Genomic DNA, 57,031 nt, shown 5'->3' on the forward strand with positions numbered 1-57,031 from the left:
AGGGTGCTGCAGTCCAGGCGGCTGCCATCGGCGAGGATGAGTCCGGCCGGCAACGTGGCGGCCACGCGGGGTTCGGCGCGCACCTGACGCGTCTCGCTCGCCACGGCCACCGCGGCACTGGCGATCACCAGGTTGTAGAGGGTCCAGGCCAGGTTGATGGCAACGGTGGTCATTGCCTCGGGATCACCCAGGAACAGCCGGCCAATGCCCACCCCCAGGCCTAGCAGATTGAGCGCCAGCAGCGCGATGTAGGGGCGCGCCAGCTCCCAGTCGAAGTAATCACGGGCGATGATGCCGCCCTTGTCGGTCACGTTGAACTTGCCCAGCCGCGGGTTGATCAGCGCCAGCAGCGTGGGCCGCAGGATGTACCAGGCCAGCACCGTCTCGTAGACCTCGTTCCAGAAGGAATGGCGGAATTCGCCCTGGATCCGCGAGTTGGTCAGGTTCGAGTGCAGTACGTGGGGCAGCACGTAGCAGGTGATCAGCAACGCCGAGGCGTGGAAGATCTGCGCACTGAACAGCAGATAGGCCAGGGGCGCGGTGAGGAACACCAGGCGTGGCAGGCCGTAGAAGAAGTGCAGCATGGCGTTGAGGTAGCAGAGCCGCTGCCCGAGGGCGAGGCCCTTGCCGAGCAGCGGATTGTCCGTACGAAAGATCTGCGCCATGCCGCGGGCCCAGCGGATGCGCTGGGCGATGTGCCGCGACAGACTCTCGGTAGCGAGACCGGCGGCCTGGGGAATGCCCAGGTAGGCCGTGTTGTAGCCCAGGCGATTGAGTTTCAGCGCGGTGTGAGCGTCCTCGGTCACCGTCTCGGTGGCCACCCCGCCGACCTCCTCGAGCATCGAGCGGCGAATCACCGCGCAGGAGCCGCAGAAGAAGGTGGCGTTCCACAGGTCGTTGCCGTCCTGCACCAGGCCGTAGAACAGTTCGCCTTCGTTGGGCACGGTGCGAAAGGTCTTGAGGTTCTTCTCGAAGGGGTCGGGGGAAAAGAAGAAGTGCGGCGTCTGCAGCATGGCCAGCTTGGGGTCCCTGAGGAACCAGCCCAGGCAGACCTGCAGGAAGGAGCGCGTCGGTACGTGATCGGCATCGAAGATGGCGACGTACTCGCCATCGGTCACCTTGAGCGCTTCGTTGAGGTTGCCGGCCTTGGCGTGCTCGTTGTTTTCCCGCACCAGATAGGAGACTCCCGCCGTGGCGCAGAAGAGGCGAAAGTCCTCGCGCCGGCCGTCGTCGAGCACGTGGACCCTGAGCTTGTCGCGCGGCCAGTCGATGGCCTGGGCAGCCAGGATCGACAGCTTCACGATGCTCAGGGCTTCGTTGTAGGTGGGGATGAAGACGTCCACGGTTGGCCAGGTGAGCGGATCCTCCGGCAGCGGGACCGGCGTGCGGCGCAGCGGCCAGATGGTTTGCAGATAGCCGAACACCAGCACGGCCAGGGCATAGAGTTCGGCAGCCACCAGGCCATAGCCGAGCAGCATCTCCAGCGGCGTCTCGAAACCGAGGGTGCTGGTCAGGCGCCAGTAGAGGTAGCGCAATGAGGCCAGCAGCGACAGCGTGACCAGCATGATCACCGGCAATCGTCCGGGGAGGCGGCGCAGCAATAGCGCCGCGAGGAAGCAGCCGCCAGCGAACAGCGCCTGCTCTTCCAGGGCCAGGGGCACACTCACCAGCAGGGCGCCCAGCAGCGCCGCCGTGATCCAGGCGATCAGCTGCAGCCAGAGCGGCGCCGAGAACGTCGAGTGGGTTGCCGACGCGCGGCGCTGCCGTTGGCGCTGGCGAACCTGTTCCAGGTGGTCGAGAAAGCTCATGCCTAGGAACGCGCGTAGTGCTGGACGGCCAGGCGGATGTCGCCGAGCAGTTCGTGGCCCAGCCCAGCGAGACAGCTCGACCAGGCGTCCTTGACCGTTGCCAGGCCCTGACCCAGGGCCAGGGCCTGCTCCAGGTCAGGGCTCTCGGGCAGCACGCCCAGCAGCCGCTCACCCCAGGACTGGGCGACGATGGCGGCGATGTCCTGGCTCAACGGGCGCGCGGGATCGACCCGGTTGAGCAGGTGCAGCGGACTCGCCTGGCCAGCACCGTGCTGCCATTGCCGTTCGAGCCGGGGCAGGCTGGCATAGCCGGCGGCATCCGCAGTCGTCACCCCCAGTACCTGGGTAGCCAGGGCCAGCGCCTGACGACTCAGGGGGGTGGCGCCCGTGGGGCAGTCGAGGATCACCAGGGTATCGGCGGAGACGCTCAGCGCCTGCAGGCGCCGCGCCAGCCACAGGGGATCGCTCGCCAGGGTCCGTTCCAGCGCGCGCAGCTCGATGTCATCGGGGGCGCCGAAGGGGACCAGCCGCAGCCGTTCATCCACCGCCAGGCACAGCGACAGCGGCGCGCCGACCGAGCCCGTGGTGGAGGAGGCTTCCGGCAGCAGCAGCGACGACAGCACGTTCTGGGTGTCCAGCTCCACCAGCAGCACCTGCTGGCCGTCGCGACTCAGCGCCTGGGCCAGGCCTGCGGCGATGACCGTCTTGCCAGTTCCGCCCCGCGCCGACATCAGCGCCAGGACTGGACCGGCCAGCGGTGGCGGCGTCCGGCTCAGGGCCTGGTCCAGCGCAGCGACCGCCTGGCTGGCCTGGCGGCTGCTGTGCAGTTGCGCCAATTCCTGCGCCAGCGGAGGCAGCGTGCTGGGTTCGGCTTCTACCAGGGGCGCTGGAGCCGCAAGGGTCTCCTCGACCGGCGTACTTGGTTCCGGCTGTCGCGCTGGGGCTACCGGCGACGTCTCGGCGTGATGCTCGATGTCCGGCGCCTCGAATTCGTGGTAACGCTGCGGATCTCCACCGAAGGAGCGGAACAGATTGGCGACATCCAGAGAGCGGCCCATGGCGAATCCCGTTGGGTCGAAAGAAAGGTTTCAGGTTGTTGGCGTCAATTTAATGGCTAAAGGCCACTAGGCGACAAATTTTGTGAATACTGTCACGGGCACTCCGTGACGTACCAACAAAATTTTCTTGTTCGGATACTGCAACGGGACGACCGGATCAGCGACCGATGCGGTGGTCGTGTTGCGCTCATGTTTGGATGAGGCGCAGAGGTCGTCAACGGCAGGCGGCAAGGCATGCGGACGAAAGGTTGCCGCTGGGGACGGGGCGGTCGAAGTGGCGACGAGCGTGAGGATGAACGGTCGTTTGCAGAGGGTTCGATCAGCTAGAAAAAGGCCCGCATGCGCGGGCCTTTTTCCTCATTCCTCGTTACGTGACCGGTAGGGCTGCGGACGCGAGAGTTGCGGCCGGCCCTCCTGTTCCTCGAAGAAGTAGCGCAGATAGAGGTTGCCGTTGACGTCGCGCTCGTCCTGGGCGTTGTCCAGGCCCAGGCGACCGCCCAGAGCGAACTGCCCGCTAAGGCGGTATTCGCCATTGGCCGAAAGGCTGTAGGCCACGCCGGTCTTGCTCTTGCTGCCATACTGGCCTTCGCCAGCGGCTTCAGCGGCAGCCTGCAGGGCGGCGTCGTCGGGATAGCGATCCGCAGCGTCCTGGCGGATGGTCTGCACGCCCAGCATGCCCTGCACCTGGTAGGCCCAGAGGTCGCCGCGCTGCGCCCAGACCAGGGGCACGCCGATGGCGAAGTAGCGCTGCGGGCTGAAGTAGCCGCCATGGCCGTAGGTCAGGTGGTTCTGGTTGTTGTCGTAGCCGATCGCCGTGGCGGAGAGGCCGACGGTGAAGAGGCTGTCCGGTCCGTTGCGCAGGTAGTAGTAGACGCCCGTGCCGATCTCGAAGCGGTCGTTGTTCTTGACGTCATGGCCGGTCAGGCGATGGGCCGCGCCGTAGATGTAGGAACCGTAGCGCCCGTCATCGTAGCGCAGGCGGGCCAGGCCGCCATTGGCGGTGACGCCACCCCATTCCTGGCCGGTGCGCGGATCGCGGATGCCGCCGTAGGAGGCCAGGGAGTCGGTCACCGAGCGACGCGACACGCTCAGGGCATAGAGCAGGTTCTCGCTCAGGCTGCTCAGCGGCCGCTCCAGGGTCGCGCCACCCACGACGGTGCTGTATCTCAGACCCACCGGCGAGACGCCGATGTCGCCCTTGAGGCCGCGCCCGGCATCTTCCACGGCAATGGACGCCGCCACGCCGTTTTCCTTCTGGCTGCCGTCACTGCTGCTGTCGTTGATCCGCGTCGGGGTGACGCGTACCGCCATGCGCTGGTCGCCGGCTGGAAAAGAGATCTCCAGGGGGGCGCTGACGGTGGTCTGGCGCGAGCTGCCACTGGGGTCGTAGCTGCGCACGTTCAAGCCTTGGGTGATGCGGATACTGCGCTCACGCTGCAGCTGGCCAAGGATCTGCTCGGTGGCCAGGCTGCTCGACAGGCTGCTGGTGGGCACCACGGACAGGTCGTTGAAGGGGTTGTTGGCGGCCTTCTGCGCCTGTAGCGGATCGCTCCAGGCGTAGTCGGCACTGCCACCGCTGCCGCCCACGGCGGCAGGAACGGCCGCCAGGGCGTCATCGCTGCGACTCTGGCCGGGCAGGGTGGCGAAGGGGTTGTCGCTGGCACCGGCGGCGCGGGCGGCGGATTCGCGATCCTTGCGTTCCACCTGGACCACCTGTTCCAGCAGGCTGGTGGCGGTACCGGCCATGCCGATGTCGCGATAGAGCAGGGCTGCGCGGCGTAGCACCTGGGGATCGCTCTGGCCCAGCTTGACCGCCTGGTCCAGATATTGGCGCGCGGTGACGCTGTCCTGGGACTTGGCGGCAATCTCGGCCGCGCCCAGATAGAGTTCGGCGTCCTTGGGCTGGTCGCTGAGCACGTCGCGATAGAGCTGGCGGGCCTTCTGGGTGTCGCCACTGGCCAGGTACATGCGCGCCAGGGCAGCCTGGGCGGCCTTGTCGTCGGGACGGGCCTTGAGCGCCGGCGCCAGGGTGTCGTAGGCCGCGGCCAGCTTGCCCTGATCGGTGAGGCGGTCGGCCTGGCGAATGCGATAGCGCGCGAGGAGGTCGTCGTACTGCTGCTTCTCGCCGCTGTCGAGCACCACGCCTTGCAGGTCGCGCAGGACATTGCCCACGGTCTGGTCCTGATTCATCTGCAACTGGATGCTGGCGTAGTGCAGCTGCATGCCAGGCGCCGGCCGGGTATCGCCGGAGATCAGCGGCTTGAGCAATTCCAGGCCGTGCTCGGGATCGCCCGCGGTAGCAAAGGCCTCGGCCAGATCGCCGATCAGATCCGGGTTGCGCCCGGCGCGGGTCTCCAGGCGCTGCATCAGGCTGCGCGCTTCTTCGCGGCGTCCCTGCTTGGCGAGGGCCACGGTTTCGGCCAGTTGTTCGTTGAAGGTGATGCGCGCGGCCAGGGCGTTCATGTCCGGGGAACGCTGCGCCTGGGGGATGCGCATCAGGGTCTGCATGGCGCGCGGGTATTCGCCCAGTTCGTTGGACAGCAGGGCGCTGGCATAGAGCACCTCGGGACGCTGGGCGCCATCCTTGACCAGGCTGTCGACCAGGTCGCGGGCGGCGCGCGGCCGACCCTGGCGGACCTCCAGGCGGGCCTGGGCCAGGCGCAGCCAGGGATCCTCCGGAGCCTCCTTGCGGGCCTGTTCGAGCAGCCGCGAGGCGCCCTGCAGATCACCCCGCGCCTCGGCGGCTTCGGCTTCCTGCATGGCCTGGCCGGCGCGCAGGCGATCCAGGCCCTTGATCGGGCTCTTGGCGCTCGGCTGCAGACTCTTGGTCAGTTGCAGGGCTTCTTCGGTACGGCCCAGCTCGTTGAGTGCGGCGATGCGCCCGTAGTAGGCGTCGACGTTGGCCGGCTCACGCATCAGCACCTGGCGGTAGGTGGCCTCGGCCAGCTCCCATTGGCGCTTCTGGCTCTGGATGCCGGCCAGGAACAGTTGCGCCTCGACGGCTTCGGGGCGCAGGCGAATGGCTTCGACGCTGAGATCCCGTGCCTGATCCAGCTCGCGCTTGTTCTCGGCCGCGTGGGCACGTTCCAGCAGATGGTGATAGCGCGCCTCGTCCAGCGCCGGCTGCCAGGTCTTGCCGCCTTTCTGCACGGCCTGGGTCAGCAACTGCTCGGCATCGGTATAGCGCTGCTGCGCCAGACGGGCACTGCCCAGCTTACCGAGGGCATCCGGATCCTGAGGCGTCTTCTTGAGCTGGGCTTCCAGCGCCTGGACGACAGCCGCGGTCGGTGCGGCATCGGCAGTGGCGGCCCAGGTCGCATCGGCATGGATCAACAGGGCGAGCAGGCCGAGGGGCAAGGTAAGGTGCTTGGGCATGGTTCTTTCCGTGAAGGCTGGTAGGCATCGCTGCAGCACCCAGTCGCGGCTGGCGCAGAGCTGGAACGGATTCGGCTATCGGGTTCTGTACGAAAAGGGCTGCGCTCGGTGATGCTTGGTCGAAAAACGCCTCGGAATGCTCATTTACCACGCGTAAATTTCGCTTCCTCGGCGCTTTTCCCTTCGCCTGACCATCGCTCGACGACTTTTCGTCCAGAACCTAGGGAATAGCTGAACGCAAGCTGAACGGCAAATATAGCGGCGGATGATTCCCGACAGGCCGTGGCGAGTCAACCAAATCGAGCAACCGGATGCCATCGCCAGGCCCCTCGGCGCTGGCCGCGCCAGGCCTGGCGACGCTATACTCTGCGGCTTTCCTACCGTCTTTCGCAGGCCGCCGACCATGACCGAGTCCGTCTCCGCCTACATGACCCGTCTTGGCCAGGCTGCCCGTGCCGCGTCGCGGGTCGCCGCCCGGGCGAGCACCGCCCAGAAGAATCGCGCGCTGCTCGCTGCTGCTGCGGCCCTCGACGCTTGCCGCGCCGAGTTGACCGCTGCCAACGAGCAGGATCTGAGCGCGGCACGGGCCAACGGCCTGGAGCCGGCCATGCTGGATCGTCTGGCACTCACGCCCCAGCGCATCGACGACATGATCGAAGGCCTGCGTCAGGTCGCGACCCTGCCCGATCCCATTGGCGAAATCCGCGACATGAGATACGTGCCCTCGGGCATCCAGCTAGGCAAGATGCGCGTGCCGCTGGGTGTCATCGGCATCATCTACGAGTCGCGGCCCAACGTGACCATCGACGCGGCCAGCCTCTGCCTCAAGTCCGGCAACGCCACCATCCTGCGTGGTGGTTCCGAGGCCATTCATTCCAACCAGGCCATCGCTGCCTGCATCCAGGCCGGTCTGGCCGAGGCCGATCTCCCTGCGGAGCTGGTCCAAGTGGTGGAAACCACCGACCGCGCCGCCGTAGGCGCGCTGATCACCATGCCCGAGTATGTGGACGTCATCGTGCCGCGCGGTGGCAAAAGCCTGATCGAGCGGATCAGTCGCGATGCCCGGGTGCCAGTGATCAAGCATCTGGATGGCATCTGCCATGTCTACATCGATCGCGCCGCCGATCTGGACAAGGCCATCCGCATCGCCGACAACGCCAAGACCCAGCGCTATGCCCCCTGCAACACCATGGAGACGCTGCTGGTTCATGCCGCCATCGCCGAGCAGGTGCTGCCCCCCCTGGCCGCCATCTACCGCGACAAGCATGTGGAGCTGCGCGGTTGCGAGCGGACCCGCGCGCTGCTCGGCACCGAGGTGCTGGCCGCGAGCGAAGAAGACTGGCGTACCGAATACAACGCGCCGATTCTGTCCATCCGGGTGGTGGACGGCCTCGACGCGGCCATCGAGCACATCAATGCCTATGGCTCGCAGCACACCGATGCCATCGTGACCGAAAACTTCAGCGACGCGCGGCGTTTCCTTACCGAGGTCGATTCGGCGTCGGTGATGGTCAATGCGTCTACCCGCTTCGCCGACGGCTTCGAATACGGCCTGGGCGCCGAGATCGGCATCTCCACCGACAAGCTGCACGCCCGCGGGCCGGTGGGCCTGGAAGGGCTGACCAGCGAGAAGTACGTGGTCTTCGGCGATGGCCACGTCCGTAGCTGATGAGCAGTCTGCCCACACGCATCGGCCTGTTCGGCGGTACCTTCGACCCCGTGCACATCGGCCATCTGCGCGCTGCGCTGGAGGTGGCCGAGGCCCTGGCGCTGGACGAGCTGCGGGTGATTCCCAGCGCTCGGCCGCCCCATCGCGAGGCACCCAGCGTCTCCGCCGAGGATCGCCTGGCGATGGTGCGACTGGCGGTGGCCGACGTCGCGACCCTGGTGGTCGATGACCGGGAACTGCGCCGAACGCGCCACTCCTATACCATAGAGACCCTGGAAAGCCTGCGCGCCGAACTCGGCGATGAAGTGCAGCTGTTACTGATGCTGGGTTGGGACGCCTTTTGTGGCCTGCCAGGCTGGCATCGCTGGCGCGAGTTGCTGGAGCTGTGCCACATCCTGGTCCTGCAACGGCCCGACGCCGACAGCGAGCCCTGTCAGGAATTGCGCGATTTCCTGGCGGCGCGCAGTCAGCCCGATCCCCAGGCCCTGAAAGGGCCGGGCGGGCAGATCACCTTTATCTGGCAGAACCCGCTCGCGGTGTCCGCCACCCAGATTCGCGGCCTCTTGGCCACCGGGAAGTCGATCCGCTTCCTGGTGCCCGATGCCGTGCTTGACTACATCCGGACGCACGGTCTCTATCCGGCGTCCTCCGAACCGAGGTAAGAGCTACACCATGCAAAGCGAACAACTCGTCCAGGTGGCCATCGCCGCCCTGGAAGACATGAAGGCCCAGGACATCGTTTCCCTGGACGTGCGCGAAAAGACCAGCGTGACCGACATCATGGTCATCGCCAGCGGCACCTCCAGCCGCCACGTGAAGTCGCTGGCCGACAACGTGCTGGAAAAGGTCAAGCAGCAGGGCGTGCGCCCGCTGGGCAGCGAAGGCCTGGAAGGCGGCGAATGGGCGCTGCTGGACCTGGGTGACGTGGTCGTCCACGTGATGCTGCCGACCACCCGCGAGTTCTATGACCTCGAGCGCCTCTGGCGCGGGGCCGAGCAGAGCCGCGCCGCTCACGGCGAATAAGCCGGTGCGCCTGCGTCTCATCGCCGTCGGCTCGCGCATGCCGCGCTGGGTCGAGGAGGGCTGGCACGAGTACGTCAAGCGTCTGCCACCGGAACTGCCGCTGGAGCTCGTCGAGATCCCGCTGCAGACCCGTGGCAAGAACGCCGACGTCGCCCGGCTGATCCGCCAGGAGGGTGAGGCCATGCTGGCCAAGGTGCAGCCGGGCGAGCGCGTGGTGACCCTGGAGGTCACCGGCAAGCCCTGGAGCACCGAGCAACTGGCTGAAACACTCCAGCAGTGGCGCCTGGAAGCCCGCACCGTCAATCTCATGGTTGGCGGCCCCGAGGGCCTCGCCCCCGAGGTGCAGGCGCGCAGTGAGCAGCGCTGGTCGCTCTCGCCGCTGACCCTGCCGCATCCGCTGGTGCGCATCCTCGTCGGTGAACAGCTCTACCGTGCCTGGACCGTACTGGCCGGCCATCCGTATCACAAGTAGTCCGTACCTGCGATGTCGCAACCCATACGCCTCAAGGACCACGAGAAAGACGCCCAGCTCGTCCGCGCCCGCGTGATGGTCGGGGCGGCACTCTTTCTCGTGCTCGCCTGCGTACTGGTGGCGCGCATGTACTACCTGCAGGTCATCCAGTACCAGTACCACTCGACCCTCTCGGAAAACAACCGGGTCCACGTTCAGCCGATTCCGCCTACCCGCGGGCTGATCTACGACCGCAACGGCATCATCGTCGCCGACAACCGCCCCAGCTTCAGCCTGACCATCACCCGTGAGCGGGCTGACAACTGGCGGGAGACCCTCGATACCCTGGTTCAGGTCCTGGGCCTGACCGAGGAAGATCGCGAGCTGTTCGAGAAGCGCATGAAACAGGGCCGGCGGCCCTTCGAACCGGTGCCGGTGCTATTCGAGCTGACCGAGGAGCAGATCGCCAAGATCGCCGTCAACCAGTTCCGTCTACCCGGGGTCGAGGTGACGGCGCAGCTGGTGCGCCACTATCCCATGGGCGAGCACTTCGCTCATTCCGTGGGCTACGTCGGCCGGATCAACGAGCAGGAGCTCAAGCGCCTGGATCCGGTCAACTACAGCGGCACCCATCATATCGGCAAGACCGGCGTGGAGCGCTTCTACGAACCCGAGCTGCATGGCGAGGTGGGTTACGAGGAAGTGGAAACCAACGCCCGCGGCCGGGTGTTGCGGGTGCTCAATCGCACCGACCCCAAGCCGGGCAAGGACATCGTCCTGACCATCGATTCCCGCCTGCAGGCCGCCGCCGAAGCCGCCCTGGGCGGGCGCCGCGGTGCCATCGTCGCCATCCAGCCCAAGACCGGCGAGGTGCTGGCCATGGTCAGCCAGCCGAGCTACGACCCCAACCCCTTCGTTACCGGGATCAGCTTCAAGGAATATTCCGAGCTGCGCGATTCCATCGATCGCCCGCTCTACAACCGCGTGCTGCGCGGGCTCTACCCGCCGGGCTCGACCATCAAGCCGGCGGTGGCCATCGCCGGTCTCGACAGCGGCGCCACCACGCCCCAGGCGCGGATTTTCGATCCGGGCTACTACGAGCTGCCCAACTACGATCACAAGTACCGCAACTGGAACCACGGCGGCGAAGGCTACGTGGATCTGGACATGGCCCTGATGAGATCCAACGACACCTATTTCTACGATCTGGCCCACAAGATCGGCATCGACCGGCTCGCCGAGTACATGGGCAAGTTCGGGCTCGGGCAGAAGGTCGCCCTGGACATGTTCGAGGAGTCCCCGGGGCTGATGCCTTCGCGCCAGTGGAAGCGCGCTACCCGTCGGCAGGCCTGGTTCCCGGGTGAGACGCTGATCCTCGGTATCGGCCAGGGCTACATGCAGACCACGCCGCTGCAGCTGGCCCAGGTCACCACCCTGATCGCCAACCACGGCAAGTGGATCCGTCCGCACCTGGCCAGAACCCTGGACGGCCAGCCGCCGGTGGACACCAATCCCATGCCCGATATCCAGCTCAAGGACGATAGCTACTGGGATCGCGCAGTCCACGGCATGGAGATGGTGGTGCAGAATCCCCGCGGCACCGCGCACAAGATCAATGTCGGTGCCCAATACCGCATCGCCGGCAAGAGTGGTACCGCCCAGGTGGTCGCCATTCGCCAGAACGAGAGGTACAACTCGGCGGCGCTCAAGGAGCGGCACCGTGACCACGCCCTGTTCGTGGCCTTCGCCCCGGCGGACAATCCGCAGATCGCCGTGGCGGTGATGGTCGAGAACGGCGAGTCGGGCAGTGGCGTGGCCGCCCCGGTGGTGCGCCAGGTCCTCGACGCCTGGCTGCTCGATGACCAGGGCCATCTCAAGGCGGAATACGCCAAGCCCAGTACCGCTGCGGCCACTGCCGCCGCGACCAAGGTGCAGCCATGAGTCTTGCCCCCAACTTCGATCGCACCATCCCCGAAGGGGACGTGATGAAGCGGCGCGCCACCCTGCTGCAGCGCCTGCATATCGACGGTCCCCTGTTGATCCTGCTGCTGATGCTGGGCGCGACGGGCCTGTTCGTCCTCTACTCCGCGGGCGGTCGCAGCCTCGACCTGCTGTTCAAGCAGGCCAGCTCCTTTGGCCTCGGCCTGGTGGCCATGGCCATCGTCGCCCAGCTGGAGCCGCGCTTCATGGCGCGCTGGGTGCCGCTGGGCTACGTGATCGGCGTGGCCCTGCTGGTGGTGGTGGACGTCATGGGCCACAACGCCATGGGCGCCACTCGCTGGATCAACATTCCCGGGGTGATCCGCTTCCAGCCGTCGGAATTCATGAAGCTGCTGATGCCCATGATGATGGCCTGGTACCTTTCCAAGCGCAGCCTGCCACCGAACTTCAAGCACAGCCTGATCAGCCTGTCGCTGGTGGTGGTGCCCTTCGTGCTGATCCTCGACCAGCCCGACCTCGGCACTGCCATGCTGGTGCTGGCCTCGGGCGGCTTCGTGCTGTTCGTCGGCGGCCTGCAGTGGCGCTGGCTGATCGGCGCGGTGAGCGCCGCGGTGCCCATGGCCGTGGCCATGTGGTTCTTCGTCCTGCACGATTACCAGAAGCGCCGGATCCTGACCTTCCTCGATCCGGAAATGGATCCGCTGGGGGCCGGCTGGAACATCATCCAGTCCAAGGCCGCCATCGGCTCGGGTGGGGTGTTCGGCAAGGGCTGGCTGCTGGGTACCCAGTCTCATCTGGATTTTTTGCCGGAAAGTCACACGGACTTTATCATTGCCGTGCTCGGTGAAGAGTTCGGCATGGTGGGCGTCTGCCTGCTGCTGGTGCTCTATCTGCTGCTCATCGGTCGCGGGCTGACCATCACGGTGCAGGCCCAGACGTTGTTCGGCAAGTTGCTCGCCGGCGGCGTGACCATGACCTTTTTCGTCTATGTCTTCGTCAACATCGGCATGGTCAGCGGGCTCTTGCCCGTGGTGGGCGTACCGCTGCCTTTCATCAGTTATGGCGGCACCTCGGTGGTTACCTTGTTCACCGGGTTCGGAGTTTTGATGTCGATCCACACGCACCGCAAGTGGATCGCCCAGGTTTAACACGCAACACAGAGGGTTAGATGCCGACAATGGGATGGATGCATCGCTGCCTGCAGAGCCTGGGGCTCGCGGCGGCGATGGGCGTGACGACCGGTGTCGTCGCGGGTGACTACGACACGGCACCGCTGACGCGCGACTTCATCGCCGAGATGAGTCAGAGTTACGGCTTCGCCCCGGAACAGCTGCAGGCGCTGTTCGGCGAGGTCGAGCGCAAGCAGGCCATTCTCGACGCCATCTCGCGACCGGCCGAGCGGGTCAAGCCCTGGAGCGAATACCGGCCCATCTTCATCACCGACCGTCGCATCGCTCAGGGCGTCGAGTTCTGGAAGGCCCACGAAGAGGCGCTGGCCCGTGCCGAGCGCGAGTACGACGTACCGGCCCAGTTCATCGTCGCCATTATCGGCGTGGAAACCTTCTATGGGCGCAACACCGGTAACTACCGGGTGCTGGATGCGCTCTCGACGCTGGCCTTCGATTATCCGCCGCGTGCACCTTTCTTCCGCAGCCAGCTGCGGGAATTCCTGTTGCTCGCCCGCGAACAGCAGGTCGATCCCCTCAGTCTCACCGGCTCCTATGCCGGTGCCATGGGGCTGCCGCAATTCATGCCGGGCAGCTTCCGCGCCTATGCGGTGGATTTCGACGGCGACGGCCACATCAACATCTGGTCCGACCCCACCGATGCCATCGGCAGCGTGGCCAACTACTTCAAGCGCCACGGCTGGTCCGGCCGCGGGCCTACTGCCATCCGTGCCCAGGTCAGCGGTGACCGGGTGGAGGAGGGCGTGGTGGCCGGGATCGAGCCGGTCAAGAGCGTCGCCGAGTTGCGCGCCCTGGGCTGGAACGCCCAAGACCCTGCCCTGCGTGACGATTTGCGTGTAACCTCGTTCCGCCTCGACGGAGACAAGGGACCGGAGTACTGGATGGGCCTGCCCAATTTCTACGCCATTACCCGATACAACCGCAGCGTCATGTACGCCATGGCGGTGACCGATCTGGCGACCGCCATTGCCGAGCGCCATGCCGCGGAGGGTGCCAAGCCGTGATGCGTCTGACTGCCATGGCGCGCCTGGCCGGCTGCCTGGGCCTCGGCCTGCTGCTGGTGAGCTGCTCCAGCCAGGCGCCCAAGCCGACCAGCAAGGGCGTGGCCGGGCCGGGCGGCTACCTGCGTCCGCACCGTGACGGCGCACCCTGGTGGGACGTGGACGTCAGCCGCATTCCCGATGCCGTGCCCATGCCCTACAACGGGCCGCTGAAGAACAACCCCTACACCGTGTTGGGCAAGACCTACTTCCCGCTGACCGACTCGCGCAACTACCGCGCGACCGGTACGGCTTCCTGGTATGGCACCAAGTTCCACGGCCAGGCCACCGCCAACGGCGAGACCTACGACCTCTATGGCATGACCGCCGCGCACAAGACCCTGCCGCTGCCCAGCTATGTACGGGTCACCAACCTGGACAATGGCCGCAGCGTCATCCTGCGCGTCAACGACCGCGGTCCCTTCTACTCCGACCGGGTCATCGATCTGTCCTTCGCCGCTGCCAAGAAGCTCGGCTACGCCGAGATCGGTACCGCACGGGTCAGCGTCGAGGGTATCGATCCGCAGCAGTACTGGGCCCAGCGCGGTCAGGCGGTGCCCATGGTGCTGGCGCAGCCGCGCCAGGCGCCGGTGGCCCAGAAAACCACCGAGACGCAGACCTTCGGCGCCATCGAGACCTATACGCCACCAGTCAACCAGCACGCCGAGCCGGTGACCCCGGCCGTCGTCGACGCAAAAAAAAACGTTTCTGTCCCAGCCGCTGGGCTCTATCTGCAGGTGGCGGCCTTCGCCAATCCGGACGCTGCGGAACTGCTCAAGGACAAGCTCAGCGACCTGACCGGTGCCCCGGTGTTCATCAGTTCGACGGTGCGCAACCAGCAGACCTTGCATCGGGTCCGTCTCGGACCGGTCCAGCCGGCTGAGGTCGCCCAGCTCCAGAACAGCGTACGCGTGGCCCGGCTGGGTCAGGCGTCTCTCGTGCAACCGGATTGAAGCAAGGATGCTTCATGACGCCCAGTCGCCGCCCCCTGCCTTCGTGATCCGCCCCGTGCGGATCGAGGTGGGCCTGGTGTCCTGGGTCCGCTGCTCCTGCCACACCCCAACCTTTCAGAGATTCGGATGACAATCGCAAAAATCGCTCGACGCCTGCTCCTCCTGGTAACGATCGCCTGTGTCCCGGCCGTCTGGGCGGCCGAGACAATGGTCCCGGCAGCGCCCCAGCTGGCCGCCAAGGCCTGGATTCTCATGGATGCCAACAGCGGCGCCGTGCTCACCGAATCCAATTCCGACCAGCGCCTGCCGCCGGCCAGCCTGACCAAGCTGATGACCGCCTATATCGCCACCCTGGAAATCGACCGGGGGCGCATCAAGGAATCCGACATGGTCACCGTCAGCGAGCACGCCTGGCGTACCGGCGGTTCGCGGATGTTCATCAAGGTCGGTACCCAGGTGTCGGTCGGTGACCTGCTGCACGGCATCATTATCCAGTCCGGCAACGACGCCAGCGTCGCCCTGGCCGAGCACATCGCCGGCAGTGAAGACGCCTTCGCGGACATGATGAATACCACCGCGCAGAAGCTGGGCATGCAGAATACCCACTTCATGGACGCGACCGGTCTGCCGGACCCGAACCACTATTCCTCGGCCCATGACATGGCCATCCTGGCGCGCGCCATCATCAATGCCGATGCCCAGCACTACGCCATCTACTCCCAGAAGGAATTCTTCTGGAACAACATCAAGCAGCCCAACCGCAACCTGCTGCTGTGGCGCGACAAGACCGTCGACGGCCTGAAGACCGGCCACACCGACGAAGCCGGCTACTGCCTGGTGGCTTCGGCCGTACGCGACGGCATGCGCCTGGTCGCCGTGGTGTTCGGCACCAACAGCGAACAGGCCCGCGCCGCCGAGACCCAGAAGCTGCTGACCTACGGCTTCCGCTTCTTCGAGACCCAGTCCTTCTACAAGAAGGGCACCGAGCTGGCCAAGGCGCCGGTCTGGAAGGGCGACGCTCGTGAGGTCCAGGCCGGTCTGGCCAATGACCTGACCATGACCCTGCCGCGTGGCCAGGCCAAGAAGCTGCATGCCGAGATGGTGCTCAATCCGCAGCTGACCGCTCCCATCGCCCAGGGCCAGGTGATCGGCAAGGTCGAGGTGAAGCTGGATGACAAGGTGGTGCACACCGCCGACCTGGTCGCCTTGCAGCCGGTCGAGGAGGGTGGCCTCTTCCGTCGCCTGTGGGATAGCATTCGCCTGTTCTTCTACGGATTGTTCAACTGATCCGTTGTTCTGGAAAGGCCCGCGCTCGCGGGCCTTTCGCCCCCTGCCGACAGCGGTCGGCCTGGAAGTCCGCATGACCGAAGACGTACAACCCCCCAAGATCGAATTTCCCTGCCCGCGTTACCCCATCAAGGTGATCGGTGATGCCGCTGCCGATTTCGCCGAGCTGGTGCTCGATACCGTCCAGCGCCATGCGCCGGATCTCGACCGTGGCACCCTGGTGACCCGCGATAGCCGCAATGGTCGCTTCCTGTCGGTGCAGGTACTGATCACCGCTACCGGCGTGGATCAGCTGCAGGCCATTCATCAGGATCTGCGCGCCACCGGCCGCGTACACATGGTGATCTGATGACCATTCCCGCCCCGGCAAGCCTGGGCGTGCGCCGCTGGGGCCTGCGGCCCTACGAGGCGACCCTGGAGGCCATGCGCCGCTTCACCGATGAGCGCAGCGCCCAGACGGTCGATGAACTCTGGCTGCTCCAGCACCCCGCGGTCTTCACCCAGGGTCAGGCCGGCAAGCCCGAGCATCTGCTCGCCGTGGGCGACATTCCGGTGGTGCAGGTCGATCGTGGCGGCCAGGTCACGTACCATGGTCCCGGTCAGCTCATCGCCTATGTGCTGCTGGATGTTCGCCGCAAGGGCCTGGGCGTGAGAGAATTGGTCAGCGCCATGGAAGACAGCCTGATCGCGCTGCTCGCCGATTGGGGTGTGCAGGCCGAGGCCCGGGCCGATGCGCCGGGTGTCTATGTGGACGGCGCCAAGATCGCCTCGCTGGGGCTGCGCATCCGTAATGGGCGTTCCTTCCACGGACTGGCGCTCAACGTTGACATGGATCTGGCGCCCTTCCGCCGGATCAACCCCTGCGGTTATGCCGGCCTGGCCATGACCCAGCTCCGCGATCTGGTGACCGGGCCACTAGCTTTCGACGACGTCCGCGAGTCTCTGGTCCGTCACCTGAGTCTGCGCCTGGGCTACCCCGAACCGATCACCCTGGAATCGGATTGACATGACCAATACAGTACAAGACAGCGTCCAGACCCTTACCCCGCCCGCCCGCCCCAACAAGGTGGAAGCCGGCGTCAAGCTGCGCGGTGCCGAGAAGGTCGCGCGTATCCCGGTAAAGATCATTCCTACCGAGGAGCTGCCGCGTAAGCCGGACTGGATCCGCGTGCGCATCCCGGTTACCCCCGAGGTCGAGCGCATCAAGCAACTGCTGCGCAAGCACAAGTTGCACAGCGTCTGCGAAGAGGCCTCTTGCCCAAACCTGGGCGAGTGCTTCTCCGGCGGCACCGCCACCTTCATGATCATGGGTGACATCTGCACCCGTCGCTGCCCCTTCTGTGACGTCGGCCACGGCCGGCCGAAGCCGCTGGACGTGGACGAGCCGAAGAACCTGGCAGTGGCCATCGCCGATCTGGGCCTTAAGTACGTGGTGATCACCTCGGTGGACCGCGACGACCTGCGTGACGGCGGTGCCCAGCACTTCGTCGACTGCCTGCGCGAGATCCGCAAGCTCACGCCCGGCATCCAGCTGGAGACCCTGGTACCCGACTATCGCGGCCGCATGGACGTCGCCCTGGCGATCACCGAGCAGGAGCCGCCGGATGTCTTCAACCACAACCTGGAGACCGTCCCGCGCCTGTACAAGGCCGCGCGCCCCGGTTCGGACTTCGAGTGGTCGCTGGACCTGCTGCAGAACTTCAAGAAGCGCGTGCCCCACGTGCCGACCAAGTCCGGCCTGATGCTGGGCCTGGGCGAGACCGACGAGGAAGTCATCGAGGTCATGCAGCGCATGCGCGAGCACGAGATCGACATGCTGACCCTCGGCCAGTACCTGCAGCCCTCGCGCAACCATCTGCCGGTGCAGCGCTTCGTCCACCCGGATACCTTCGCCTGGTTTGCCGAGGAAGGCGCCAGGATGGGCTTCAAGAACGTCGCTTCCGGTCCGCTGGTGCGCTCGTCCTACCACGCCGACCAGCAGGCGCACGGCGCCAAGAAGATTAGCTGATCCTCGCGTCGTAATAGAAAAGGGCAGCCACTGGCTGCCCTTTTTCATGCTGGCTGCGCAGCCAATCCCTCACCGACCCGCTTTTAGCGTCCTCTCCCTGAGGGAGAGGGTTGGGGAGAGGGCGCGCGCCATCAGCCGCGCAGCACGCCGTCCACCAGCGCCTTGGCTTCTTCCTGGATGCGGCCCAGGTGGGCTTCGCCCTCGAAGCTCTCCGCGTAGATCTTGTAGACGTCCTCGGTACCCGAGGGGCGGGCGGCGAACCAGCCGTTCTCGGTGACCACCTTGAGGCCACCGATGGCGGCGCCGTTGCCGGGAGCCTCGGTGAGGATCGCGGTGATTGGCTGGCCGGCCAGCTCCTTGGCCGTCACCTGGGCGGCGGACAGCTTGCCAAGGCGAGCCTTCTGCTCGCGGTCGGCGGCGGCGTCGATGCGCTGGTAGACCGGCGCGCCGAAGCGCTCGGTCAGGGCCTGGTAGCGCTCGCCCGGGTCCTTGCCGGTCACGGCGGTGATTTCCGCCGCCAGCAGGCCGAGGATGAGGCCGTCCTTGTCGGTGGACCAGGCGCCGCCAGCCTTGCGCAGGAAGGACGCGCCGGCGGATTCCTCGCCACCGAAGCCCAGGCTGCCGTCCAGCAGGCCGTCGACGAACCACTTGAAGCCTACCGGCACTTCCACCACCTGGCGGCCGATGCCCTGGGCCACCCGGTCGATCATCGAGGAAGACACCAGGGTCTTGCCGATGCCGGCCTGCTGGCTCCACTGGGGTCTATGGGTGAACAGGTACTCGATGGCCACCGCCAGGTAATGGTTGGGGTTGAGCAGGCCCACCGAGCGGGCGACGATGCCGTGGCGGTCATGGTCGGTGTCGCAGGCGAAGGAGACGTCGAATCTGTCCTTGTTCTCGATCAGGCCGGCCATGGCGTGGGGCGAGCTGCAGTCCATGCGGATCTTGCCGTCCCAGTCCAGGCGCATGAAGCGGAAGGTCTGATCGACACGGGTCGACAGCACTTCCAGCGGCAGGCCATAGCGCTCGGCGATGCGCGGCCAGTAGTGCACCCCGGCGCCGCCGAGGGGGTCGACGCCAAAGGTCAGGCCGGAGCCGCGGATGGCGTCCAGGTCGATGACCTGGCCCAGCCCGCTGACATAGCTGTCGAGGAAATCGAATCTCTGGGTAGTGGCAGCCTTGAGCGCCTGGCGATAATCCATGCGCTGGACACCTTCCAGACCGTTCGCCAGCAGGGCATTGGCACGGTCCTGAATCCATTTGGTGACGTTGGTGTCGGCCGGACCGCCATTGGTGGGGTTGTACTTGAAGCCGCCATCGGCCGGCGGGTTGTGCGACGGGGTGATGACGATGCCGTCGGCCAGGCCCGAGGTGCGGCCGGCGTTGTATTCGAGGATGGCATTGGACAGCGCCGGGGTAGGCGTGTAACCCGGCTCACCATGGGTCTCGGCGCAGCCCGCGTCGATACGGACGTCCACGCCGTTGGCGGCCAGGACTTCCAGGGCGGAGATGAAGGCCGGCTCGGACAGCGCATGGGTGTCCATGCCCATGAACAGCGGACCGTCGACGCCCTGCGCCTTGCGGTACTCGCAGATGGCCTGGGTGATGGCGAGGATGTGCCACTCGTTGAAGCTGCCCTTGAGCGAGGAACCGCGGTGCCCGGAGGTGCCAAAGGCCACCTGCTGACCCGGATCGCTGGGCTCGGGGCGATCACTGTAATAGCGCGCCACCAGGCGCGGCAGATGGGTCAGGGTATTCTCGTCGGGGAGGCGTCCTGCGTTGGCGGCAATACTCATCTCGGGTTCCTTGGCTTGAATGGAGCCCGGGCGTTCGAGTACCCCGGGCGACGCGACTCGCGTTCGACCTTGGCGATCGCAGTTTGCTCATTGCGCCCGAGAGGCGATCCTCAGAATGCGGATTCGTGCACGCTGAGGCCGCCTGGCAGGGCAGGGTATCAACCGCGCAATTTTTCCAGCAGCTGATGATTGGGATAGCCGTCTGCGGGCCAGCCCTGGGACTGCTGATAGGCGCGGATGGCCTTGCGGGTGTTGGCGCCGATGATGCCGTCGGCGCTGCCCGGGTCCAGGCCGAGCGCGGCCAGGCGCTGCTGCAGTTCGACGCGTTCGCTGCGGCTCAGCGGCAGGTCGTCGGTGGGCCAACTGCCAGCGATCTGGCCGGCGTCGCGATAGCGCTCCGAGAGCAGTGCCACGCCCAGGGCGTAGGAGCTGGAGTTGTTGTACCTGAGGATGGTGCGGAAGTTGTTGAACACCAGGAAGGCCGGACCGCGATGACCGGCAGGCAGTAGCAGTGAGGCGCTGTCGCTCGGCAGGGCCGCCGGTTGCGGCAGGCCGAGGCCCTGGACGCCTAGGGCGTTCCACTCGGCCAGGGTCTTGCGCACGCCCATGTCGGCCAGGCTGTAGTCGAAGTTGGTGGGCACCCGCACCTCGTAGCCCCAGGGCTTGCCATCCTGCCAGCCGGAGGCCTTGAGGTAATTGGCGGTGGAGGCCAGGGCGTCGGCAGTGGAGCCCCAGATGTCGCGGCGACCGTCGCCGTCGAAGTCCACCGCGTACTGGTCGTAGGTGGTGGGAATGAACTGAGTCTGGCCCATAGCGCCGGCCCAGGAGCCGATCATGCGGTCGGCGGTGACGTCGCCGTGCTGCAGGATGCCGAGGGCGGCGATGAGCTGGTCCTGGGCGAAGTCCGGGCGGCGACCTTCGTAGGCGAGGGTCGCCAGGGAGCGGATGACGCCCTTGTTGCCCATGTTGTTGCCGTAGTTGCTCTCCATGCCCCAGAAGGCCACCAGACGCGCGGGCTCGATGCCGTAGCGGGCTTCCAGGGAGGCCAGCAACCCCGCTTGTTGAATGAGCAGGCTCTTGCCATTGCGCACGCGCAGCGGCGAGACGGCGGATTCCAGGTATTCCCAGACCGGCTTGGTGAATTCGGGCTGGCTGCGATCGGCGGCGATCACTGCCGGATCGGGCTCGACGCCGGCGAAGGCCTGGTCGAAGGTCGCTGCCGAGACGCCACGGCCCAGCGCCAGGGTACGGAAACGGCTACGCCACTGCTCGAAGCTCTCGTCCGGCTGGGGCATGGCCTCGGCCGCGTTGGCGGAGGCGTTCGCCACAGGGGCGGGACTGGGTGAGGTCGGAGAGGAGGACGCCGTGGTGGGCGCCGTCTGAGTCTGGGCGCAGGCGGCCAGGGCGGCGGTCAGCAGGGTGACCAGGGTTCCGGCGAGGAGGCCGCCGGTCTTGAATCCGCGGGTTTTCCCGAATTGCATCTGTCTCCACCGGACGTCTAGGCAGGAAGCCTCACCTTAGCACGGCCCGGGTCCTGGCGTCTGGGCCTAGCTTTCAGGCGGCCAGAAAGACCGAAGCCTTCTCGTCTTGCAACGAGAAGGCTTCGCGGCGGTAGCTGCCTTTGCCCTTGGCGGGTCGCTCCTGGCGTGAGCGAAAACAGGGATCGCTGACGAGGACCTTGGCCTTGTTGGGGCCGCGGCTGTATTTCTTGGCCATGCGTGCGTACTCCGAAGGAGGGATGTCACCCCTTGATGGGGGCATGCCAGTCTATTGCAAGGGCCGGGGATTACAAGGAGCGGCTATGGCGAGGGCTTGGTCAGCGTCAGCCGCTTGCCAGCAAGCATCAGGGCGAGGCTGGCGAGGGTCAGCCAGACATCGCCAGGTGCCTGTCCCTTGATCTGTTCGTCGGCGACCTGGGCGTCCCGCAGCAGGGCTTCCAGACGACGTGCGCCCTGGCGCTGCAGGGCCCGACTGACCAGGGGACGGCGCTTGTCCCACACCGGCGGCTTCACCTGGGTGAAGGCGCGCTCCAGGGGCGTGCCGCTTTCCTGCAGGTAGGCCAGGTTGGCCAGCAGGCGTAGTTCGCGGGCCAGGGCCCAGAGCACCACGGCCGCTTCCACGCCTTCACCGCGCAGGCCTTCGAGGATGCGCACTGCATGCTCGGCATCACCGGCCAGGGCAGCGTCGAGCAGGCCGAAGACGTCGTAGCGGGCGCTGTCGGCCACCGTGGCGCGTACCGTCTCGGCGTCCACCTGGGAGCCCTCGGTGAGCAGGCGGAGCTTTTCGATTTCCTGGGCAGCGGCCAATAGATTGCCTTCCACCCGCTCGGCGATCAGCTCGACGGCTTCAGGGGTAGCGGCCAGGCCCAGACGCGACAGACGCTGGTTGATCCACTGCGGCAACTGCGCCAGTTCCACCGGCCAGATCTGCACGAATTGCGCCTGCTCGTGCTCCAGCAGGGCCTTGGCCCACTTGGTCTTCTGGGCCGCGGCATCGAGCCGCGGCAGACTGATCAGCAGCAGGGTGTCTTCGGCGGGGCGGGCCAGGTAGTCGAGCAGGGCGGCGGAACCCTTGTCGCCGGGCTTGCCGGTGGGCAGGCGCAATTCGAGGATGCGTTTCTGGGCGAACAGCGAAAGGCTGGCGCCGGCCTCGTAGAGACGGCCCCAGTCGAACCCGGCATCGACGTCGAAGACCTCGCGTTCGTCGAAACCCTGGGCGCGGGCCGCGCCACGAATGGCGTCGCTGGCTTCCTGGCAGAGCAGGGGCTCATCGCCGCTGACGGCATAGACGGCGGCCAGCGAGCCCTGGAGCTGCTTGCCCAGCTGGTTGGCGTTGAGTTTCATGGTGAACCGGGATGGCAAACCGGAGCCTTGCGGCTCCGGGTGCGGCGCTTAGCGCGCAGGGGTGGGGATTTCGATGGGCGACTGCTGCGGCGGGGCGGACTCGCGGGCGCGGCGGTCGGCTTCGGCCTTGGCGGCGGCGCGGGCGTCGGCGTCGCGTTGCAGCTTGTCCAGACGCTCGGGCGTCAGGGCCTGCAGGCGAGCGGCCAGCTGCTGCACCAATTCGCGGCGCATCTCGCGGCGCAGCTGATCCTTCTGCTGTTCGGAACCGACGATGTTGTTCTGGTCGGTCACGTAATAGCGCTGGGTTTCCAGGTAGTCGCTGACCAGCACCGCCTGGTTCTTGCCGACGATGGTGTAGGGCTGACGGGTAGTCAGCTCCACTTCGGCACTGCGGGCGCCGCTGGTGTAGCTGGCCGTGCGCTCGCTCTGGGCTTCGCCACCCAGATCCAGGGTGTAGGGCGCACCCGAGGTGATCCGGACATGGGCGTCTTCGAGCATGTCGCGCACGTCCTTGACGGTCTGGCCGTAGGCGTCGCGCGCCGTCAGGTTCAGCTCGTTCACGGTCAGGCGCGTTTCACCGGTGCCGCGCAGCTGGAAGCCGCAGGCCGTCAGCAAGGTCGCCAGGCCGACTACCGCAAGGCCGGGGAGAATCCGTTTCTTCATCTGTTGTCTGCTCCGTTCGCGTGTCTTAGTTGGCGACGATGTTGACCAGTTTACCCGGGACCACGACGACCTTGCGGATGGTCAGACCCTCGGTGAAGCGTGCCACGTTCTCGTTGGCGCGGGCGGCGGCCTCGATGGCCTCGCGGCTGGCGTCGGCCGGTACTTCGATCTGGCCGCGCAGCTTGCCGTTCACCTGGATGACGATCTGCAGGCTGTCCTGCACCAGGGCGCTTTCGTCCACCTGCGGCCAGCGAGCATCGATGACCGCGTCGCTGTGGCCCAGCTGCTGCCAGAGGCCGTGGGCGATGTGCGGGGTGATGGGCGCCAGCAGCAGGGTGACGGCCTCCAGGCCTTCCTGCAGCAGACGGCGATCGGTATCGCTGTCCTGGGCGGCCTTTTCCAGCACGTTCATCAGGGTCATGACCGCGGCGATGGCGGTGTTGAACTTGTGATGCTGACCGATATCCTGGCTGGCCTGGCGGATGGCCAGGTGGATGGCACGGCGTACGTCCTTCTGGGCGGGCGACAGCTCGCCGAGGGCGCCGGCGCTCGGCAGGCCCTGGCCCACATGGGCCTGGGCCAGACGCCAGACACGACGCAGGAAGCGGCTGGCGCCTTCGACACCGGAGTCGGACCATTCCAGGCTCATGTCCGGCGGCGAGGCGAACATCATGAACAGGCGGCAGGTGTCGGCGCCGTACTGGTCGATCATCGCCTGGGGGTCGACGCCGTTGTTCTTCGACTTGGACATCTTCTCGACGCCGCCGATTTCCACCGGCTGGCCATCGCTCTTCAGGCGCGCGCCGATCACCTTGGCCTTGGCATCGCGCTCCACCTCGACATCGGCCGGGTTGAACCAGTCCTTGCTGCCGTTGGGATTGGTGCGGTAGTAGGTCTCGGCCACCACCATGCCCTGGGTCAGCAGGTTCTCGAAGGGCTCGTCGGAATCGATCAGGCCCTGGTCACGCATCAGCTTGTGGAAGAAGCGCGAGTAGAGCAGGTGCAGGATGGCGTGCTCGATGCCGCCGATGTACTGGTCGACGGGCAGCCAGTAGTTGGCTTCTTCCTTGTCCAGCATGCCGCCGGTGAAATTGGGCGAAGCATAGCGGGCGAAGTACCAGGAGCTTTCGACGAAGGTATCCATGGTGTCGGTTTCGCGGCGGGCCGGCTGGCCGTTGCGCGGATCGACGGTCTCGTAGAACTCGGGCATGCGCGCCAGGGGCGAGCCGGCGCCATCGGGTACCACGTCTTCGGGCAGCACCACCGGCAGCAGGTCGGCGGGCACCGGGATGTCGATGCCGTCGTCGCCGTGGATGATGGGGATCGGGCAACCCCAGTAGCGCTGGCGGCTGATGCCCCAGTCGCGCAGGCGGAACTGGGTGCGCGGCTGACCCAGGCCCTTGGCCTGCAGATCGGCGCCGATGGCGTCGAAGGCGGCGTCGTAGGCGAGGTTGTCGTAGGCGCCGGAATTGATCAGGAAGCCTTCCTTGCTGCCGTACCAGTCCTTCCACTGCACCGGGTCGAACTGGTAGCGCTCGTATTCCGCGGGGCTGTAGTCGTCCGGATTGGCCAGCACACGGGTGGCCTCTTCGGTATCCACCACCTGGACGATGGGCAGCTGGTACTTGTTGGCGAATTCGAAGTCACGTTCGTCGTGACCGGGAACGGCCATGACCGCACCGTCGCCGTAGTGCATCAGCACATAGTTGGCGACCCAGACCGGCAGGCGGGCATCGGTCAGCGGATGACGGACGAACAGGCCGGTATCCAGGCCCTTCTTCTCCTGAGTGGCGATGTCGGCCTCGGCGACACCGCCGCGCTTGCACTCGTCGATGAAGTCCTGCAGCTGGGCATTGCCCTGGGCGGCCTGGGTGGCCAGCGGGTGTTCGGCGGCCACGGCGACATAGGTGGCGCCGAGCAGGGTATCGGGGCGGGTGGTGAAGACCTTCAGGGTGCCTTCGGCGCCGATGCTCTCCTGGTCATAGGGGAACTGCACCTCCATGCCGCGGGACTTGCCGATCCAGTTGCGCTGCATGGTCTTGACCTGCTCGGGCCAGCCGGGCAGGCCGTCGAGGGAGGTCAGCAGCTCTTCCGCATAGTCGGTGATGCGGAAGTAGTACATGGGGATCTCGCGCTTCTCGATCAGCGCACCGCTGCGCCAGCCGCGGCCGTCGATGACCTGCTCGTTGGCCAGTACGGTCTGGTCCACCGGGTCCCAGTTCACCGTACCGTTCTTGCGGTAGATGATGCCCTTCTCGAACAGCTGGGTGAACAGCCACTGCTCCCAGCGATAGTAGTCGGGCTTGCAGGTGGTGACCTCACGGGACCAGTCGATCGCCAGACCCAGGCTCTGCAGCTGGGACTTCATGTAGGCGATGTTCTCGTAGGTCCACTTGGCCGGGGCCACGCCGTTCTTCATGGCGGCGTTTTCGGCAGGCATGCCGAAGGCGTCCCAACCCATGGGCTGCAGGACGTTCTTGCCCAGCATCCGCTGGTAGCGGGCAATGACGTCACCGATGGTGTAGTTGCGCACGTGCCCCATGTGCAGCTTGCCGCTGGGGTAGGGGAACATCGACAGGCAGTAGAACTTCTCCTGGCCCGGGCGCATGGTGGCCTTGAAGGACAGATTCTGGTCCCAGAAGGACTGGGCGGCGGCTTCTATTTCGCGGGGCTGATAGTGTTCTTGCATGGGCGTGTCGAGGGCTGCAGAGGCGTTTGATCGAGCCGCCAAGCATACATGACCCCCCGAGCGCGGGGAAATGTCCCGGTCCGCCGCTTGTTTCGCACTCCGGGGGAGGCAGGGTCCAGAGGGCCGTACTAGGCTATTCGAACGTCTGTTCAATTATCCGGGAGGATGATCGCCATCATGGGAAAGTTTCGACGCGAGTCCGAAAAGCTGCCCGTCGACGTACGCCTGCAACGCCGCCTGGCCCTGGCGCTGGATGAGGCCGCCACTCAGGAGCGCCTCTACGACAGCGCTGACGGGGAAATAGAGGTGCAGGGCCTGAGTCCGGCCGAGTACGCCCTGATCAGGCGCTGGCTGGAACGTCACCAGGCGACGGAGGCGGCCATGGCCTGCTGCCTGGGCTGCGGACGGGTACAGCCGGTGGGATCCTTCTGCAGTCACTGCCAGGGACGCCAGGTCCTGGTCGAGAGTCCTTCTGCTCGGGTCCGCGCTCCCCTACACTGAGCGCCGCCGCGACCTGGAGGTCGCCACCGACCGGAGGGACCATGGGTCTGCGTTATTTCTTCAAGCAACTGCTGCTGCCACCAGGCGGCCTGCTGTTGCTCCTGCTCTGTGGCTGGTGGCTGCGTCGTCGTCATCCGCGACTGGGGCTGGCCTGCTTCCTTTGCGGTCTGCTGGGCCTCTGGGCCAGTACCCTGCCGGCCATGGTGGAGTTCGGCGGTCGTCTGCTGGAACGCGATGCCGCCCTGCCCGAAGCCCGCTGGGCAGGCCTGGCGCAACAGGCGGATGCCATCGTGGTACTTGGCGCTGGCCGCGAGGTGGACGATCCCGGCTGGGGAGGCGATGCCGCCAGTCACCTGGCGGTGGAGCGACTGCGCTATGCGGCGCGCCTGGCCAAGGCCAGTGGCCTGCCGGTACTGATCACCGGTGGTTCGCCCCATGATCGCCCGCTGAGCGAGGCGGCGCTGATGACCGAGGTGATGGAGCGTGACCTGGGGGTGCCGGTGCGCTGGCAGGAAGGGGCCAGCCGTACCACCTGGGAGAACGCCACCCTGAGCGCGCCGCTGCTGCGCGAGGCCGGGGTGAAGCGGGTGGTGCTGGTGACCCAGGCCTACCACATGGCCCGTTCGCGCTGGTGCTTCGAGCGCCAGGGCTTCCAGGTGGTCGCCGCGCCCATGGGCTTCATCGGCATCCCCAACGGCCGGCCCTTCGGCGGCTGGTTGCCGGAAGCCAAGGCGGTCGAGCAGACCGCCCAGTTGCTCAACGAGACTGCCGGGCTCTTGCTCTATCCGCTTGCCTATCGCTGAGTCACCACCAGCGGCGCCTCTTCCGGACGATCCTGCCGCCGCAGCAGCAGGCCCCAGAGCAGCACCAGGACGGAAAAGATCGCCAGCGGCCAGAGGCGGTAGTGTAGATAGGGCGTCAGGCCGTCCATGGGCACCACGGTGCCCTGCAGCACGCCGACCTGGAAGGCCGGGATCTGCCGGCTGATACGCCCGAAGGGATCGACCAGGGCGGTGATGCCGTCGTTGGTGACCCGTACCAGCCAGCGACCGGTTTCCAGGGCACGCATCTGCGCCATCTGCAGGTGCTGTTGCGGGCCGATGGACTTGCCGAACCAGGTGTCGTTGCTGATCGTGAGCAGCAACTGGCTCTGGGCGGCCAGGTCGGCGACGAACTCCGGATAGACCACCTCGTAGCAGATGTAGGGCGCCACCCGATAACCCTTCACCAGCAACGGTTCCTGGTGCTCGGGGCCGCGGACGAAGTCGGACATGGGCAGATCGAAGAAGCCGATCAGGCCCCGCAGGTATTCCTGCAGCGGCACGTATTCGCCAAAGGGCACCAGTTTCTGCTTGTAGTAGGTGCCCGAGCCGTTGCCGACCGCGGTGATGCTGTTGAAGTAGCGCGAATCGCCATCGGCATCGCGTTCGCGGGCGGGCAGGCCGGTGACCAGGGCCCCGCCATGGGCGGCCACTTGCGCCCCTTCGGCGGCGAGGAAGTCGCCGACGTATTCACGCAGCACGGGAATGGCGTTTTCCGGCCAGACTACCAAGTCGGCATCGGTCTGCTCGGCGGTATGGTCACGATAGAGCGCCAGGGTGGCCCGTGCATGATCCGGATTCCACTTGAGTTCCTGGGCGATGTTGCCCTGGACCCCGGCGACCTTGAGTGGGGCACCGGCCGGTTGCGTCCACACCTGGCCCTTGAAGACATCGCCCGCGACCCAGGGCAGGGTCACCAGCACCAGGGCCGCGACCAGGGCCACCGGCCGCAGGATCAGCCGTGGGGCATTGACCAGCAGGGCCGCGGTAAAGGCCAGCACGGCCGAGATCAGCCAGACGCCGCCCAGGGGCGCCAGGCCCTGCAGAGGGCCGCTGAGCTGGCTGTAGCCGAGCAGCAGCCAGGGAAAGCCGGTCAGTGCCCAGCTGCGGAACAGCTCCAGGGCGAACCACAGGCCGGCGAAGGTGAGGGCATCGCCCAGGGGTGCCTGGTTGCGTCTCAGGCACAGCGCCCAGAGCCAGGCCGGCAGCGCGAAGAACAGCGCGATGCCGGCGCAGAAGCCCACGGTAAGCAGTAGCGCCAGTGGCACGGAGGCGGCGCCGTAGTCGTGGATGCTGACGTAGATCCAGCTGGTGCCGGCAAGGAAGGCGCCGAAGCCATAGCACCAGCCGCGCAGCAGGGCACGCCAGGCGGTGAGGCCCTTGAGGCCCAGGTAGAAAAGACCGGCCGACAGCAGGGCCAGTGGCCAGATATTGAAAGGGGCCAACGCCAGGGGCGTGAGGGCGCCAGCGAAGAGTGCCAGAAGGTTGCCCTTCCAGCCAGGTTGAGAGATCCAGCGCATCGAAAATCCTTGGTCCGATCGAGGCTGCGCAAGCTTACTCGCCAGCGCGAGTCAGTGCCAAAGGCGCTTGAGGGAGAGCGAGCCAGGTCGCAGTTGGGGAGGGGTGGTAAAGGCTATCGCGGCCATGGCGATCCGTCGGTTGGGCTAGGACGACTCTATCGTCGAAGCCCAACAGTCGTGCAGTCGAGGCAAGGCCTGTTGGGCTTCGCTGCGGTCAACCCAACCTACGGCGGTCCGTAGGAGGGCGTGCGATGCGGGTTGCCTAGGCAGAGACCGGCCCTCACCCCAACCCTCTCCCGGAGGGAGAGGGGGCAAACGCGGCTAGCGGTTGACCGGGGTCACCCGCAGCAGGTGGATGCGGCGGCCGTCGGCGTTGAGGACGCGGAAACGGAAGTCATCGATCACCGTTTCCTCGTTGCGCTTGGGCAGGTGACCCAAGCGATTCATCACCAGGCCGCCGGCGGTGTCGGCGTCGGTGTCGGCGAAGCGGGTCTCCAGGGTCTCGTTGAGCGTCTCGATGGGGGTGAGCGCCTTGACCACGAAGTCGCCATTGGGCAGCGACTTGATGAAGCTCTCTTCCTCCACGTCGTGCTCGTCCTCGATCTCGCCGACGATCTGCTCCAACACGTCCTCGATGGTCACCAGGCCGGCGACGCCGCCGTACTCGTCCACCACGATGGCCATGTGGCTGTGGGTAGAGCGGAATTCGCGCAGGAGCACGTTGAGGCGCTTGGACTCGGGCACGAAGGTGGCCGGGCGCAGCACCGCCTTGAGGTCGAAGGGGAGCTCGTGGTCCAGCAGCAGCAGGGGCAGCAGGTCCTTGGCCAGCAGCAGGCCGAGGACGTCGTCAGGGCCGTCGCCGATCACCGGATAGCGGGAGTGGGCGGCCTCGATCACCGCCGGCAGGAATTCCGCCGGGGTCTGGTGGGCACGGATGCTGATGATCTGGGAGCGCGGCACCATGATGTCGCGCACCTGCAGGTCGGCTACCGAAATGGCGCCCTCGACGATGGACAGCGCCTCGCTGTCGAGCACCTTGTTCTCGTGCGCTTCACGCAGCAGTTCCAGCAGCTCCTGGCGGCTCTTGGGTTCATGGGCAAAGGCCTGGACGATGCGTTCCAGCCAGGAACGATGCCCATTGCCTGATCGATCTTCGTTCATGTGTGTGTCATTCACCGTAGGGATCGGGATAGCCCAGTTCAGCGAGCAATTGGCGTTCCAGGTCTTCCATCTCCTCGGCTTCGTCATCTTCCAGATGATCGTAGCCCAGCAGGTGCAGGCAGCCGTGGATGACCAGGTGCGCCCAGTGCGCCTTGACGGGCTTGCCTTGCTCGGCGGCTTCGCGGGCCACCACGGGGGCGCAGATCACCAGATCGCCGAGCAGGGGAATATCGAGGAATTCGTCCGGCACGTCGGCCGGGAAGGACAGCACGTTGGTGGCGTAGTCCTTGTGCCGCCAGGTGCGGTTGAGCTCGCGGCCCTCGTCTTCGTCCACCAGGCGAATGGTGAGCTCCGAATCGCCCTGGCGGGCGCGCAGGGCCAGCTCACACCAGAGGCGTAAGTCCGGCTCCTCGGGAAGATCGGCCGCCTCGCTGGCGACCTGGACGTCCAGCTCAATCGCCATGGCGATCCTCACCGTTGCCGCGCGGCTTGTCCTGCAGCGCCTCGAAGCGGTCATAGGCCTCGACGATGCGCTGCACCAGCGGATGGCGCACCACGTCCTTGGAATCGAAATGGGTGAAGCCGATGCCGGGCACGTCACGCAGGACCTCGATGACATGCTTGAGGCCCGACTTGGTACCACGCGGCAGGTCGACCTGGGTGACGTCACCGGTAATCACCGCGGTGGAGCCAAAACCGATCCGGGTGAGGAACATCTTCATCTGCTCGAGGGTGGTGTTCTGGCTTTCGTCGAGAATGATGAAGCTGTTGTTGAGGGTCCGGCCACGCATGTAGGCCAGCGGCGCGACCTCGATGACCTGGCGCTCGATGAGCTTGGCCACCTGCTCGAAGCCGAGCATCTCGTAGAGGGCGTCGTATAGAGGGCGCAGATAGGGGTCGATCTTCTGTGCCAGATCGCCGGGCAGGAAGCCGAGCTTCTCGCCGGCTTCCACCGCCGGGCGTACCAGCAGGATGCGGCGGATCTGCTCGCGCTCCAGGGCGTCCACGGCGCAGGCCACGGCCAGGTAGGTCTTGCCGGTACCGGCCGGGCCTATGCCAAAGTTGATGTCGTGATCGAGGATCGACTTGACGTAGCGCTGCTGGTTGGCACCACGCGGACGGATCATGCCCTTCTTGGTGCGCAGGGCCACGCTGGTGTCGCCGCCGCTACGGTGCTCTTCCTGCAAGGCTTCCAGGCCGGACTCCTGCAGATAGAGGTGCACCAGCTCCGGCGCCACCGCTGTGCCACTGGCGGTCTCGCGATAGAGGCGCTGCAGGAGGTTCTGGGCCGCGCGGGTGCGCTCGGGATCGCCGACCAGTTCGAACTGGTTGCCGCGGTTGCGGATCTCGATGCCAAGACGCCGTTCGATCTGGCGCAGATTCTCATCGAGCTGGCCGCACAGGTTGGCGAAACGGTCGGCGTCGAAGGGTTCGAGGGTGAAATGCTGGAGCGTCTGGGGGGTATTCAAGGTGTGCTGGGAGACCCTTTGGATTGGCTTTACGAAAACTTGACGTAGCTTGAGAGTAACCTGCGTCGCGCCCTTGGCAAAGGGCGCGTGCGACCATCCATCAGGCCAGGGCGGCGGCGACGGTCGGGCGGGCGCCATTGGCGACCGGAGCGAGCAGGGTGCCACGCAGCGAGTGCGGCAGGGCTTCGTCGATGTGCACCTGGACGAACTGGCCGATCAGGCTGGCGTCGCTGCAGCGGAAGTTGACGATGCGGTTGTTCTCGGTGCGGCCCTGCAGCATGCCGGGATCGCGCTTGGAGAAGTCGCTGACCAGGATGGTCTGGACGCTGCCAGCCATGCGCCGGCTGATCTCGAAACCCTGCTGGTGGATACGCGTCTGCAGGATCTGCAGGCGCTGCTTCTTGAGCTCGTCCGAGGTGTCGTCGACTAGGTCGGCCGCCGGAGTGCCAGGACGCGCGCTGTAGATGAAGGAGAAGGAGAAGTCGAAACCGACGTCCTCGATCAGCTTCATGGTCTGCTCGAAATCCTTCTCGGTCTCGCCGGGGAAGCCGACGATGAAGTCCGAGCTGATGCAGATGTCGGGCACCGCCGCCTTGAGCTTGCGGATGCGCGACTTGTATTCCAGCGCCGTGTGGTTGCGCTTCATGGCGGCCAGGATGCGATCCGAACCGGCCTGTACCGGCAGGTGGACGAATTTCACCAGTTCCGGGATCTCGGCGTGGGCCTGGATCAGGGCGTCGGAGAACTCCAGCGGATGCGAGGTGGTGTAGCGGATGCGGTCGATGCCGTCGACTGCCGCCACTACATAGAGCAGCTCGGCGAAGTCGGCGATGCGGCCGTCGCCGGTGGCGCCGCGATAGCCGTTGACGTTCTGGCCCAGCAGGGTCACTTCTCGTACCCCGTGCTCGGCGAGGTGGATGATCTCGGCCAGGACGTCGTCCAGCGGCCGGCTGACCTCTTCACCACGGGTATAGGGCACCACACAGAAAGTGCAGTACTTGCTGCAGCCTTCCATGATGGAGACGAAGGCGCTGGGGCCGTCGATGCGCGGCTCGGGCAGGCGGTCGAACTTCTCGATCTCGGGGAAGGAGATGTCCACCTGGGGTGCCCGGGTGGTGCGCGCGGCGTCGATCATTTCCGGCAGCCGGTGCAGGGTCTGGGGACCGAAGACCACGTCGACATAGGGCGCGCGGTCGCGAATGGCAGCGCCTTCCTGACTGGCCACGCAGCCGCCGACGCCGATCACCAGGTCGGGATTTTCCAGCTTGAGTTCGCGCCAGCGACCGAGCTGGGAGAACACCTTCTCCTGCGCCTTCTCGCGGATCGAGCAGGTGTTGAGCAGGATGACATCGGCCTCGGCCGGATTCTGGGTGACTTCCAGCGGCTCCCGTTCGCCGAGCAGGTCGACCATGCGCGACGAATCGTATTCGTTCATCTGGCAGCCATGGGTTTCGATATAGAGCTTCTTGGACATGCGCGGCAGGGAGTCGGTAGCGAGTGGACCGCGCATTATAATGATGGCCTTCCGCACGGGGAAGAGCCGCCCGGAAGGCAGCCGGCCTAGCCCTGGGCGCTGCCCTCCGGTAGTCGGGCGATGACCTTGATCTCGAAGCGAAAGCCGGCCAGCCAGGTGACGCCGACCGCGGTCACCGTGGGGTAGGGCGCCGTGCCCCAGTGCTCCAGCAGCACCGGCCAGATCCGTTCGAAGCTGGCCTCGGCATCGACCATGAACAGGGTGACGTCCACTACGTCGGCGAAGGACGCGCCAGCGGCGGCAAGAATGGCGTCGAGGTTGGCGAAGGCCAGGCGGACCTGATCTTCCAGCTCCGGCTCGGGTGAGCCATCGGCACGGCTGCCGACCTGGCCCGAGACGAAGAGAAAGCCGTTGGAACGGATGGCTGGCGAATAGCGGTGCTGTTCGTAGAGGGCGTGGCGCTGGGCGGGAAAGACGACGTCACGGGTCATGGTGGTGCTCCGGTAGGGATCGATGAGGCCACCTTAGGCGCCGGCCCGCCAAGAGATAAACCAGGCCTGGCGGTCAGCATTGTTTGTACAATCCAAACAATCCTCTTTCCAGGAATCGGCATGGACCTGTTCGCTGCGATGCAGACCTTCGTGCGGGTGGTGGAGGCCGGCAGTTTCACCCGCGCGGCCGAGACCCTGGGCAGCAGCCGGACCCGCGTCACCCAGCAGGTGCAGCAGCTGGAAGCGCGCTTGCAGGTGCGCCTGCTCAATCGCACCACCCGGCTGGTGCAGGTCACCGCCGATGGCGCTGCCTATTACCAACGCTGTCTGGGCGTGCTGGCCGCGGTGGACGACGCCGAGACAGGCCTGTCGGTCGCCACCCGCACGCCCCGGGGTCGCTTGCGGGTGGATGTGCCCAGCCCTCTGGCGCGCCTGATCCTGATCCCGGCGCTGCCGGAATTCTTCGAGCGTTATCCGGACATCCAGCTGGACCTGGGCGTCAGCGATCGCCAGGTGGATCTGATCGGCGACAACGTCGATTGCGTGATCCGTGGCGGGCGCATCCGCGAGCAGTATCTGGTGGCTCGCCCGCTGGGCGCGCTACGGCTGGGTTGCTATGCCGCGCCGGCCTACCTCGCGACGCATGGTGTACCGGATCATCCCGCGGTACTGGCCGAGGCGCCGCATCGGGTGGTGCGATTTCTCTGGGGGGCGGGCACGGGCTTTCCCTATGCCCTGCAACGCGGCGCCGAGCGCCTGGAGTTGCAGGGGCGCCACAGTCTGGAGGTGGACGACGGCAATGCCTGCCTGGCGGCGGGGCAGGCGGGGCTGGGGGTGGTCTGTCTGCCGCACTACCTGGCAGCGGAAGCGGTGTCCCGCGGCGAGCTGAGGACCCTGTTCGAAGACTGGCAGGTAGCACCCCTGCCGCTTTATCTGGCCTTTGCCCCCAATCGCCATGTCAGCGCCAAGATGCGGGTGTTCATCGACTGGGTCAGTACCGTGGTGGCGCAGCGGGCACGGTTGGAAACCCCTGCTGATGGCTGACCGCCATGCTATGCTCGCAGCCCTCTTTTTCCGTTGAAATTCGCGTCCGCCATGAGCTCATCCCCGAACAAGCCGGCCATCTACAAGGTCATCTTCGTCAACCAGGGTCAGGTCTTCGAGATCTATGCCAAGCAGATCTTCCAGAGCGATCTCTGGGGCTTCCTGGAAATCGAGGAACTGGTGTTCGGCGAGCGCACCCAGGTGGTGGTGGATCCGAGCGAGGAAAAGCTCAAGGCCCAGTTCGAAGGCGTGGTGCGCAGCTTCGTGCCGATGCATTCGATCATCCGCATCGACGAGGTGGAGCGTCTGGGTCAGCCCAAGATCAGCGAAGCCAAGGGTGGCACCAACGTCATGCCGTTCCCCATGCCGATGCCCGACAAAAGCTAGGTATGGCCAAGTAGGTTCGCGCTGGCGAGCGGTAGGGCCGGCGCCGGACCGCTAGTTCTGCGGCGGCTGGAAGGGATTGAGATTGCCCGCGGTCTGCATGTCCTGCAGATAGTCGCGGAAGATCTGCCCCAGTACCTGGGTGGCCATCTCCAGCTCGTCACGACGCATCTGGGCGCTGACCAGGTCGGCGGTATCCATGGCTTCGTCGTTGCCATTGATGGCGGCCATCTTCAGGACGATATAGGCCTGGATGTTGTTGGGCGGAACGCCCTCGCCGCGAAAGAACATGTTGCCGAGTCGATTCTGCGCATCGGCGTTGCCCTTGAGCGACGCCTGCTCGAACCACAGCCGCGCCTGGTTGAGATCCTTGGGCGTCTGCTTGCCTTCGTAATAGAAGTCGCCGAGTTCGTACTGCGCCTGGGCGTCGCCGTCATGGGCGATCTGCTGGCAGCGGGCGATCGCCTGTGCCAGGGCTTCGTTGGCCAGATTCAGGTTGCAACGGCTGGTGCTGGGGACGAGCAGCGAATTACCACCGGCCAGGGCGACCAGGGGCATCAGAATTAGGGCTGCGCACAGGGTACGGCCAGCGCGGTGCATGAAGCGCCTCCACGAGCGAGGCAGGTTCAAAGAACCCGGTCGGCGAAACGCGCCGACGTCTCATTATGGGTCAAGCCGACGCACGCTTTCAAAACCTTTACGCGTAATGGCGGAACTTTTTTATCTGTGACGCCGGCCTCTCAACTAGGTGTGAGGCCGGCGCGGCAGAGAGGTTCCTCAACCGAGACGGATGGTACCTAGTCGTTGAAGGTGGCGAAGGCGCGCTCGGCGGCGTCCAGGGTGATGCGCAGTTCCTCGTCGCCATGGGCGATGGAGGTGAAGCCGGCTTCGAAGGCACTGGGCGCCAGGTAGACGCCGCCGTCCAGCATCAGGTGGAAGAAGCGCTTGAACCTCTCGCTGTCGCTGGCCATGACGTCGCTGAAGGTGACGATGTCTTCGGCGCCGCTGAAGTAGAGACCGAACATGCCGCCCGCCTGAGTGGTGACGAAGGGCACACCGGCGGCATCGGCGCGATCCTGCAGGCCCTGCAGCATGCGTGTGGTGTAGTCGGTCAGCTCGGCGTGGAAACCGGGACGGCGGATCAGTTGCAGGGTGGTGAGCCCCGCGGCCATGGCCAGCGGATTGCCCGACAGGGTGCCGGCCTGGTAGACCGGGCCGAGCGGGGCGATCTTTTCCATGATCTCGCGCTTGCCGCCAAAGCAGCCCACCGGCATGCCGCCGCCGACGATCTTGCCGAAGGTGGTGAGGTCCGGACGGATGCCGTAATGCGCCTGGGCGCCGCCCAGGGCGACGCGGAAACCGGTCATGACCTCATCGAAGATCAGCACCACGCCGTAGCGATCGCAGAGGCTGCGCAGCCCTTCCAGGAAGCCCGGCGCCGGTGGCACGCAGTTCATGTTGCCGGCCACCGGCTCGACGATGATGCAGGCGATCTGGTCGCCGACCCGGGACAGGGTTTCTTCGACTTCCGCCAGGTCGTTGTAGGCCAGGGTCAGGGTGTGCTGGGCGAAGGCTGCCGGGACGCCGGGAGAGCTGGGTACGCCCAGGGTCAGGGCGCCGGAGCCGGCCTTGACCAAGAGGCTGTCGGAATGGCCGTGGTAGCAACCTTCGAACTTGATGATGGTGTCGCGCCCGGTGTAGCCGCGCGCCAGGCGGATGGCGCTCATGGTGGCCTCGGTACCGGAGCTGACCATGCGCACCATTTCCATGGAGGGGACGATCTCGCAGATGAGATCGGCCATGGTGGTTTCCAGGGCGGTCGGGGCGCCGTAGGAGAGGCCGTGTTCCAGTTGCCGACGCACGGCGTCGAGCACGTCCGGGTGGCTATGACCAAGGATCATCGGACCCCAGGAGCCCACGTAGTCGACATAGCGCTTGTCATCCTCGTCGACGATGTAGGCGCCCTGGGCGTGCTTGAAGAACAGCGGCGTGCCGCCGACGCTCTTGAAGGCGCGGACGGGCGAGTTGACGCCGCCGGGAATGTGGCGCTGGGCTTGGTCGAAGAGTTGTGCTGAACGGGACATGAAGGTCTCCTCAAAGGGGATCAGGCCGCGAACAACCGGGAGAAGGCGCGCGCACGGCGCTCCACTTCGCCCGCGCTGGCGGCGGAAAACAGGGTATGGACGACGGCGAGCAGGTCGACGCCGTGGGTGAGCAGGCGCGGGGCGTTGTCCAGGGTGACGCCGCCGATGGCGCAGAGCGGCAGGCTGAAACGGCTGCGTGCCTGGTCGAGCACGTCGAGAGGGGCCGGTGGGGCATCCGGCTTGGTGCTGGAGGCGAAGAAGCGCCCGAACGCCAGGTAGCTGGCCCCCGCTGCGGCCGCGACTTCGGCCAGTTCCAGGCTGGCGTGGCAGGTGCCGCCGAGTATGGCGTCCGCGCCCAGGTCGGCGCGGGCCGCGGCGAGGGAGCCGTCTTCCTGGCCCAGGTGCAGGCCAACGCCCAGCTGGCGGGCCAAGGGCAGGTCGTCATTGATGATCAGCTGGGCGTCATGCTGCCGGCAGAGTTCGGCGAGGGCTGCGGCTTCGTCCTGGCGACGGCGGACGTCTTGCGACTTGTCGCGGTACTGCACCAGGCGGGCACCGCCCTGCAAGGCGGCCTCGACATAGGGCAGCAGGCGACCCTCGGCGAGGAGGGCGTTGTCGGTGATGGCGTAGAGGCCGCGCAGGGTGCTCATGAGCAGAAGTCCAGTGGCAGGCGACGTGGCACGTACTGGCCGCGGCCAGGGCGCTCGGCGTCCCTCAGGGTACGCCAGGTGTAGTCCAAGGCACTGCGCACGGCGCTGGGCAAGGCTTCCCCCAGGGCCAAGCGCCCGGCCAGGGTGCTGGCCAGGGTGCAGCCGGAGCCATGGTAGCTACCGGGCAGGCGCTGGCAGACGTGGGTCTCGCAGTTACCGGCGCGGTCATAGAGACGGTTGTGCACCTCGTGTTCTTCGCCATGACCGCCGGTGATCAACAGATGGGCACATAAAGGCAGCAGGCGCTCGGCGCATTGCTCCGGGGTGCCCTCGGGCAACTCGGCGAGGATGCGCGCCTCCGGCAGGTTGGGGGTGGCGATGGTGGCGCGCGGCAAGAGGCGCTCGCGGATGGCGTAGCCGACCTCGTCCTTGCCCAAGGCGCCGCCGCCACCGGCGCGCAGCACCGGATCGCAGACCAGGGGCACGCCAGGCAGGGATTCCATGATCTCCAGCACCGTCTCGACCATTTCCACCGAACCGAGCATGCCCAGCTTGACCGCCGCCACCGGCAGGTCGGTGATGATCGCCCGGGCCTGGGCCAGTACCCACTCGCGATCCAGCACCCGGAAGTCCAGCACGTCGACGGTGTCCTGCACGGTCAGCGCGGTGACCGCCGGAGCGGCGTGGCAGCCCTGGGCGATCAGGGCTTCGATGTCGGCCTGCAGCCCGGCGCCACCACTCGGATCGTGGCCGGACAGGCAGAGGACGACGGGACGTTGGGGTTCGAGGGTCATGGACGTCAGCCTAGCAAAGGGAAAAGGGGCGCAGCGGCCGGGTGCCGCAGGGAGTGGCACCCTACAACGACCTCGCGCCCCGCGCCACCCGTTGACATGGGACCCGGATCGGGACGAAGGAACTCCGCTGCCCCTTGGGTAGCCGATATACTGCACCTTTGCTCGGGACAGGCGGTTTTATGGCGTTGTGGCGGTTGTTGCGTGATTTCTTCCTGCGCCAACGGCGTGCCTACGGGACCGCCATCTTCTGTCTGCTGGGCGTTGGCCTGCTCAACCTGACCCTGCCCTGGTGGATCGGCAAGGCCATCGACGCCCTGCGCGCGGGCGAGCTCGACCAGAGCGGGCTGCTCTGGCGCGTCGCCCTGATCGTGGCGGTCGGCTGCGGCCTCTATGTACTGAGGTACCAGTGGCGGGTGCGGCTGTTCGGCACTTCCTACCAGGTCGGGGTGGAGCTGCGTGACACCTTCTTTGCCAAGCTGGCGCGACTGGACCCCGGTTTCTTCCAGTCCAGCCGCACGGGCGATCTGCTGGCCCGCGCCACCCAGGACATCGACGCCGTGGAGACCGCCGCTGGCGAAGGGGTGCTGGCCAGCTTCGACGGCATGATGACCCTGCTGCTGGTACTGCTGGCCATGTTCATCGGCATCGATGCGCCCCTGGCCGCCCTGGCGCTCCTGCCCTTTCCCTTCATGGCCTGGGGCTTCTATCGCGTGGCGCAGCGGGTGCAGCAGCGCTTCGGCCTGGCGCTGGCGGGCTTTTCCGCCCTCAACGACCGTACCCAGGAGGCCCTGAGCGGCCTGCGCATGCTGCGCCAGCATGCCCTGATCGAAGCCGAGCTGGACGATTTCGACGCCCGCGCCCGCAGCGTCGCCAAGGCCGACTACCAGGTACAGCGCACCGAGGCGCGCTACGAGCCGATCATCTTCGTCGCCCTGAGCCTCGCCACCCTGCTGACCCTGGTCATGGGCAGCTGGCGCTATCTCGACGGCCATATCACCCTGGGCCAGCTGACCAGTTTCAGCCTCTATCTGGTGCAGTTGATCTGGCCGATGTTCGCCATCGGCTGGTGCCTCAATCTGTTGCAGCGCGGCGAAGCCGGGGCGCGGCGCCTGGAAGAGGTGTTCGCGGTCACCGAGCGCATCCGCGACGAGGGCACCCAGACGCCGCCGGACCAGGCGGATCTGTCGGTCTACATTCCGGCCTTCACCTATCCCCAGGCGCGCCAGCCGGCGCTACGGGACGTGGTCATCGACCTGCCCGCGGGCGATACCCTGGGTATCGTCGGCGCCACCGGCAGCGGCAAGAGCACCTTGCTCCGCCTGCTGCTGCGCCAGTTTCCGCTGGAGCAGGGCTGTATCCGCCTGGGCGGGGTGCCGCTGGAAGACTATCGGCTGGCCGACCTGCGTGCCCAGTTCGCCTATGTACCCCAGGATCCCTTCCTGTTCGCCCGCACCCTGGGCGAGAACGTCGCCCTCAGCCGCCCGGATGCCACGGCTGGGGAAATCCGCGAAGCCCTGGACGCCGCCGCCTTCGGCACCGACCTGGCGGCGCTGCCGCAAGGGCTGGATACCCCGGTGGGTGAGCGGGGCCTGACCCTCTCGGGTGGCCAGCGCCAGCGCGTGGCCCTGGCCCGGGCGCTGCTCTCGCCCGCGCCCATCCTGCTGCTGGACGACACCCTCTCGGCGGTGGATACCGCCACCGAGGCCCGGCTGCTGCGTACCCTGGCGGGGCTGCAAGGCCGGACCACCCTGATCGTCAGCCACCGCCTCTCGGCCGTGCAGCATGCCGACGAGATCATCGTCCTCGACCAGGGCAGCCTGGTGGAGCGAGGCCGCCATGGCGAGCTGCTCGCCGCCGGCGGACTCTATGCCCGACTCTGGAATCTGCAGCAGGCGGAGGAGGCCAGCCAATGACCAGGACCCGCGTGCTTTCCCTGCTGCTCAAGCCGGTACTCGCCAATCCGCGCAAACTGGCCGGCACCCTGGCGATCCTGGTCGTGGCGACGCTGTTCGACGTGCTGGGTCCCTGGCTGACCAAGCACTACCTCGACAACTACCTGGTGCCCCACGACCTGCGCCTCTGGCCGCTGGTGGGCCTGGTCGCCGCCTATGTGGTTTCCCAGGGGCTGGCCGCCTATGGCCGTTACCTGCAATCGCTACGCTTCGCCGAGATCGCCATGGACGTGGTGCTCTTGCAGCGGCGACGACTGTTCCGCCATGTGCTGAGCCTGCCGCAGAGCTTTCATGATCGCACCGCCACCGGCGAGCTGGTGGCGCGAGTCACCAATGACACCGATGCCTTGCGCGAACTCTATGTGGCCTTTCTCGGCAACATGGTCGGCAACATCGTGCTGCTGATCGGCATCCTGGTGGCCATGGCGCTCTTGGACGTTCGCCTGATGGCCATCGCCGTGCTGCTGATTCCGGCCGCGGTGCTGATCGTCTGGGCCTACCAGCGATACAGCGGCGCGGCGGCCATGGAGGTGCGGATGCTACGTGCCGAGCAGAGCGCCCGGCTGGGCGAGGCCATCGGTGGCATGGGTCTCTTGCAGGCCTTCAACCAGACCGACCGCTTCCGCCAGGATTTCCAGCGGCTCAACCAGGCCCAGTACGGCGCCCGCATGCGCACCATCCGCGTTTCCGGCCTGCTGCTGCGCTCGGCGTTGGACCTGGTCAGCGTGGCGGTCCTGGCGGTGCTGCTGCTGGTCTACGGCCTGGGTCACCTGCAGGGTGGTGCCGAAATCGGCGTGCTCTATGCCTTCGTCACCTACCTGGGCCGGGTGACCGAGCCGTTGATGGACATCACTCAGAGATTCAACCTGTTCCAGCAGGCCTCGGTGGCTGGCACTCGCCTGCTGCACCTGCTGGAGGAAAAACCAGCGTTGAGCGGCGAGGACGACCGGGCCATCGAGACCGCGCACTTCCATCTCGACGCCGTGCGTTTTCGCCATGCCGGCGCGGGGCACGACACCCTGCACGGCATCGACCTGGACATCCCCCCGGGGACCTTCCTGGGCATCGTCGGCCCCACCGGCAGCGGCAAGTCGACCCTGCTCGACCTCTTCGCCGGACTGCAGCCGGTCACCGGCGGCAGCCTCTGCCTGGACGGGCGCGAGCTGGGCAGCCTCACCCCGGAAGTGCTGGGCGCCGCCCTGGCCAGCGTGCCCCAGGAGCCCTTCATCCGTTCCACCAGTCTCAGGGACAATCTGCTGCTGGGCAGCCAGGTATCGGATGAGCGCCTGCGCGAGGCCCTGGCCGCGGCCCATATGGACGACCTGGTGGCGCGCCTGCCGGAAGGCCTGGATACCCTGCTGGGCGAGCGTGGCTTCACCCTTTCCACCGGCGAGCGGCAGCTGCTGGCGCTGGCCCGGGCACTCCTGCGCGAGCCCAAGGTACTGCTGCTGGACGAGGCCACCGCCAGCATCGACAGCGCCACCGAGGCGCGGCTGCAACAGGCGCTGGACGAATTGCGCGGCCAGGTCACCCTGATCGTGGTGGCGCACCGGCTGTCCACCATCCGCCATGCCGATCGCATCCTGGTGCTGCGCGACGGCCGCAAGGTGGAGGAGGGCAGTCACGAGGCGCTGCTGCAACGGCCCGAAGGGCATTATCGTCGCCTGTGGGAGCAGCATGCCCAGGGTGAAAAACCGCTATGACCGGTCGCAGCCGTTGTCACCCAGGGGTGTTAGGGTGTCAGCTATAGCCAGTGTCCCAACAAGGAAACCCGCATGACCTCCGTACCCGAGGATTTCACCTCTGTTGCCACGGCCAGCGAGGCGGTCGACCGTCTCGCGGCGCTTCACCTGGAGGCTACCCAGGCCCTGGATGCCGCGCTCAAGCGCTATCTCAAGGATCGCGTCGAGCCCAGCGCCGCCGAGCGCGAGCTGTTCCGCTATCCCGAGATCCGCATCCGCTACCGCGCGCCCGGCGTGCCGCCGGCCACCACCCGTGCCTACGCCAAGATCCAGCTGCCCGGCACCTATGTGGCCACCGTGACCCATCCGGCGGCCTTCCGCGGCTATCTGCTGGAGCAGCTCGAACCCCTGATGCGCGACTACGACCTCCAGGTCGAGATCGGTCGCAGTCGCCAGGACATCCCCTATCCCTATGTGGTGGAGCAGGGCGACGAACTGGCCGGCAGTGGTGTGACCGCCGCCGAGCTGGCACGGGTCTTCCCCAGCACCGATCTCTCCGCGGCCCACGATGACATCGCCGACGGCCACTATGACTGGGAGCGCATCGATCCGCTGCCGCTGGCGCTGTTCGACGCCGCCCGCACCGATTTCTCGCTGCGCCGCATCGTCCACTACACCGGCAGCGACTGGCGTCACGTGCAGCCCTGGATCCTGCTCACCAACTACCATCGCTACGTCGATCAGTTCATCCAGCATGGCCTGGAGCAACTGCGCAACGATCCGCGCTTCGAGCGTCTGGTCCTGCCGGGCAATGTCGTCATCGAGCGCGACATGGATCCCAGCGAGGCCCAGGCGGTCATCGCCGCCATCGCCTGGCACCGCTTCCAGATGCCGGCCTACCACCTGATCGCGAGCGACGGCCATGGCGTCACCCTGGTCAATATCGGCGTCGGCCCATCCAATGCCAAGAACATCACCGACCACCTGGCGGTGCTGCGCCCGCACTGCTGGCTGATGATCGGCCACTGCGGCGGCCTGCGGCAGTCGCAGACCATCGGCGACTACGTGCTGGCCCACGCCTACATGAGGCGCGACGGTATCCTCGATCGCGTGGTGCCGCCGCATATCCCCATTCCTGCTCTGGCCGAGGTGCAGGTGGCGCTGCAGGAAGCCGCCGCCAGCGTCACCGGCGAACGCGGCGAGGCACTCAAGCGCCGCCTGCGTACCGGTACGGTATTGACCTACGACGACCGCAACTGGGAGCTGCGCTGGGCGCAGGAGCGCCCGCTGATCAACCTGGCGCGCGCCGTGGCGGTGGACATGGAAAGCGGCACCATCGCCGCCCAGGGCTATCGCCTGCGGGTGCCCTACGGCACCCTGCTGTGCGTGTCCGACAAGCCCCTGCACAGCGAGATCAAGCTGCCTGGCTCGGCCAACGCCTTTTATGCCCGCGCCGTCAGCCAGCACCTGGCCATCGGCATCGCCGCCCTGGACCAGCTGCGCACCCAGCTCGACTCCCTGCACTCGCGCAAGCTGCGCAGCTTCGACGAGCCGCCGTTCCGGTAAGGCGTGGGGCGTGTTGGGCTTCGCTGCGCTCAACCCAACCTACGGATGGCGATGAGCCTAGATCGATTGGTTTCACAGTCGCTCGGATGGCTCCCTCTCCCGCTGGGAGAGGGCTGGGTGAGGGCGCCCTTGCAGCGAATGCCTCCGTGGAAAAGGCTGCGCCGTTTTCCACGCTACGGTGATAAGGGACTGATCGCGGCCATGGCGGTCCGCCGATGCGGCCGCTCCTACGGTATCGGACCTGTAGGAGCGGCCCATGGCCGCGATAGTACAGCGCCATCGTCAAGGCCCGACGATGGCGTTATCCGGCATCTTGATTCCCCACTCGGAAACCCCCTGTCATCGCCCCTCCGGAACATCTCGCCATCCGGTCCGGTCGGTTGCAGGAGTGGGGGTGAGTTCGCACACGTCACCGTTCGGTAAAGATCACGGATTTAACATTGATCTCTGGGACGTCTGGCCCTAAAGTTCGCGCCCGAACGTCCATGCTGGAAACGATCCATCCGGCTCAAGTACCGACGACGAGACAGCGAGGTCAACGCCAGTACGCGTTGACCTTTTTGCTTTCGGCGATGTGCCTTGGGAAGTAGGCGAACCAAAGTGGGGAAACGGATTAGGCGTTCAGAACACCCCCTCCTTCAATTTGTTCTGCCCATCGGGAGCCCGACGCATGTCCATCAAGGTCGAAGATTACTATTCTCGCGAAACCTTCCAGAAGATGAAGGCCTTCGCCGACCAGCATGAAACCCCCTTCGTCGTCATCGACACCGCCACCATCGCGCGGGCCTATGACGATCTCGTTGGCAACTTCCCGTTCGCCAAGATCTACTACGCGGTCAAGGCCAACCCGGCCATCGAGATCACCGAGCTACTGCGTGACAAGGGCTCCAACTTCGACATCGCCTCCATCTACGAGCTGGACAAGGTGCTGTCCACTGGTGTCGGTCCGGAGCGCATCAGCTACGGCAACACCATCAAGAAATCCAAGGACATCCGCTACTTCTACGAGAAGGGCGTGCGCATGTTCGCCACCGACTCCGAGGCCGACCTGCGCAACATCGCCAAGGCCGCTCCGGGCTCGCGCATCTATGTGCGGATCCTCACCGAAGGCTCCAACTCGGCCGACTGGCCGCTGTCGCGCAAGTTCGGCTGCCAGCCCGACATGGCCCTGGACCTGCTGATCCTGGCCCGCCAGCTGGGCCTGGAGCCCTATGGCATCTCCTTCCATGTCGGCAGCCAGCAGCGCGACATCGATGTCTGGGACGCCGCCATCGCCAAGGTCAAGGTGATCTTCGAGCGCCTCAAGGAAGAAGACGGCATCACCCTGAAGATGATCAACATGGGGGGTGGCTTCCCGGCCAACTACATCCATCGCACCAACAGCCTGGAGACCTATGCCGAGGAAATCATCCGCTTCCTCAAGGAAGATTTCGGCGACGAGCTGCCGGAAATCATCCTGGAGCCGGGCCGTTCGCTGATTTCCAATGCCGGTATCCTGGTCAGCGAAGTAGTGCTGGTGGCGCGCAAGTCGCGTACCGCCGTGGAGCGCTGGGTCTATACCGACGTCGGCAAGTTCTCCGGCCTGATCGAAACCATGGACGAGTCCATCAAGTTCCCGATCTGGACCGAGAAGAAGGGCGAGATGGAAGAGGTGGTGATCGCCGGCCCGACCTGCGACAGCGCCGACATCATGTACGAGCACTACAAGTACGGCCTGCCGTTGAACCTGGCCAGTGGCGACCGCCTGTACTGGCTGTCTACCGGTGCCTACACCACCAGCTACAGCGCGGTGGAATTCAACGGTTTCCCGCCGCTGAAGGCCTTCTACCTCTAACGCCTTCCTGCGTTGATCGAGCCCGTGTCCCGCAAAGGACGCGGGCTTTTTCATGCCTGTCGATAAGGGATTTGTCAGGCTTTTTGTAAGTTGTTAAGAATAGTTTACATTCGCTATGGATTTGATAATCGTTTGCAAATAGAATCGCGCCGCATTCAAGAAAGGAGGCGGCTCGTCATCATGTCCAAGGAAATGTCCTCGCTGTCCCAGCGTCGTTTGCTGGTTTCTACGTTCAGTGTCGCTGTTGCCTCGTTGTCTCTGGGAGCCCAGGCCGAAGAGGCCAGAGAGCCGGTGACCCGGTTGGAAAGTCTGACTATCGAAGGTCAGGCGCAGCAGGAAGGCTTCAAGGCCGAGCAATCCGCCTCGCGCAAGTACACCGCTCCCTTGCTGGATACCCCGCAGACCGTCACCGTGGTGCCGACGCAGGTGATCCAGGATCAGCAGGCACTGAGTCTGAGATCGGTGCTGTCCAACGTCTCCGGTATCACCTTCAACGCCGGTGAGGGCGGTGGCGGCTCCGGCGACAGCATCAACATCCGTGGCTTCAGCGCCAACTCGAACATCCAGATCGATGGCCTGCGCGACAGCACCCAGACCAACCGTACCGACACCTTCAACCTGGAATCGGTCGAGGTCATCAAGGGCCCCAACTCGGTGTTCGGCGGCGCCGGCACCACGGGTGGCTCCATCAACCTGATCAGCAAGAAGCCCCAGGAGCGCCAGTTCACCCGCATCGGCGCAGGCCTGGGCACCGACAGCTATCGCCGCCTGACCCTGGACACCAACCAGCCGCTGCAAGGCGTAGGTAACGACAGTGCCTTCCGCCTGAACCTGATGGCCCACGAGAACGACGTGCCCGGCCGCGACCAGATCGACCGCGAGCGCTGGGGCATCGCGCCGTCGCTGGCCCTGGGCCTGTCGGACGACACCCGCCTGACCCTGAGTTACTTCCACCAGACCGACAACAACCAGCCCGACTACGGGGTGCCGGCGCTCAACGGCAAGCGTTTGGGCGGGGTGGATCGCGACGCCTACTTCGGCTTCAGGAACATCGACAAGGAAGACATCAACAACAATGTCTTCACCGTGGAGCTGGAGCACCGCTTCAACGACAACCTGAGCCTGCAGAACCTGACCCGCTACAGCCGCATCGAGCGCGACACGGTGATCTCGGCATCCCACGTCAACCTGGGCGGCGTGGCCGCGGGCCGCTATCGCCCGGCTGGTCCCCAGGGCTATGGCCGCGACGTGACTTCGGAGATGTGGATCAACCAGACCAACCTGAGCGGCGATTTCGACACCTTCGGCCTGGGCCATTCCTTCGTGCTGGGCGCCGAATTCTCCCGCGAGGACTACGACCGCGATACCTACAGCTATGGCCTGACCTTCCCGGCCGCCGGCTACTCCCTGGCTGCACCGCCGGAGCGCTATGACGGGGCGACCAACAAGCAGACCTCGGCCATTGCCAACAATGTCCTGACCGACAAGGCGCTCTATGCCTTCGACACCATCGCCCTGAGTCAGTACTGGGATTTGAACCTGGGTCTGCGTTACGACTGGTTCGACGGCGACAGCGACACCACCCCGGTCGCCAACGGTGTGCGCGGCGCCAAGACTCACCTGAGTTCCGATGATGCCAAGCTGAGCGGGCGCGCTGGCCTGGTGTTCAAGCCGGCACCGAACGGTCGGGTCTATGTCGCCTATGGCACCTCCTTCAACCCCTCGGCGGAAAGCCTGACCTCCACCGGCGGCGGGCTGAGCGCGGCCAACCAGGATCTGGGGCCGGAAAAGAACAAGACCTGGGAACTGGGCACCAAGTGGGAATTCCTCGACAAGCGCCTGGAGCTGGACGGCGCCCTGTTCCGCGTCGAGAAGAGCAACGCTCGGGAAACCCTGGTGGACGGCAGCACCGCGCTGGCCGGCGAGCAGCGCGTGCAGGGCATCGAGCTGGGTGCCACTGGGCGTCTCACCCCGCAGTGGAACGTCTACGCCAACTTCACCTTCCTCGACAGCGAGACGCTCAAGGCCGCCGATACCTTGGATGGACGCAATCGAGAGGGGCAGGCGCTGGCCAACACCCCGCCGCGCTCGCTCAATCTCTGGACCACCTACGAGCTGCCGGCTGGCTGGCGGGTGGGCTATGGTGCGCGCTATGTCAGCGAGCGCAACGTCACCTCCAGCAACGACGGCGCCAAGCTCGACGCCTACTGGCTGCACAACGCCATGGTCGGCTACCGCGTCAACCGCAACGTCGACCTGCAGCTCAACGTCAACAACGTCTTCGACAAGGACTATGTGGAGCGGGTGCGCTCGCAGCTCGGCGCCACCACGCGGTCCTCGGCCATCGAATATGGCGATGCCCGTTCCGCCATCCTGACCGCGACCTACAGCTTCTAAGGTCGAACGCAAAACACCGAGGCCCTGCGCGCGCGCAGGGCTTTCGGCGTTAGAGGGGATTGCCATGATGATCAGCGTTCCGGGCGTGCTGACGCCCGACCAGGTAAGGGACTGCCGCCAGCGGCTGGAGGCCGCGGCCTGGGCCGACGGCAAGCACACCGCCGGCTTCCAGTCGGCCATGGCCAAGGACAACCTGCAATTGCCGGCGGACGCGCCGGCGGCGCGCGCGGTGGGCGAGCTGATCCAGCAGGCGCTGGCGCGGCATCCGCTGTTCGTTGCCGCCGCGCTACCGGCACGAGTCTTTCCGCCACTGTTCAATCTCTACCAGGGCGGCCAGTCCTTCGGCCTGCACGTGGACAACGCCCTGCGCCCCTTACCGGATGGCAGCGGCTATCTGCGCACCGACCTGTCGGCCACCCTGTTCCTGTGCGAGCCGGACGAGTACGACGGTGGCGAACTGGTGGTGGAGGACACCTATGGCGCCCACAGCGTCAAGCTGGCGGCTGGCGATCTGATCCTCTATCCGGCCAGCAGCCTGCATCGGGTGCTGCCGGTCACCCGTGGCATGCGGCTGTGTTCCTTCTTCTGGATCCAGAGCCTGGTGCGCGATGCCGGCCAGCGCAGCCAGCTGTTCGAACTCGACCAAGGCATCCAGCGGGCCGCCGCCGAGCTGGGGCAGGGCCATGAGGCCTGCCTGCAGCTGACCGGCGTCTATCACAACCTCCTGCGACAATGGGCCCAGCCCTGATTCGCAGGGGCCTCTTCCAGCTGCACAGCCTGCTTGGGCTAGCGGCTGGCCTGGTACTAGTGGTGCTAGGGGTGACGGGTGCGCTCTACAGCTTTCAGCTGGAATTGCTGGAGCTGCTCAATCCGCCGCCAAGCGCCGCGACTGCGGACCGGCGTCCGCTGACGCTGCCGGAGGTGCGGCAGCGCCTCGTTCCTCCGGGCCGGGAGTTGAGCTTCGTCTCCAGCATGGCGGGGGAGGGCTATGGCCTGCTCGGCCTGGCACCGGCCAGTGGTCAAGGCCGTGGTGAGGTGCAGCTGTTCGATCGCTACACGGGCGAGGTGCTGAGTTCGCCTCGCGGCCAGGCGTTCTTTCGCCTGGTCCTGGACCTGCACCGCTCCCTGGCCCTGGGGCCGGTGGGCAAGGCCCTGACCGGCGCGGCCACCCTGATCCTGCTGGTGCTCTGTCTGTCCGGGCTGTACCTGCGCTGGCCGCGTCACGTACGCCGCTGGCGCACCTGGCTGACCCTGGACTGGGCGCGCCGTGGGCGCAGTTTCCATTGGGACCTGCACGCCGTGGCGGGCACCTGGTGCCTGCTGCTCTATCTGCTGGCGGCCCTGACCGGTCTCTATTGGTCCTATGACTGGTACCGCGAGGCCAGCGAGCGCCTGCTCGGCGCCGCCCCGGAGCCCCAGACCACGGGGGTGGTCGCGCGCCAGGAGGTGGATCTGGACGCGCTCTGGCAGAGCTTCCGCGCAGAGACCGGCGGACGCGTGGAGGGCTACGGCCTGCTGCTGCCCAATCCGGCGCGCAAGGTCAGTCATCCGACGCTCTGGTACCTGCCCGACGATGCCGAGCACATCCGCGCGCTCAATCGCCTCGTCTTCGACGGCCAGGGGCGGGTGCTCGATCATCGTCGTTACCGCGAGCAGCCGCTGGGTGCCCGGCTGTTGCTCAGCGTCTATGCCCTGCATTCGGGGGAGTACTTCGGCCTGGCGGGACGGATCGCCCTGCTGCTCGCCAGCCTCGCCATGCCGCTGTTCATGGTGACCGGACTCTGGCTCTATCTGGATCGCCGGCGCAAACGCCGCCAGGCGCGCCAGGCGCAGAGCGGGCTCACACCGGCCGCGGCAGGGAGCGCCGACTGGCTGATCGGCTATGCCAGCCAGAGTGGCCAGGGCGAGGCGCTGGCCTGGCAAGCCGCCGGCCAGCTGCAGGCGGCGGGGCTGAGCGCCGAGGTGGTCGCGCTCGGGCGTCTCTCGGTGGAGCGGCTGCAGCAGGCCACCCGGGCGCTGTTCGTCGTCGCCACCCACGGCGACGGCGAGGCCCCGGATGCCGCGCGCGGCTTCGAGCGGCGGATGCTGACCCAGGCGGCAACGCTGCCAAGCCTGAGCTATGGGGTGCTGGCCCTGGGCGACCGGCGCTATCCGGCCTACTGCGCCTTCGCCCAACGGCTGGACGCCTGGCTGGATGGACAGGGCGCCCGGTCACTGTTCGCTCCGGTGGAGGTGGACAATGGCGACCCCCTGGCGCTTGCGGTCTGGCAGGGTCAGTTGCAGGCCCTGGGCGCCGCGCGTATCGAACCATCGCCCGAGCGTCCGTTGCAGTCCTGGCAGCTGGCGTCGGTGCAGCGGCTCAATGCCGGCAGCCCCGGCGGCCCTGCTTTCGAGCTGCAGCTGCGGCCACTGCCTGGAAGCCACTGGGCACCAGGTGACCTCCTGGAGATCGCGCCACGCCAGCGCGCCGAGCGCGTGGCAGCCTGGCTGCAGCCCCTGGGCCTGGCCGCTGACAGCAGGGTCGAGATCGGCGGTGTGACGCTCAAGCTGGCGACGGCCCTGGAAACCCGTCTGCTGCCGGAAGACCAGACTGCGCTGCGGGGCCTGGACGCCCAGGCGCTGGTCGACGCCCTGGTGCCGCTCGCCGTACGCCAGTACTCCATCGCCTCGCTGCCCGGCGAAGGCGCCCTGCGACTGCTGGTGCGCCAGGAGCGCAAGGCGGATGGTCGCCTGGGTATCGCCTCCGGCTGGTTGACCACGGCGCTACGGCCCGGTGACCAGGTGCAGGCGCGGCTACGCACCCATCCCGGCTTCCGGCCACCACTGGACGAGCGCCCGCTGATCCTGATCGCCGCCGGGACCGGTCTTGCCGGGGTACGGTCCCTGCTGGCCGCACGCATCGCCGCCGGGCACAGACGCAACTGGCTGCTGTTCGGCGAACGCACGGCGGCGCACGATGATTTCTACGGTACTCAGTTGCAGGCCTGGCAGGCCCAAGGCGGGCTGGCCCGGTTGGACCGGGTGTTCTCGCGCGAGGGCGATGGCTATGTGCAGGGGCGGCTGGAGGCGCAGCGCGACCTCTTGTTCGACTGGCTGGCGGCCGATGCCGTGATCATGGTCTGCGGCAGCCTGCAGGGCCTGGGGCGCGGTGTCCAGGCCACCCTGCAGGCGTTGCTCGGCGAGGCCGAGGTGCAACGGTTGCTGGATGAAAACCGCTACCGTCGCGACCTCTATTAGCGCTAGGCGCGGGTGATGCACCAGACGCCGGCGCCGATCAGCACCACGCCGGCCAGCTTGCCGAGGGTAACCGGATCCTGGCGAAAGCCGGCCCAGCCAAAGTGATCCAGGCTCAGCGACATGGCCAGTTGGCCGGCGATCACCAGCGCCATGAACAGGGTGGCGCCGATGCGCGGACCGGCGAAGGCTGCCATGGCGATAAAGAACATGCCCAGCAGCCCGCCACACCAGTGCCACCAGTGCAGCTCGCGCAACGCGCCCAGGGTAGGGACGCCGCGCTGCCAGAGGGTCAGGCCCAGCAGGGCGAGCAGGCCGACCAGGAAGGAAATGGACGCCGCGGCGAAAACGCTGGACAGCTGGCGAGCCAGTTGACCGTTGATGCCGGCTTGCAACGGCAGGCAGGCGCCGGCGATGAAGGGCAGGACGAGTAGCCACCAGACGGGCATCGACAGGACTCCAGGCAGAAAGGGGCCGCGCAGTATGCCGCAGGGGATGGCGAAGCGGTCGAACCGGCGACTCGCGGTTGGGCTGCTGCTCCCTGGGAGCCCTCGCCATGGCACCACGGGTGAACAGGGCGACCTGCCTGGCCGGCCCGGGAAAGCCTGGGCCCAGCGGCTGTGGCTATCCCGTTGGATGACGCAAGCGCAGGGCTAGAAGCCGTCGATGGGAATCTTCAGGTAGCGTCGACCGTTGGCCTCGGCCGGCGGCAGGGTACCGGCGCGGATGTTCACCTGGATCGCCGGCAGGATCAGGGTCGGCATGGACAGGGTGGCGTCGCGGCGGGTGCGCAGGGCGACGAAGGCGTCTTCGTCCACGCCATCGCGAACGTGGACATTGAGGGCACGCTCTTCGCCCACGGTGGTCTCGTGACGCGCTTCGCGGCCCGCTGGCGGATAGTCGTGGCACAGGTAGAGGCGGGTGGCTTCCGGCAGGGTCAGCAGGCGGCGGATCGAGCGATAGAGATCACGAGCACTGCCACCGGGAAAGTCGCAACGGGCCGAGCCGACATCGGGCATGAACAGGGTGTCGCCGACGAAGACGTGCTCTTCTTCCACCTGATAGGCCATGTCGGCCGGGGTGTGGCCGGGCACATGCAGGGCGCGAGCGCTGAGGGCACCGATGTGGAAGACCTCGTCGGGCTGGAACAGGTGATCGAACTGGGAGCCGTCTAGGCGAAACTCCGGCTCCAGGTTGAAGACGTCCTTGAAGGCGCCCTGGACGCGGCGGATGCCTTCGCCGATGGCGATGCGGCCGCCCAGCTGCCGGCGCAGATAGGGCGCGGCGGAAAGATGGTCGGCGTGGGCGTGGGTTTCCAGCAGCCACTCCACCGTCAGCCCCTGGTCGCGCACGAAGCGAGCGACGCGATCCGCCGAGAGGGTGGCGGTGCGGCCCGAATGCGGATCGTAGTCCAGCACCGAGTCGACGATGGCGCAGCGACTGCCGGGCGCCTCGTAGATCACATAGGTGAAGGTGGACGTGGTGGCGTCGAAGAAGGGTTCGATGCGCGGAGTCATGACCGGGCCTCGTGAAGAGAAAGGACGTCCCACCTTAACACGGGGCCCTGCTGCCCCGTGGCGTGCCTCGTCGCCGCACCTGTTGCGACGGCATCGACCGCTGGTCGCCAGATGACGGAATTGCAACGGATGCAACAGGATGTTTCGACGCTGGCAGGTTAACGTTCGCCGGTCTCTAGTGCTGCGCCGAGGTCTAGCGTGTCTTCATCCGGTTCCTTGGCTAAGTCGGCAGGCAGGCCCCTGCGTTTCGCCCTGGTCGGTGCCGCCGCCACCCTGGTGCATATGGCTGTCGCTACCCTGCTGCTGGGTCTCTGCAGTTGGCCGGCCTATCCCGCCAATCTCGGCGCCTTCCTGGTCGCTTTCGGCGTGTCCTACCTGGGTCACCGGCATATCACCTTCGCCCGCGCTGGATCGCCTTGGCGCTTCCTGCTGGTCGCGCTCGCCGGCTTCGGTCTCAACAACCTGTTGCTGACCGGTTTGCTTGCCTGGGGCGTGCCGCCCCTCTATGCGCTGCTCGCCGCCACCGCGCTGGTGCCAGTGTTCAGCTATCTGCTGTCGTCCCTGTGGGTGTTCAGATGAGTGATGCCGTAAAGCTGTCCCTTGTAGTGCCGGTGTTCAACGAAGAGTTGGCCATCGAACTCTTCTATCACGCGGTCTGCGCTCATCCGGAACTGACCCGTCACGACCTGGAACTGCTGTTCGTCGACGATGGGAGCCGCGATGGCAGTGCGCGGGTGCTCGAACGCTTGCGTCAGTGGGATCCGCGAGTACTGGTGCTGCAGCTGTCGCGCAATTTCGGCAAGGAGGCCGCCCTGTTCGCGGGCATCGAGCATGCCAGCGGCGATGTGGTGGTACCTCTGGACGTCGACCTGCAGGATCCCTTGGACGTCATTCCCCGGCTGCTTGAACAATGGCGCCAGGGCGCCGAGGTGGTGCTGGCCAAGCGCATCGACCGGCGCAGCGACAGTCCGCTCAAGCGGCTGACAGCCGAGGGCTTCTATCGCCTGCACAACCGCATCGCCCAGACGCCCATCGAGGAGAATGTCGGAGATTTCCGCCTGATGAGTCGCGAGGTGGTGGATGCCATCAGAGAACTGCCGGAGCGCAACCTGTTCATGAAGGGCATCCTCTCCTGGGTTGGTTTCGAAACCCGGGTGGTGGAGTACGAACGCGCCCCGCGCAGCGCCGGCAGCAGCAAATTCAATGGCTGGAAACTATGGAACCTGGCCCTGGAGGGCTTCACCTCCTTCAGCACCGTACCACTGCGCCTTTGGACCTACCTCGGTGGTTTCGTTGCTCTGGTGTCCCTGGCCTATGCCGGCTATCTGATCTTCGAGAAGCTGGCCTTCGGCAATCGGGTACCGGGTTATCCCTCACTGATGACCGCCATCCTCTTCTTCGGTGGCGTGCAGTTGATCGGCATCGGTGTGCTCGGCGAATACATCGGTCGCATCTACATCGAAACCAAGCGCCGGCCGCGCTATGTGCTCAAGCGCGGGGCGAGGCGCGACGCCTAGTACCGCGCCTGCTGCATCTCCCTGAGCCGACTCAGGGTGCGGCGGAAGGGGAATTCCAGAAAGCCGCGGGTATACAGCTGCTCCAGGGGCACGGCGGCGTTCAGGTAGAGCGGGCAGCGGCGGTCGTAGGCTTCGTCGACCAGGGCGATGAAGCGGCGCACGGCGTCGTCCTGGGGCGCCAGGCGCGGCAGTTCGCGGTCGCCGGCCAGCACGCGTTGCGCGCCGTCTTCGGTGCCGCGGGCGATACGGCCTGCGCGGGGATCACCGGACAGGCAAGGCACGCCGCCCAGCAGCAGGGCGGGGAAGCGGGTGCAGAGATCGATGTAGTCGGTGGTCGCCCAGGCGCCCTGGCAGAGGGTGGCGAAGTCCAGCCAGATCGCCCCGGGTGCACGCTGGATAACCGGCAACAGGCGCTCGCCGAGGGCGAGGGGCTCATCGGTCGCGGCTTGGCCGGCGGTGAGCTGGGCGAAGGTCGTGGCCAGCGCGGCGGGATCCTCTACCCAATAGCGTGGCTCGGGCTGGCCTTCATGCAGACGGTGGTCCTGGCCGCCGTCCATCTCCAGCACGTCCAGCTGCGCCTGGAGCGCGGCGATGGCCGGCAACAGGCGCTCGCGATTGAAGCCGTCGGCATAGAGCTGCTCCGGCGGCTGGTTGGAGGTGACCACCAGCACCAGGCCCTGGTCCAGCAGGGCGCGCAGCAGGCCGCCCACCAGGATGGCGTCGCCGATGTCGCTGACGAAGAGTTCGTCGAAGCACAGCACCCGCACCTCGGCGGCCAGTTCCCGGGCCAGCACCTGCAGGGGATCGCGGGTGCCGGCCAGCTGGAACTGGCGCTGGTGCACCCAGCGCATGAAGTGGTGGAAATGCTGGCGGCGGGCGGGCACCGGCAGGCTGGCGTGGAACAGGTCCAGCAGCCAGGTCTTGCCGCGCCCGACCGGACCCCAGAGATAGAGACCGCGTGCCGGACGGCCGGCCAGCAGCGCCGCGTGGCAGGCTTCCAGCTGGCGCGCAGCGGCCTCCTGGGCGGCATCGGGCAGGCGGTCCCCCTGGGCCAGGGCATGGCGGTAGGCGGCGAGGGGAGAGAGGGCGTTCGACATGGTCGCCACTCTAGCGCCCGTGTAGTCAGCAGACCATGCCCCGGCGGAATGACATGAGTCCTTTATAGCGTTTGAAGGCCGGCCGCAGCGGTTCGATAGTGCGAGACGACCCTGCCGGACGCCGCCGGCACCCGCTTTCATCTCTGCCTGGAGCCCTGTCATGGCCGCCGATTCCACCCTGCATATCGCCCAATGCCTGTCGTCCGTGGGCGTCTCCGAAATCCTCAAGATCACCGAGCGCGCCAACGCCTTGCGCCGCCAGGGCGCCGATCTGCTGGTACTGGGTGCGGGCGAGCCGGATTTCGATACCCCGGAGCACATCAAGGAGGCGGCGATCCAGGCCATCCGCGCCGGCCAGACCAAGTACACGGTGCTCGACGGCAGCCCGGCGCTCAAGGAAGCCATCCGCCGCAAGTTCGCGCGGGAGAACGACCTGGTATTCGCCCAGGACGAGGTGACCGCCTCGGCCGGCGCCAAGCAGGTGATCTTCAATGCCATGATGGCGACCCTGGACGCGGGCGACGAGGTGATCATCCCCGCGCCCTTCTGGGTGACCTATGCCGACATCGTCACCATCCTCGGCGGCACGCCGGTGGTGCTGCCGTGCCGTGAGGAGGATGGCTTCCGCCTGACCGCCGCGGCCCTGGAGGCGGCCATCACCCCACGCACCCGTTGGGTGATGCTCAATTCGCCGTCCAACCCTTCGGGGGCGGCCTATGGCGAGGAACACTATCGGCCGCTGCTGGAGGTGCTGCTGCGCCATCCGCAGGTCTGGCTGATGGTGGACGACATGTACGAACACATCCTCTACGACGGCTTTCGCTTCGTCACCCCGGCGGCGCTGGAGCCGCGGCTGCGAGAGCGTACCCTGACCATCAACGGCGTCTCCAAGGCCTATGCCATGACCGGTTGGCGCCTGGGCTACGCCGGTGGACCGAAGGCGCTGATCCAGGCCATGGCCAGTGTGCAGAGCCAGGTGACCTCCTGCCCCTGCTCGGTCAGCCAGGCCGCGGCCATCGCCGCCCTGGATGGGCCGCAGGACATCGTGCGCGAGCGCTGCGAGCTGTTTCGCGAGCGGCGGGATCTGGTGGTGGATGCCTTGAATGCGGTGCCGGGTCTGTCGGCGCGGCGGCCCGAGGGGGCCTTCTATGTCTACGCCAGTTGCGCGGGGGTCTTGGGTCGGCGGACGCCGAACGGGGAGGTGATCGACAGCGATACGGCCTTCACCCGCTACCTCATGGACGAGGGCGGGGTGGCGGTGGTGCCAGGCTCGGCCTTTGGCCTGGCGCCTTATTTCCGGGTTTCCTACGCCACCTCGCGGGAGGTGCTGGAGGAAGCCTGCCGCCGGATCGCCGAGGCGACCCAGCGACTGCCGGCCTGATCAGCCGGCCGGCGGAGCGGGCGGCGCCGGCGGTTGCGCACCCGGGGCGACCGGCTGGACGCCAGGGGGCGGGGGCGGCGGCAGACGACCGGGGCCACGGGGCGCCGGCGGGGTATCCAGGGTCTGCAGCGAGTTGGCGTCGGCGCCGAGGGCGCTGACCCGGAAGGCACGACCCTGGGCGTTGGTCACCAGCTCGCCGCGAGCAGCGATGCTCTGACCGGGCTTGAGCAGCGCTTGCAGGCGCAGGGCTTCGTGGGGCGGCAGGCGCAGGGCGGTGCCGTCCTGCAGCAGGGCGCCGTTCACATCGCCACGGGGGCCGTGCAGCAGCTGGACGATCTGGCCCTGGAGGCTGTCGCCATCACGCTCCGCGCCAGGTGCCGGGGGCGCCGGCGGACGGCGGCCGCCCACGCGCTCGGGGCCTTCGTCGGTGACCGTCTTGCCGGTCTGGACATTGGTCAGGGACACCGCCTGGACCAACGGCAGGCTGGCGGCGCGCAGGCCGGCGACGTTGATGCTGTCACCCGGTTTGAAGGTGGCGGCCAGTTGCTCGGACAGGTGCGGCGGGGTGTTGACCTCGGTGCCGTCGGCCAGGATCAGGCCGTCGATGTCGCCGCGGGGGTTGAGCAGGAACTGCTTGAGCTGGCCCTGCTGGGTGGGAATCTGGGCGCTG

At 66.5% G+C, this 57,031-nt stretch carries 49 protein-coding genes (2 of these 49 cut by a window edge); 26 read left to right on the forward strand and 23 right to left on the reverse strand.

Going from position 1 to position 57,031, the window contains the following annotated elements; all coding sequences use genetic code 11:
- From bcsA to APT59_RS05230, 3 genes are all read right to left on the reverse strand, one after another.
- On the reverse strand, positions 1-1,808 hold the 5' portion of the coding sequence (gene bcsA, locus APT59_RS05220) for a UDP-forming cellulose synthase catalytic subunit (protein WP_059313883.1). It extends 391 nt beyond the left edge of the window; only the first 1,808 of its 2,199 coding nucleotides appear in the window; the start codon lies at positions 1,806-1,808; its stop codon lies off the left edge, out of view.
- Between the two features lie 2 nt (positions 1,809-1,810).
- Positions 1,811-2,866 (reverse strand): cellulose synthase operon protein YhjQ/BcsQ, encoded by a 1,056-nt coding sequence (locus APT59_RS05225; RefSeq protein ID WP_059313884.1) that lies wholly within the window; start codon positions 2,864-2,866, stop codon positions 1,811-1,813.
- 357 nt (positions 2,867-3,223) lie between these two features.
- Positions 3,224-6,241, reverse strand: a complete 3,018-nt coding sequence (locus APT59_RS05230; RefSeq protein WP_059313885.1) for a cellulose biosynthesis protein BcsC — start codon at positions 6,239-6,241, stop codon at positions 3,224-3,226.
- A 403-nt stretch (positions 6,242-6,644) separates the two neighbouring features.
- Between APT59_RS05230 and APT59_RS05235 the strand changes: the two genes are divergently transcribed.
- From APT59_RS05235 to lipA, 12 genes are all read left to right on the forward strand, one after another.
- Entirely contained in the window at positions 6,645-7,910 is a 1,266-nt protein-coding gene (locus APT59_RS05235) for a glutamate-5-semialdehyde dehydrogenase (RefSeq protein WP_059313886.1), read from the forward strand.
- Positions 7,910-8,572 (forward strand): nicotinate-nucleotide adenylyltransferase, encoded by a 663-nt coding sequence (gene nadD, locus APT59_RS05240; protein ID WP_059313887.1) that lies wholly within the window; start codon positions 7,910-7,912, stop codon positions 8,570-8,572. Before APT59_RS05235 ends, nadD begins: the two co-directional genes overlap by 1 nt.
- A gap of 10 nt (positions 8,573-8,582) precedes the next feature.
- Positions 8,583-8,933 (forward strand): ribosome silencing factor, encoded by a 351-nt coding sequence (gene rsfS, locus APT59_RS05245; protein WP_059313888.1) that lies wholly within the window; start codon positions 8,583-8,585, stop codon positions 8,931-8,933.
- 4 nt (positions 8,934-8,937) lie between these two features.
- A complete protein-coding gene (gene rlmH / locus APT59_RS05250) occupies positions 8,938-9,405 on the forward strand; it encodes a 23S rRNA (pseudouridine(1915)-N(3))-methyltransferase RlmH (protein WP_007159668.1) in 468 nt (155 codons plus the stop codon).
- A 12-nt stretch (positions 9,406-9,417) separates the two neighbouring features.
- Positions 9,418-11,325 carry a penicillin-binding protein 2 gene (gene mrdA / locus APT59_RS05255; RefSeq protein WP_059313889.1) on the forward strand — a complete coding sequence of 636 codons (1,908 nt, stop codon included), beginning with the start codon at positions 9,418-9,420 and terminating at the stop codon, positions 11,323-11,325.
- Between the two features lie 44 nt (positions 11,326-11,369).
- Positions 11,370-12,473 (forward strand): rod shape-determining protein RodA, encoded by a 1,104-nt coding sequence (gene rodA, locus APT59_RS05260; RefSeq protein WP_156428989.1) that lies wholly within the window; start codon positions 11,370-11,372, stop codon positions 12,471-12,473.
- A 20-nt stretch (positions 12,474-12,493) separates the two neighbouring features.
- Positions 12,494-13,516 carry a lytic murein transglycosylase B gene (gene mltB / locus APT59_RS05265; RefSeq protein ID WP_059313891.1) on the forward strand — a complete coding sequence of 341 codons (1,023 nt, stop codon included), beginning with the start codon at positions 12,494-12,496 and terminating at the stop codon, positions 13,514-13,516.
- Positions 13,516-14,505, forward strand: a complete 990-nt coding sequence (locus APT59_RS05270; protein ID WP_059313892.1) for a septal ring lytic transglycosylase RlpA family protein — start codon at positions 13,516-13,518, stop codon at positions 14,503-14,505. The genes mltB and APT59_RS05270 overlap by 1 nt, the downstream gene beginning before the upstream one ends.
- Positions 14,506-14,631: 126 nt before the next feature.
- Entirely contained in the window at positions 14,632-15,792 is a 1,161-nt protein-coding gene (locus APT59_RS05275; protein WP_059313893.1) for a D-alanyl-D-alanine carboxypeptidase family protein, read from the forward strand.
- Between the two features lie 73 nt (positions 15,793-15,865).
- The gene (locus APT59_RS05280; RefSeq protein ID WP_059313894.1) at positions 15,866-16,141 is read left to right on the forward strand and encodes a DUF493 domain-containing protein; all 276 of its coding nucleotides are present in this window, start codon (positions 15,866-15,868) and stop codon (positions 16,139-16,141) included.
- Positions 16,141-16,797 carry a lipoyl(octanoyl) transferase LipB gene (lipB, locus tag APT59_RS05285; protein WP_059313895.1) on the forward strand — a complete coding sequence of 219 codons (657 nt, stop codon included), beginning with the start codon at positions 16,141-16,143 and terminating at the stop codon, positions 16,795-16,797. Before APT59_RS05280 ends, lipB begins: the two co-directional genes overlap by 1 nt.
- 1 nt (position 16,798) lies before the next feature.
- Complete coding sequence (gene lipA / locus APT59_RS05290; protein WP_059313896.1) at positions 16,799-17,800, forward strand: lipoyl synthase; 1,002 nt, start codon at positions 16,799-16,801, stop codon at positions 17,798-17,800.
- 131 nt (positions 17,801-17,931) lie between these two features.
- Here lipA and pgm read toward each other — a convergent pair whose 3' ends face one another.
- The 6 genes from pgm to leuS all read right to left on the reverse strand — a co-directional run bounded on the left by pgm (position 17,932) and on the right by leuS (position 25,791).
- On the reverse strand, positions 17,932-19,596 hold the full coding sequence (pgm, locus tag APT59_RS05295) for a phosphoglucomutase (alpha-D-glucose-1,6-bisphosphate-dependent) (RefSeq protein ID WP_059313897.1): 1,665 nt from the start codon (positions 19,594-19,596) through the stop codon (positions 17,932-17,934).
- 158 nt (positions 19,597-19,754) lie between these two features.
- Positions 19,755-21,077 carry a lytic murein transglycosylase gene (locus APT59_RS05300; RefSeq protein ID WP_059313898.1) on the reverse strand — a complete coding sequence of 441 codons (1,323 nt, stop codon included), beginning with the start codon at positions 21,075-21,077 and terminating at the stop codon, positions 19,755-19,757.
- A 73-nt stretch (positions 21,078-21,150) separates the two neighbouring features.
- The gene (gene arfA, locus APT59_RS05305) at positions 21,151-21,312 is read right to left on the reverse strand and encodes an alternative ribosome rescue factor ArfA (RefSeq protein WP_059313899.1); all 162 of its coding nucleotides are present in this window, start codon (positions 21,310-21,312) and stop codon (positions 21,151-21,153) included.
- Positions 21,313-21,395: 83 nt separating this feature from the next.
- Complete coding sequence (holA, locus tag APT59_RS05310; protein WP_059313900.1) at positions 21,396-22,439, reverse strand: DNA polymerase III subunit delta; 1,044 nt, start codon at positions 22,437-22,439, stop codon at positions 21,396-21,398.
- Positions 22,440-22,487: 48 nt separating this feature from the next.
- Positions 22,488-23,102 (reverse strand): LPS assembly lipoprotein LptE, encoded by a 615-nt coding sequence (lptE, locus tag APT59_RS05315; RefSeq protein WP_059313901.1) that lies wholly within the window; start codon positions 23,100-23,102, stop codon positions 22,488-22,490.
- A 25-nt stretch (positions 23,103-23,127) separates the two neighbouring features.
- Entirely contained in the window at positions 23,128-25,791 is a 2,664-nt protein-coding gene (gene leuS / locus APT59_RS05320) for a leucine--tRNA ligase (protein ID WP_059313902.1), read from the reverse strand.
- Positions 25,792-25,968: 177 nt separating this feature from the next.
- On the opposite strand from leuS, the gene APT59_RS05325 reads away from it, so the two are divergent.
- The gene (locus APT59_RS05325) at positions 25,969-26,292 is read left to right on the forward strand and encodes a hypothetical protein (protein WP_237140571.1); all 324 of its coding nucleotides are present in this window, start codon (positions 25,969-25,971) and stop codon (positions 26,290-26,292) included.
- Positions 26,293-26,333: 41 nt separating this feature from the next.
- The gene (locus tag APT59_RS05330) at positions 26,334-27,095 is read left to right on the forward strand and encodes a YdcF family protein (protein ID WP_059313904.1); all 762 of its coding nucleotides are present in this window, start codon (positions 26,334-26,336) and stop codon (positions 27,093-27,095) included.
- On the opposite strand, the gene lnt is transcribed toward APT59_RS05330, so the two are convergent.
- The 6 genes from lnt to APT59_RS05360 all read right to left on the reverse strand — a co-directional run bounded on the left by lnt (position 27,086) and on the right by APT59_RS05360 (position 33,228).
- Complete coding sequence (gene lnt, locus APT59_RS05335; protein WP_059313905.1) at positions 27,086-28,633, reverse strand: apolipoprotein N-acyltransferase; 1,548 nt, start codon at positions 28,631-28,633, stop codon at positions 27,086-27,088. The genes APT59_RS05330 and lnt overlap by 10 nt on opposite strands.
- Before the next feature lie 321 nt (positions 28,634-28,954).
- Positions 28,955-29,794 carry an HlyC/CorC family transporter gene (locus tag APT59_RS05340; RefSeq protein ID WP_059313906.1) on the reverse strand — a complete coding sequence of 280 codons (840 nt, stop codon included), beginning with the start codon at positions 29,792-29,794 and terminating at the stop codon, positions 28,955-28,957.
- A 7-nt stretch (positions 29,795-29,801) separates the two neighbouring features.
- Positions 29,802-30,257, reverse strand: a complete 456-nt coding sequence (gene ybeY / locus APT59_RS05345) for an rRNA maturation RNase YbeY (RefSeq protein ID WP_059313907.1) — start codon at positions 30,255-30,257, stop codon at positions 29,802-29,804.
- Complete coding sequence (locus tag APT59_RS05350) at positions 30,247-31,263, reverse strand: PhoH family protein (RefSeq protein ID WP_059313908.1); 1,017 nt, start codon at positions 31,261-31,263, stop codon at positions 30,247-30,249. Before APT59_RS05350 ends, ybeY begins: the two co-directional genes overlap by 11 nt.
- A 100-nt stretch (positions 31,264-31,363) precedes the next feature.
- Entirely contained in the window at positions 31,364-32,737 is a 1,374-nt protein-coding gene (gene miaB, locus APT59_RS05355) for a tRNA (N6-isopentenyl adenosine(37)-C2)-methylthiotransferase MiaB (RefSeq protein ID WP_156428991.1), read from the reverse strand.
- A gap of 86 nt (positions 32,738-32,823) precedes the next feature.
- The gene (locus tag APT59_RS05360) at positions 32,824-33,228 is read right to left on the reverse strand and encodes a RidA family protein (RefSeq protein ID WP_059313910.1); all 405 of its coding nucleotides are present in this window, start codon (positions 33,226-33,228) and stop codon (positions 32,824-32,826) included.
- 120 nt (positions 33,229-33,348) lie between these two features.
- On the opposite strand from APT59_RS05360, the gene APT59_RS05365 reads away from it, so the two are divergent.
- Entirely contained in the window at positions 33,349-34,272 is a 924-nt protein-coding gene (locus APT59_RS05365; protein ID WP_059313911.1) for a LysR family transcriptional regulator, read from the forward strand.
- 51 nt (positions 34,273-34,323) lie between these two features.
- Positions 34,324-34,659 carry a DUF1820 family protein gene (locus APT59_RS05370; protein ID WP_059313912.1) on the forward strand — a complete coding sequence of 112 codons (336 nt, stop codon included), beginning with the start codon at positions 34,324-34,326 and terminating at the stop codon, positions 34,657-34,659.
- A gap of 51 nt (positions 34,660-34,710) precedes the next feature.
- Here the strand turns inward: APT59_RS05370 and APT59_RS05375 are convergent, their stop codons facing one another.
- From APT59_RS05375 to APT59_RS05390, 4 genes are all read right to left on the reverse strand, one after another.
- Positions 34,711-35,256, reverse strand: a complete 546-nt coding sequence (locus tag APT59_RS05375; RefSeq protein ID WP_059313913.1) for a tetratricopeptide repeat protein — start codon at positions 35,254-35,256, stop codon at positions 34,711-34,713.
- A gap of 197 nt (positions 35,257-35,453) precedes the next feature.
- Positions 35,454-36,740 (reverse strand): glutamate-1-semialdehyde 2,1-aminomutase, encoded by a 1,287-nt coding sequence (gene hemL / locus APT59_RS05380; protein WP_059313914.1) that lies wholly within the window; start codon positions 36,738-36,740, stop codon positions 35,454-35,456.
- Between the two features lie 20 nt (positions 36,741-36,760).
- On the reverse strand, positions 36,761-37,390 hold the full coding sequence (gene thiE / locus APT59_RS05385) for a thiamine phosphate synthase (protein ID WP_059313915.1): 630 nt from the start codon (positions 37,388-37,390) through the stop codon (positions 36,761-36,763).
- Positions 37,387-38,184, reverse strand: a complete 798-nt coding sequence (locus APT59_RS05390; protein ID WP_059313916.1) for a bifunctional hydroxymethylpyrimidine kinase/phosphomethylpyrimidine kinase — start codon at positions 38,182-38,184, stop codon at positions 37,387-37,389. The genes thiE and APT59_RS05390 overlap by 4 nt, the downstream gene beginning before the upstream one ends.
- Before the next feature lie 179 nt (positions 38,185-38,363).
- Between APT59_RS05390 and APT59_RS05395 the strand changes: the two genes are divergently transcribed.
- The 7 genes from APT59_RS05395 to APT59_RS05425 all read left to right on the forward strand — a co-directional run bounded on the left by APT59_RS05395 (position 38,364) and on the right by APT59_RS05425 (position 50,852).
- Complete coding sequence (locus APT59_RS05395; protein WP_059313917.1) at positions 38,364-40,097, forward strand: ABC transporter ATP-binding protein; 1,734 nt, start codon at positions 38,364-38,366, stop codon at positions 40,095-40,097.
- A complete protein-coding gene (locus APT59_RS05400) occupies positions 40,094-41,839 on the forward strand; it encodes an ABC transporter ATP-binding protein (protein ID WP_059313918.1) in 1,746 nt (581 codons plus the stop codon). Before APT59_RS05395 ends, APT59_RS05400 begins: the two co-directional genes overlap by 4 nt.
- Before the next feature lie 72 nt (positions 41,840-41,911).
- Positions 41,912-43,384, forward strand: coding sequence for an AMP nucleosidase (gene amn, locus APT59_RS05405; RefSeq protein ID WP_059313919.1), 1,473 nt, complete (start codon positions 41,912-41,914; stop codon positions 43,382-43,384).
- A gap of 670 nt (positions 43,385-44,054) precedes the next feature.
- A complete protein-coding gene (locus tag APT59_RS05410) occupies positions 44,055-45,218 on the forward strand; it encodes a type III PLP-dependent enzyme (protein WP_059313920.1) in 1,164 nt (387 codons plus the stop codon).
- A 180-nt stretch (positions 45,219-45,398) separates the two neighbouring features.
- Positions 45,399-47,615 carry a TonB-dependent receptor gene (locus tag APT59_RS05415; RefSeq protein ID WP_059313921.1) on the forward strand — a complete coding sequence of 739 codons (2,217 nt, stop codon included), beginning with the start codon at positions 45,399-45,401 and terminating at the stop codon, positions 47,613-47,615.
- 64 nt (positions 47,616-47,679) lie between these two features.
- On the forward strand, positions 47,680-48,363 hold the full coding sequence (locus APT59_RS05420; protein ID WP_059313922.1) for a Fe2+-dependent dioxygenase: 684 nt from the start codon (positions 47,680-47,682) through the stop codon (positions 48,361-48,363).
- Positions 48,363-50,852 carry a sulfite reductase flavoprotein subunit alpha gene (locus tag APT59_RS05425; protein WP_059316828.1) on the forward strand — a complete coding sequence of 830 codons (2,490 nt, stop codon included), beginning with the start codon at positions 48,363-48,365 and terminating at the stop codon, positions 50,850-50,852. The genes APT59_RS05420 and APT59_RS05425 overlap by 1 nt, the downstream gene beginning before the upstream one ends.
- A gap of 2 nt (positions 50,853-50,854) precedes the next feature.
- Here APT59_RS05425 and APT59_RS05430 read toward each other — a convergent pair whose 3' ends face one another.
- Both APT59_RS05430 and APT59_RS05435 read right to left on the reverse strand, forming a co-directional pair.
- Positions 50,855-51,304 (reverse strand): DMT family transporter, encoded by a 450-nt coding sequence (locus APT59_RS05430; protein ID WP_237140601.1) that lies wholly within the window; start codon positions 51,302-51,304, stop codon positions 50,855-50,857.
- Positions 51,305-51,502: 198 nt separating this feature from the next.
- Positions 51,503-52,366: an MBL fold metallo-hydrolase gene (locus APT59_RS05435; RefSeq protein ID WP_059313924.1), complete on the reverse strand. Its 864-nt coding sequence runs from the start codon at positions 52,364-52,366 to the stop codon at positions 51,503-51,505.
- 198 nt (positions 52,367-52,564) lie between these two features.
- Here APT59_RS05435 and APT59_RS05440 point away from each other — a divergent pair, with 198 nt between their 5' ends.
- Entirely contained in the window at positions 52,565-52,945 is a 381-nt protein-coding gene (locus tag APT59_RS05440; RefSeq protein ID WP_156428933.1) for a GtrA family protein, read from the forward strand.
- Complete coding sequence (locus APT59_RS05445; protein ID WP_059313926.1) at positions 52,942-53,883, forward strand: glycosyltransferase family 2 protein; 942 nt, start codon at positions 52,942-52,944, stop codon at positions 53,881-53,883. The genes APT59_RS05440 and APT59_RS05445 overlap by 4 nt, the downstream gene beginning before the upstream one ends.
- Here the strand turns inward: APT59_RS05445 and zapE are convergent.
- Positions 53,880-54,980, reverse strand: coding sequence for a cell division protein ZapE (gene zapE, locus APT59_RS05450; RefSeq protein WP_059313927.1), 1,101 nt, complete (start codon positions 54,978-54,980; stop codon positions 53,880-53,882). The two genes, APT59_RS05445 and zapE, sit on opposite strands and share 4 nt — an antisense overlap.
- A gap of 160 nt (positions 54,981-55,140) precedes the next feature.
- Between zapE and APT59_RS05455 the strand changes: the two genes are divergently transcribed.
- Positions 55,141-56,361: a pyridoxal phosphate-dependent aminotransferase gene (locus tag APT59_RS05455; RefSeq protein WP_059313928.1), complete on the forward strand. Its 1,221-nt coding sequence runs from the start codon at positions 55,141-55,143 to the stop codon at positions 56,359-56,361.
- Here the strand turns inward: APT59_RS05455 and APT59_RS22800 are convergent, their stop codons facing one another.
- Positions 56,362-57,031, reverse strand: the 3' portion of a protein-coding gene (locus APT59_RS22800) for a hypothetical protein (RefSeq protein ID WP_059313929.1). 110 nt of this gene lie beyond the right edge of the window; only the last 670 of its 780 coding nucleotides appear in the window; its start codon lies off the right edge, out of view; the stop codon is at positions 56,362-56,364.

It is taken from the genome of Pseudomonas oryzihabitans, assembly GCF_001518815.1.
Taxonomy (GTDB): Bacteria; Pseudomonadota; Gammaproteobacteria; order Pseudomonadales; family Pseudomonadaceae; genus Chryseomonas; species Chryseomonas oryzihabitans_E.

What these genes read in the sequence shown, in the direction of transcription:
- APT59_RS05225 (WP_059313884.1), bottom strand. Translation starts at nt 2,866, where the DNA reads ATGGGCCGCTCTCTGGATGTCGCCAATCTGTTCCGCTCCTTCGGTGGA.
- APT59_RS05230 (WP_059313885.1), bottom strand. Translation starts at nt 6,241, where the DNA reads ATGCCCAAGCACCTTACCTTGCCCCTCGGCCTGCTCGCCCTGTTGATC.
- APT59_RS05235 (WP_059313886.1), top strand. Translation starts at nt 6,645, where the DNA reads ATGACCGAGTCCGTCTCCGCCTACATGACCCGTCTTGGCCAGGCTGCC.
- nadD (WP_059313887.1), top strand. Translation starts at nt 7,910, where the DNA reads ATGAGCAGTCTGCCCACACGCATCGGCCTGTTCGGCGGTACCTTCGAC.
- rsfS (WP_059313888.1), top strand. Translation starts at nt 8,583, where the DNA reads ATGCAAAGCGAACAACTCGTCCAGGTGGCCATCGCCGCCCTGGAAGAC.
- mrdA (WP_059313889.1), top strand. Translation starts at nt 9,418, where the DNA reads ATGTCGCAACCCATACGCCTCAAGGACCACGAGAAAGACGCCCAGCTC.
- rodA (WP_156428989.1), top strand. Translation starts at nt 11,370, where the DNA reads ATGAAGCGGCGCGCCACCCTGCTGCAGCGCCTGCATATCGACGGTCCC.
- mltB (WP_059313891.1), top strand. Translation starts at nt 12,494, where the DNA reads ATGCCGACAATGGGATGGATGCATCGCTGCCTGCAGAGCCTGGGGCTC.
- APT59_RS05270 (WP_059313892.1), top strand. Translation starts at nt 13,516, where the DNA reads ATGCGTCTGACTGCCATGGCGCGCCTGGCCGGCTGCCTGGGCCTCGGC.
- APT59_RS05275 (WP_059313893.1), top strand. Translation starts at nt 14,632, where the DNA reads ATGACAATCGCAAAAATCGCTCGACGCCTGCTCCTCCTGGTAACGATC.
- APT59_RS05280 (WP_059313894.1), top strand. Translation starts at nt 15,866, where the DNA reads ATGACCGAAGACGTACAACCCCCCAAGATCGAATTTCCCTGCCCGCGT.
- lipB (WP_059313895.1), top strand. Translation starts at nt 16,141, where the DNA reads ATGACCATTCCCGCCCCGGCAAGCCTGGGCGTGCGCCGCTGGGGCCTG.
- lipA (WP_059313896.1), top strand. Translation starts at nt 16,799, where the DNA reads ATGACCAATACAGTACAAGACAGCGTCCAGACCCTTACCCCGCCCGCC.
- pgm (WP_059313897.1), bottom strand. Translation starts at nt 19,596, where the DNA reads ATGAGTATTGCCGCCAACGCAGGACGCCTCCCCGACGAGAATACCCTG.
- APT59_RS05300 (WP_059313898.1), bottom strand. Translation starts at nt 21,077, where the DNA reads ATGCAATTCGGGAAAACCCGCGGATTCAAGACCGGCGGCCTCCTCGCC.
- arfA (WP_059313899.1), bottom strand. Translation starts at nt 21,312, where the DNA reads ATGGCCAAGAAATACAGCCGCGGCCCCAACAAGGCCAAGGTCCTCGTC.
- holA (WP_059313900.1), bottom strand. Translation starts at nt 22,439, where the DNA reads ATGAAACTCAACGCCAACCAGCTGGGCAAGCAGCTCCAGGGCTCGCTG.
- lptE (WP_059313901.1), bottom strand. Translation starts at nt 23,102, where the DNA reads ATGAAGAAACGGATTCTCCCCGGCCTTGCGGTAGTCGGCCTGGCGACC.
- leuS (WP_059313902.1), bottom strand. Translation starts at nt 25,791, where the DNA reads ATGCAAGAACACTATCAGCCCCGCGAAATAGAAGCCGCCGCCCAGTCC.
- APT59_RS05325 (WP_237140571.1), top strand. Translation starts at nt 25,969, where the DNA reads ATGGGAAAGTTTCGACGCGAGTCCGAAAAGCTGCCCGTCGACGTACGC.
- APT59_RS05330 (WP_059313904.1), top strand. Translation starts at nt 26,334, where the DNA reads ATGGGTCTGCGTTATTTCTTCAAGCAACTGCTGCTGCCACCAGGCGGC.
- lnt (WP_059313905.1), bottom strand. Translation starts at nt 28,633, where the DNA reads ATGCGCTGGATCTCTCAACCTGGCTGGAAGGGCAACCTTCTGGCACTC.
- APT59_RS05340 (WP_059313906.1), bottom strand. Translation starts at nt 29,794, where the DNA reads ATGAACGAAGATCGATCAGGCAATGGGCATCGTTCCTGGCTGGAACGC.
- ybeY (WP_059313907.1), bottom strand. Translation starts at nt 30,257, where the DNA reads ATGGCGATTGAGCTGGACGTCCAGGTCGCCAGCGAGGCGGCCGATCTT.
- miaB (WP_156428991.1), bottom strand. Translation starts at nt 32,737, where the DNA reads ATGTCCAAGAAGCTCTATATCGAAACCCATGGCTGCCAGATGAACGAA.
- APT59_RS05360 (WP_059313910.1), bottom strand. Translation starts at nt 33,228, where the DNA reads ATGACCCGTGACGTCGTCTTTCCCGCCCAGCGCCACGCCCTCTACGAA.
- APT59_RS05365 (WP_059313911.1), top strand. Translation starts at nt 33,349, where the DNA reads ATGGACCTGTTCGCTGCGATGCAGACCTTCGTGCGGGTGGTGGAGGCC.
- APT59_RS05370 (WP_059313912.1), top strand. Translation starts at nt 34,324, where the DNA reads ATGAGCTCATCCCCGAACAAGCCGGCCATCTACAAGGTCATCTTCGTC.
- APT59_RS05375 (WP_059313913.1), bottom strand. Translation starts at nt 35,256, where the DNA reads ATGCACCGCGCTGGCCGTACCCTGTGCGCAGCCCTAATTCTGATGCCC.
- hemL (WP_059313914.1), bottom strand. Translation starts at nt 36,740, where the DNA reads ATGTCCCGTTCAGCACAACTCTTCGACCAAGCCCAGCGCCACATTCCC.
- thiE (WP_059313915.1), bottom strand. Translation starts at nt 37,390, where the DNA reads ATGAGCACCCTGCGCGGCCTCTACGCCATCACCGACAACGCCCTCCTC.
- APT59_RS05390 (WP_059313916.1), bottom strand. Translation starts at nt 38,184, where the DNA reads ATGACCCTCGAACCCCAACGTCCCGTCGTCCTCTGCCTGTCCGGCCAC.
- APT59_RS05395 (WP_059313917.1), top strand. Translation starts at nt 38,364, where the DNA reads ATGGCGTTGTGGCGGTTGTTGCGTGATTTCTTCCTGCGCCAACGGCGT.
- APT59_RS05400 (WP_059313918.1), top strand. Translation starts at nt 40,094, where the DNA reads ATGACCAGGACCCGCGTGCTTTCCCTGCTGCTCAAGCCGGTACTCGCC.
- amn (WP_059313919.1), top strand. Translation starts at nt 41,912, where the DNA reads ATGACCTCCGTACCCGAGGATTTCACCTCTGTTGCCACGGCCAGCGAG.
- APT59_RS05410 (WP_059313920.1), top strand. Translation starts at nt 44,055, where the DNA reads ATGTCCATCAAGGTCGAAGATTACTATTCTCGCGAAACCTTCCAGAAG.
- APT59_RS05415 (WP_059313921.1), top strand. Translation starts at nt 45,399, where the DNA reads ATGTCCAAGGAAATGTCCTCGCTGTCCCAGCGTCGTTTGCTGGTTTCT.
- APT59_RS05420 (WP_059313922.1), top strand. Translation starts at nt 47,680, where the DNA reads ATGATGATCAGCGTTCCGGGCGTGCTGACGCCCGACCAGGTAAGGGAC.
- APT59_RS05435 (WP_059313924.1), bottom strand. Translation starts at nt 52,366, where the DNA reads ATGACTCCGCGCATCGAACCCTTCTTCGACGCCACCACGTCCACCTTC.
- APT59_RS05445 (WP_059313926.1), top strand. Translation starts at nt 52,942, where the DNA reads ATGAGTGATGCCGTAAAGCTGTCCCTTGTAGTGCCGGTGTTCAACGAA.
- zapE (WP_059313927.1), bottom strand. Translation starts at nt 54,980, where the DNA reads ATGTCGAACGCCCTCTCTCCCCTCGCCGCCTACCGCCATGCCCTGGCC.
- APT59_RS05455 (WP_059313928.1), top strand. Translation starts at nt 55,141, where the DNA reads ATGGCCGCCGATTCCACCCTGCATATCGCCCAATGCCTGTCGTCCGTG.